At 56.8% G+C, this 57,671-nt stretch carries 42 protein-coding genes and 1 tRNA gene (1 of these 43 running past the window's edge); 8 read left to right on the plus strand and 35 right to left on the minus strand.

What is annotated here, in order from left to right; all coding sequences use genetic code 11:
- The 9 genes from KG007_RS01190 to KG007_RS01230 form a co-directional block, all read right to left on the minus strand.
- Window positions 1-226: the 5' portion of a hypothetical protein gene (locus tag KG007_RS01190; protein WP_213346996.1), read on the minus strand. The gene continues 32 nt to the left of window position 1, outside the view; the window shows 226 of its 258 coding nt (coding positions 1-226); its start codon is at window positions 224-226; the stop codon falls past the left edge of the window.
- 132 nt (window positions 227-358) lie between these two features.
- A complete protein-coding gene (locus KG007_RS01195) occupies window positions 359-883 on the minus strand; it encodes a hypothetical protein (protein ID WP_213346998.1) in 525 nt (174 codons plus the stop codon).
- Window positions 884-1,070: 187 nt separating this feature from the next.
- Window positions 1,071-1,478, minus strand: coding sequence for a hypothetical protein (locus KG007_RS01200; protein ID WP_213347000.1), 408 nt, complete (start codon window positions 1,476-1,478; stop codon window positions 1,071-1,073).
- A 30-nt stretch (window positions 1,479-1,508) separates the two neighbouring features.
- Window positions 1,509-1,922 carry a hypothetical protein gene (locus KG007_RS01205; RefSeq protein WP_213347002.1) on the minus strand — a complete coding sequence of 138 codons (414 nt, stop codon included), beginning with the start codon at window positions 1,920-1,922 and terminating at the stop codon, window positions 1,509-1,511.
- Window positions 1,923-2,243: 321 nt separating this feature from the next.
- Window positions 2,244-2,747 (minus strand): hypothetical protein, encoded by a 504-nt coding sequence (locus KG007_RS01210; protein ID WP_213347004.1) that lies wholly within the window; start codon window positions 2,745-2,747, stop codon window positions 2,244-2,246.
- Between the two features lie 11 nt (window positions 2,748-2,758).
- Complete coding sequence (locus KG007_RS01215; RefSeq protein WP_213347006.1) at window positions 2,759-3,502, minus strand: RHS repeat-associated core domain-containing protein; 744 nt, start codon at window positions 3,500-3,502, stop codon at window positions 2,759-2,761.
- Window positions 3,503-3,826: 324 nt separating this feature from the next.
- The gene (locus KG007_RS01220; protein ID WP_213347008.1) at window positions 3,827-4,324 is read right to left on the minus strand and encodes a hypothetical protein; all 498 of its coding nucleotides are present in this window, start codon (window positions 4,322-4,324) and stop codon (window positions 3,827-3,829) included.
- A gap of 5 nt (window positions 4,325-4,329) precedes the next feature.
- Entirely contained in the window at window positions 4,330-5,082 is a 753-nt protein-coding gene (locus tag KG007_RS01225) for a JAB-like toxin 1 domain-containing protein (RefSeq protein ID WP_213347010.1), read from the minus strand.
- 19 nt (window positions 5,083-5,101) lie between these two features.
- Window positions 5,102-6,028: a transglutaminase family protein gene (locus KG007_RS01230; protein ID WP_213347012.1), complete on the minus strand. Its 927-nt coding sequence runs from the start codon at window positions 6,026-6,028 to the stop codon at window positions 5,102-5,104.
- Between the two features lie 521 nt (window positions 6,029-6,549).
- On the opposite strand from KG007_RS01230, the gene KG007_RS01235 reads away from it, so the two are divergent.
- Both KG007_RS01235 and KG007_RS01240 read left to right on the plus strand, forming a co-directional pair.
- Complete coding sequence (locus KG007_RS01235; protein WP_213347014.1) at window positions 6,550-7,491, plus strand: NAD(P)H-dependent flavin oxidoreductase; 942 nt, start codon at window positions 6,550-6,552, stop codon at window positions 7,489-7,491.
- A gap of 190 nt (window positions 7,492-7,681) precedes the next feature.
- Window positions 7,682-7,957 carry a putative quinol monooxygenase gene (locus tag KG007_RS01240; protein WP_195458186.1) on the plus strand — a complete coding sequence of 92 codons (276 nt, stop codon included), beginning with the start codon at window positions 7,682-7,684 and terminating at the stop codon, window positions 7,955-7,957.
- Window positions 7,958-8,025: 68 nt separating this feature from the next.
- Here KG007_RS01240 and KG007_RS01245 read toward each other — a convergent pair whose 3' ends face one another.
- The 3 genes from KG007_RS01245 to KG007_RS01255 form a co-directional block, all read right to left on the minus strand.
- Window positions 8,026-8,763: a Fe-Mn family superoxide dismutase gene (locus KG007_RS01245; protein WP_213347016.1), complete on the minus strand. Its 738-nt coding sequence runs from the start codon at window positions 8,761-8,763 to the stop codon at window positions 8,026-8,028.
- A 161-nt stretch (window positions 8,764-8,924) separates the two neighbouring features.
- The gene (locus KG007_RS01250; protein ID WP_213347018.1) at window positions 8,925-10,670 is read right to left on the minus strand and encodes a porin family protein; all 1,746 of its coding nucleotides are present in this window, start codon (window positions 10,668-10,670) and stop codon (window positions 8,925-8,927) included.
- A gap of 2 nt (window positions 10,671-10,672) precedes the next feature.
- Window positions 10,673-13,651: a tetratricopeptide repeat protein gene (locus KG007_RS01255; protein ID WP_213347020.1), complete on the minus strand. Its 2,979-nt coding sequence runs from the start codon at window positions 13,649-13,651 to the stop codon at window positions 10,673-10,675.
- Between the two features lie 336 nt (window positions 13,652-13,987).
- Here KG007_RS01255 and KG007_RS01260 point away from each other — a divergent pair, with 336 nt between their 5' ends.
- Window positions 13,988-15,370, plus strand: coding sequence for an ATP-binding protein (locus KG007_RS01260; protein WP_317194904.1), 1,383 nt, complete (start codon window positions 13,988-13,990; stop codon window positions 15,368-15,370).
- Window positions 15,371-15,436: 66 nt separating this feature from the next.
- Window positions 15,437-15,844, plus strand: coding sequence for an OsmC family protein (locus KG007_RS01265; protein WP_195458190.1), 408 nt, complete (start codon window positions 15,437-15,439; stop codon window positions 15,842-15,844).
- Between the two features lie 50 nt (window positions 15,845-15,894).
- On the opposite strand, the gene KG007_RS01270 is transcribed toward KG007_RS01265, so the two are convergent.
- From KG007_RS01270 to KG007_RS01360, 19 genes are all read right to left on the minus strand, one after another.
- Entirely contained in the window at window positions 15,895-17,133 is a 1,239-nt protein-coding gene (locus KG007_RS01270; protein ID WP_195458191.1) for a TolC family protein, read from the minus strand.
- Window positions 17,130-20,162 carry an efflux RND transporter permease subunit gene (locus KG007_RS01275; protein ID WP_213347022.1) on the minus strand — a complete coding sequence of 1,011 codons (3,033 nt, stop codon included), beginning with the start codon at window positions 20,160-20,162 and terminating at the stop codon, window positions 17,130-17,132. The genes KG007_RS01270 and KG007_RS01275 overlap by 4 nt, the downstream gene beginning before the upstream one ends.
- Before the next feature lie 7 nt (window positions 20,163-20,169).
- Window positions 20,170-21,198, minus strand: coding sequence for an efflux RND transporter periplasmic adaptor subunit (locus tag KG007_RS01280; protein ID WP_213347024.1), 1,029 nt, complete (start codon window positions 21,196-21,198; stop codon window positions 20,170-20,172).
- 142 nt (window positions 21,199-21,340) lie between these two features.
- Window positions 21,341-22,447: a BT_3928 family protein gene (locus KG007_RS01285; protein WP_195458194.1), complete on the minus strand. Its 1,107-nt coding sequence runs from the start codon at window positions 22,445-22,447 to the stop codon at window positions 21,341-21,343.
- The gene (locus tag KG007_RS01290; protein ID WP_195458195.1) at window positions 22,444-23,130 is read right to left on the minus strand and encodes a nucleoside/nucleotide kinase family protein; all 687 of its coding nucleotides are present in this window, start codon (window positions 23,128-23,130) and stop codon (window positions 22,444-22,446) included. The genes KG007_RS01285 and KG007_RS01290 overlap by 4 nt, the downstream gene beginning before the upstream one ends.
- Window positions 23,131-23,257: 127 nt before the next feature.
- The gene (locus KG007_RS01295; protein WP_213347026.1) at window positions 23,258-24,475 is read right to left on the minus strand and encodes an aminotransferase class V-fold PLP-dependent enzyme; all 1,218 of its coding nucleotides are present in this window, start codon (window positions 24,473-24,475) and stop codon (window positions 23,258-23,260) included.
- Window positions 24,476-24,477: 2 nt separating this feature from the next.
- Window positions 24,478-25,299: a SufD family Fe-S cluster assembly protein gene (locus tag KG007_RS01300; RefSeq protein ID WP_213347028.1), complete on the minus strand. Its 822-nt coding sequence runs from the start codon at window positions 25,297-25,299 to the stop codon at window positions 24,478-24,480.
- Window positions 25,299-26,051 carry a Fe-S cluster assembly ATPase SufC gene (gene sufC, locus KG007_RS01305; protein WP_213347029.1) on the minus strand — a complete coding sequence of 251 codons (753 nt, stop codon included), beginning with the start codon at window positions 26,049-26,051 and terminating at the stop codon, window positions 25,299-25,301. The genes KG007_RS01300 and sufC overlap by 1 nt, the downstream gene beginning before the upstream one ends.
- Window positions 26,052-26,066: 15 nt before the next feature.
- Window positions 26,067-27,512, minus strand: coding sequence for a Fe-S cluster assembly protein SufB (gene sufB / locus KG007_RS01310; RefSeq protein ID WP_195458199.1), 1,446 nt, complete (start codon window positions 27,510-27,512; stop codon window positions 26,067-26,069).
- A 221-nt stretch (window positions 27,513-27,733) separates the two neighbouring features.
- A complete protein-coding gene (locus KG007_RS01315) occupies window positions 27,734-30,688 on the minus strand; it encodes a fibronectin type III domain-containing protein (protein ID WP_213347031.1) in 2,955 nt (984 codons plus the stop codon).
- Window positions 30,689-30,719: 31 nt separating this feature from the next.
- Window positions 30,720-32,609 (minus strand): RagB/SusD family nutrient uptake outer membrane protein, encoded by a 1,890-nt coding sequence (locus KG007_RS01320; RefSeq protein WP_213347033.1) that lies wholly within the window; start codon window positions 32,607-32,609, stop codon window positions 30,720-30,722.
- 28 nt (window positions 32,610-32,637) lie between these two features.
- Window positions 32,638-35,874 (minus strand): SusC/RagA family TonB-linked outer membrane protein, encoded by a 3,237-nt coding sequence (locus KG007_RS01325; RefSeq protein WP_213347035.1) that lies wholly within the window; start codon window positions 35,872-35,874, stop codon window positions 32,638-32,640.
- Between the two features lie 261 nt (window positions 35,875-36,135).
- Entirely contained in the window at window positions 36,136-37,356 is a 1,221-nt protein-coding gene (locus KG007_RS01330; RefSeq protein ID WP_213347037.1) for a glycoside hydrolase family 88/105 protein, read from the minus strand.
- Window positions 37,353-41,738 (minus strand): two-component regulator propeller domain-containing protein, encoded by a 4,386-nt coding sequence (locus KG007_RS01335; protein ID WP_213347039.1) that lies wholly within the window; start codon window positions 41,736-41,738, stop codon window positions 37,353-37,355. Before KG007_RS01335 ends, KG007_RS01330 begins: the two co-directional genes overlap by 4 nt.
- Before the next feature lie 54 nt (window positions 41,739-41,792).
- Complete coding sequence (locus tag KG007_RS01340) at window positions 41,793-43,415, minus strand: pectinesterase family protein (RefSeq protein ID WP_213347041.1); 1,623 nt, start codon at window positions 43,413-43,415, stop codon at window positions 41,793-41,795.
- Window positions 43,416-43,478: 63 nt separating this feature from the next.
- A complete protein-coding gene (locus KG007_RS01345) occupies window positions 43,479-45,605 on the minus strand; it encodes a fibronectin type III domain-containing protein (RefSeq protein WP_249413208.1) in 2,127 nt (708 codons plus the stop codon).
- Between the two features lie 13 nt (window positions 45,606-45,618).
- The gene (locus KG007_RS01350; RefSeq protein WP_213347043.1) at window positions 45,619-47,298 is read right to left on the minus strand and encodes a glycoside hydrolase family 28 protein; all 1,680 of its coding nucleotides are present in this window, start codon (window positions 47,296-47,298) and stop codon (window positions 45,619-45,621) included.
- A gap of 118 nt (window positions 47,299-47,416) precedes the next feature.
- Window positions 47,417-48,592, minus strand: a complete 1,176-nt coding sequence (locus KG007_RS01355; RefSeq protein WP_213347045.1) for a DUF4861 family protein — start codon at window positions 48,590-48,592, stop codon at window positions 47,417-47,419.
- 2 nt (window positions 48,593-48,594) lie between these two features.
- Window positions 48,595-50,016 carry an alpha/beta hydrolase family protein gene (locus tag KG007_RS01360; protein ID WP_213347047.1) on the minus strand — a complete coding sequence of 474 codons (1,422 nt, stop codon included), beginning with the start codon at window positions 50,014-50,016 and terminating at the stop codon, window positions 48,595-48,597.
- 116 nt (window positions 50,017-50,132) lie between these two features.
- Between KG007_RS01360 and KG007_RS01365 the strand changes: the two genes are divergently transcribed.
- From KG007_RS01365 to KG007_RS01375, 3 genes are all read left to right on the plus strand, one after another.
- Window positions 50,133-50,221: transfer RNA gene (locus KG007_RS01365), tRNA-Ser, on the plus strand.
- 98 nt (window positions 50,222-50,319) lie between these two features.
- Window positions 50,320-51,579, plus strand: coding sequence for an Nramp family divalent metal transporter (locus KG007_RS01370; protein ID WP_213347049.1), 1,260 nt, complete (start codon window positions 50,320-50,322; stop codon window positions 51,577-51,579).
- A 94-nt stretch (window positions 51,580-51,673) separates the two neighbouring features.
- Window positions 51,674-52,345 (plus strand): MarC family protein, encoded by a 672-nt coding sequence (locus KG007_RS01375; RefSeq protein WP_213347051.1) that lies wholly within the window; start codon window positions 51,674-51,676, stop codon window positions 52,343-52,345.
- Between the two features lie 80 nt (window positions 52,346-52,425).
- Here KG007_RS01375 and KG007_RS01380 read toward each other — a convergent pair whose 3' ends face one another.
- Window positions 52,426-53,187 (minus strand): TIGR03915 family putative DNA repair protein, encoded by a 762-nt coding sequence (locus tag KG007_RS01380; protein WP_213347053.1) that lies wholly within the window; start codon window positions 53,185-53,187, stop codon window positions 52,426-52,428.
- Window positions 53,188-53,192: 5 nt separating this feature from the next.
- Window positions 53,193-54,452 carry a putative DNA modification/repair radical SAM protein gene (locus tag KG007_RS01385; RefSeq protein ID WP_213347054.1) on the minus strand — a complete coding sequence of 420 codons (1,260 nt, stop codon included), beginning with the start codon at window positions 54,450-54,452 and terminating at the stop codon, window positions 53,193-53,195.
- A gap of 167 nt (window positions 54,453-54,619) precedes the next feature.
- On the opposite strand from KG007_RS01385, the gene KG007_RS01390 reads away from it, so the two are divergent.
- Window positions 54,620-56,626: a WG repeat-containing protein gene (locus KG007_RS01390; protein WP_213347056.1), complete on the plus strand. Its 2,007-nt coding sequence runs from the start codon at window positions 54,620-54,622 to the stop codon at window positions 56,624-56,626.
- Between the two features lie 82 nt (window positions 56,627-56,708).
- Here the strand turns inward: KG007_RS01390 and KG007_RS01395 are convergent, their stop codons facing one another.
- The gene (locus KG007_RS01395; RefSeq protein WP_213347058.1) at window positions 56,709-57,068 is read right to left on the minus strand and encodes an RNA recognition motif domain-containing protein; all 360 of its coding nucleotides are present in this window, start codon (window positions 57,066-57,068) and stop codon (window positions 56,709-56,711) included.
- Between the two features lie 27 nt (window positions 57,069-57,095).
- The gene (locus KG007_RS01400; protein ID WP_195458216.1) at window positions 57,096-57,542 is read right to left on the minus strand and encodes a cold-shock protein; all 447 of its coding nucleotides are present in this window, start codon (window positions 57,540-57,542) and stop codon (window positions 57,096-57,098) included.
- Window positions 57,543-57,671: the final 129 nt, after the last annotated feature.

Below are 57,671 nucleotides of genomic sequence, written 5' to 3' on the forward strand. Positions count from 1 at the left end.
CATCACGCGGAAAAACAATCGTCCAATCGCCATCCACTGCCGTAGTAGTCGTAAGGTCAATATATCCGACATAGTCATCCGGCTTCAATAAGTACTGTTTGCCGCCAGCATTGTTGAATACATTGCTATCGATAAAATAGAACCGCAATTTATCCCACACCGCCGGTTTTCCACCGATCGGACCTGTAATTTTCTCAACAGCGCCAATTTCCTTATAAAAGTCCATTGTGGAAGCCAATAATACTATTTGCAGAAAACACAAATATCAACAATTACACAAATCTCGCCGAACGATATCCTCGCCGATCGGGAATCGATTATCTCCATAAACGAGGATATCATCGTTCATTTGGGTAAATCACAGAAATAATATAGGCCAATAACTCCTTTTAAATTTACTGCAAGCATCTAACAATAATTCTCTGTCAACAGCTTCTGCCCAACCAAAATGCTGATTCTGAAGGCCTGCAATATTTTTATCCAACACTATTCCCGACATAAATACGATCTTATTATTTTGTATCACATATATGGCACTTTGAACAGTTGCCATATCGCCCCCTGCCACTACACAATCAAAATTTGGCAAAATATCTTTCAGAATATTTTCATTATTGCATTTCAGGTATAGCCCCTTGAATAATTGGGGATCGAGATCTTGCCGGTCATTTTTATTAACGATAATATATACCGCCAGGTCCTCATTATCAAAACACAAATCATTTAATGGATTGATCGTATCCCCAACAATCCCTTTCATATGATGCATATCAATATTGGATGTTAAAATTACAATAGGACTTCCAATCACGAATAGCTCGAAAAGCCAGCAGGTGAGTATAATAAAGATAAAACCTGAAAAAAATTTAATGCCCGATTTCATATTTCTATTTATCTTCTCCTTTTACCATAAAAAATATTACTTATAATTCCTCGCAGGGAGGATACTTAAACACCTCTATATTAGAATACTCAGGGTTATTTGCCAATAATTTATAAATTATAGACAGTATGAATAGCCGAGGATAGACACACCTCGAAGATCTATCGTAATTAAAAATCCATAACCCTCACGCTATCCCGCACAGGCCAGGCCAGGTCAGCTCCGGATCGCCAATGACCTCTTTGTATCGGGCGATCAGTGAGTCTGCTTTCTCAAGGGTGAAAGAACATTTATTATCTTCATACCACTGTTTCCATATCTCCAAATCCTTATCTAAATCTTCACGATACGTACAGATAGCAGGAGGTTCTCCAAAAAGCTCGACATGACCTTCATAACCAGTAACAGCAATAAGACATTCAAAGGCGTGCATTCGGGTTCCTACATCGGAATAATAGCCTTTGTAATGAATCAAATCCACAATATCCAGACAATTCTTGAAATTGGTCTTAAAAATAGGGTCTTCTTTACATTCTGAACATGACAGACCGTTTAGACACAACACAATCAGAAACAATTTTTTAACGATTCCCATAAAGCGTAACGTTCAAGCCATCTATTATGACTACCTGATCACAGACCAAATATATGCACCATCTCGAATTTCATATAAAATATAATACTTATGCAGGTTTCCTTGTTTATGCAGAAATCTGCATTCTACAGCATCCTGATCTTTTTTATCATGAATTATAACATTAATACATATTATTGCATCGTGATATTCAAATGCATTTAATAAAAAAGCCCTTTTTATCGTCTTTTCATACAATTGAATCAGATAATCACTTGTTGGATATTCCTCTCCAATATCAGGCTTTAGAGAACTAATTACACCGTTTTTACCCATAACCATTGCAAATGGATAAAACTCACCCATCTCCTGCAGAAACTGTTCAATAAAAGGCAAAGCGGCATCTAACAAAGCTCTTTCATCTAAAGTCAAATCTGAAAAATTATTTTGAGTCGTTTTTTTCAAAAATATATGGGGTTATCAACGTATATAGTTGGATATCAAAACTAGATTTTTTAACGGTTCTGATAATTTGGCATCTTTATTTATTCGTAAAATAAGTCGGGGCCCATTTTTATTCGACATTTTTTGAATCTGGGCTTGATTCTTTTTAATTTTATCAAAATTACTGTTAGGTTTGGGACTTAATCCGGTTGGCAGATTAATTTTAGTTCCAGTTTCGAATATAGTTTCTATCATATCAGCACAATTATTCGTGAATACACGATAACTTTCTTTTCCTAAATCCAAATCTGCTTGAAGTTAGTTACCTAGCCTCTGATATGGTCATAAGTGTGACATTATTTTCTGAAGGAGAAAATAATAGATGTCGCTATCTATTGGTGTGGGCTTTACAAATACCGTAACCAGAGATTCGCCATATTTTTGATTGCTAGAATCACAAAAATAGAAATATACAGGATTACCGTCTGTCATCATATCATATTTTGAATGATCAATGAAACCTTCTTGATAGGAATTTTTGCTGAATAATTTACCAAAAATCTCTTTTTCCTTCTTTTTGATTTTATTCATATGGGATTTCAGAATGCCATTGGTAATATCTATGTAATATTCTTCATATTTCTTATTTCTTTTAACTAAGACAAGACAATGGCGGTCGGAAATGGCGAATAAAACATAATTCTCTCCTTGAATAATATCTGCAAGATATTTATCAATAACAGATGAGACTGCGTTAATATAGCAACTCTCCTGTTTAGACAGTTCTTGAGCATGCACACCAGCACAAAACAACAGAGTCAACAAAGATGATAAAATAAATTTCATATCGATAACATTTATGGCAAAACCCGTGGCAATACTCCAGGATCTGTAATTATCACATTCCCGTGTTGCATTATAGGAATAGACACTCCAATAAGCCTGCGAACCAGATTATCCACCTGAATCGCTCTCAGATTATTTCCTTCTCCAAATATTCCGTGAGCCGCAGCAACACCGTGACCAAGGACCTCATGGGCTGATATTAAAGCCCTTCCATGTTCGTGGATTGCCCCATTTCCGTCCATTATAATCGAATGAGAGCCATTCTTCACAGGAATATTTAATCCTCCTCCCGACATAGCATTAATTGTCGCTCCTGGTATTTGAGATTGAGGAAACATATTACCCAAACCGGCTTGTTCGCTATTTAAATGAGCTTTAAAAGCCTGACTACCTTGAACTGAGACATTACCGTCAACTGCTGCATATTCAACCGTGTGCTTATGCTCAGAGTTAATTGCTCCCACTAATTCATTAACAAATACTTGCTCGTCCTTCGATAACTCAACACCATTCAAAGCACTATTTAAAGCATCCGATCCTATAACATTAAATGTTGTCCCTTTTTTATCCAACATCACTAAAGCTCTGAAATTTTGAAATTTATCATCTTTCAAAATAAAACTCATGTCAGTCATGAACTTTTGAGCATCTTCTTTTGTTAAACCCACCATTTGCCGTCCATCCGGATCGACATATTTTATCGGATTTCCCGCACAATACGCATACGGTGAAATCGGATGGTAGCCGTAGCTCAAATTTACTGAAAATAAAGCGATAATGCAAATCGAGGCGATTAAAAGAGCCGCAAAAAACAAAACATTCGGAACCCATCAAACGCAAGAAATCACCAGATCACAAATCAGCCCGACGACATCATTACCGACGGTGGCCCGATAACACCCAAGACAAACGATGGAACACCGACCGAGCGACATTTGGAGAAGGATGTTGTAACCATCAATTCCTCGATCGATAGCGTGGAGAACTGGGGGGGGGTAATAATTCTTAAAAGAGGTATTATTTGCAGATAGTTAAAAGCCGAACAAATTGTCCGGCCTTTACGTATTTCCTACATATAGCTATTTATGAACTATTAATTTCAGCTCGTCATCATCATATCGGAAGATCCAAGTGCTGAAGCTATCGTTTTCTATACCGTCTAATAGTAAGGTTCCGCCCTTCAAGATTTGCGTTTGGTTTACAGCAAAATCGAAGGGAACTTTTTTCTCTGTAATATTCACCTTGTTGTTTTTCTTCCCATAGAAAATGAAAATATGTCCTTTATAGGTCATTACCCCGAATTCAATTCCGTTTTTCAGAACCCGGCGGCCAATAGCCTCAATTTGGATGCAGTCGTTACCATGTTGGTCTGAAAAGAAAGTAATACCATAATTGAAATCTTTTCTGTAATAACTCTCTTGGGCATCAGTTGTCAATACATTGTCGAGCATATTTTGAAATATACTATCAACCTGTATCTCGGGCAAATATTCCCGTTTTGTTTTGTTTGGATCAGGTTGTGACGATACATGCAGGCCAAACGAGATAAAGAATACGATAAATAGTAAGTATTTCATTGCAATTATGGTTTTTTACCCCAAATCGTTACTGAAGGCAGCCCGATTATTCTATATTCCGAATCTTTATTAAATGGCGAGTATTGGGATGGATTAGTAGTATATATTTTAGTTGTAGCATTAGGAAACGTTCCGTTTATCATTCCGGCAGTTGTTACATCACCCAGTGACGGTGTTGTTATTCCATTCGTATGACTGTGATTATTTGCCCGAACGGTATATCCTGTTTGAAATACATATTGCCCGACGGAAGTTTCTCCCTTTTGGTGCATATTACCCACAATATTTTTCTGGGATTTATCTGTTCCAACTTTTACGTGCGACCATTCAACATTTGTCGTTGTTCCGGGATTAGCCATAAATTCAAAAAGTTCTGTCGCTTTATCATCTCCATTGACCTGGAAAAGAGTTAGCCGCTCTTGTGTAATACTCCCGTCCTCCCGTACAACATTCACTTGGGGTTGGTTAACTCCAGTAATAGTACCGTATTCAAATGTTTTCGACTGCCCTTCTATGCGTTGCCGTTTCCCGTCAACCTGCTGTACAATATGAAAAGCATCCTGCGTTGTATCTTCGATGCGATTGACAATTTGTCCATTCTGATTAATTTCCCAAACATCTTTCCCATCCGGATCGACATATTTTATCGGATTTCCCGCACAATACGCATACGGCGAAATCGGATGGTAGCCGTAGCTCAAATTTACTGAAAATAAAGCGATAATGCAAATCGCGGCGGTCAAAAATTTGTTTTTCATAACAGTATAATTTTTAAGGTTATAGCATCGGCAATTCATTCGTGGTTGCCCCCTGCATTTTCTTTCCCTGTTCGTTGCCCTTTTCCAGTTTTTCATGCAGACCTTCACTCATCTGCTCCCAGCCCAGGGATTTCAGGCTTTCGTAAAGCGAGTGTGACCGCGCTTCGATCTGCCGGGTATATTCATCCTCCTTATACCCGTTTTGTTCCAAATGCGACATAAGGACCGCATCGAGCGATTTGCCCAGGATAATGCAGGCATTGGGATTTTGAGGATAGTATTCCAGCGATTTCTCACAACAGCGCCGTGTAAACCCGTCGTAACATTCGAATTTGCGCCAATACCCGAGGGCAAGGTCCGCAAGCTGTACGGCAACGGTTTCCCGATCCGTCAGCGGGGCAAGGTACACCTTGCTCTCAATGGCCTTGTCGCTGATCTCGAAATGCTCCTTATAGAAGAATTCCGGGTTTATCTGGTGGGTTGTCAGTTCCACGTTAACCCACGGCTCGGGATACATGTTATCCTCATTGCGGTAACGGATAAACACATGGGCCGGGGCGCGGGCAATATATGCTTCAGCCCCGAGGGATTCGGCCAGAACCTTGTAGTACATCGGCAGGGAACGGCATTGCCCGGTATGCGTCCGCATGACTTTGCATACGAACTGGTCGGTAAAATCGGATTTGTCCCCCGTATGGTCGAAATCGTAGGTGAACGGTTTATGTCCGTTCCCGGAATAAGGGCGGAAAAAATATTCCGTGAGCGCCAGGTTCTTCCCGGTCTTATACCGGCCGAGTCCGTTTGCTGCAATCAGCCGTTGCAGGAACGCAACTGCGGTATCTATGCCGTCGCAATACGCCTTGTAATCCAGGCCGCCGTCGAGGTAAGCCCATTCCGCAAGGAAGACGGCACGTTTTACACTCAAGGGGGCTTTGCCGTCGAGCATATCCGCAATTTCGAGATACGCCTGCCGGTAATGCCGGCTACGGGATTCGTCCGGCGTATGATTCAGCACCGGGCCGCCCTGCCGGCCGTTCGCCGGTTGAAGCGGGAATACACAACAAAACAGAAGCAGGCAGAGTACTCCTTTTACGATTAATTTTACATCCATAGATTTATCCATAAACAGGTAATTAAAATTAACGGATAAACCTCAAAACACCAAGCAATAACGGCCTTACATATACACACACAAACCAATAATAACCAATGAATTACAAAACAAAAACGCTTACATGGAGATAACAGGCCGAAAAGGCACTGAGATCATCGGATAACGAGGTCGGTTTTCAATCCGTCCTGGCGGACTGATTTAACCGGGAGAGGGCACGCCGGGCCTCCCCGGTTCGTTCACGACCAGGACGCTTCGGAAACATCTCCCCGGCCTCAGGCAGGAAACAATCCGACGCCGCCAGTTCCGGCTTTGGAAAAATAATTGTACCTTAACCTCGCAGAAAACCAAAAACAATGGAAAACAGAATCACAACGCTCTTCGGCATCCGCTACCCCGTCATCGCAGGCGGAATGGTGTGGTGCAGCGGCTGGCGGCTGGCCGCCGCCGTCAGCGAAGCCGGCGGGCTGGGACTGATCGGCTCCGGCTCGATGACGCCCGAACTACTGCGCGAACACATCCGCAAATGCCGCGCAGCCACGTCCCGGCCTTTCGGCGTCAACGTGCCGCTCGTCTATCGCTATACACCTGAATTAATGAATATTATCATAGAAGAGCGCGTGCCGGCTGTTTTCACATCGGCAGGTAACCCCGCGACTTGGACCGGACGTTTGCACGACGCCGGCTGCCGCGTGGCACACGTGGTGTCGAGCTCGAAATTTGCCCTCAAAAGCCGCGATGCAGGCGTAGACGCCGTCGTGGCCGAAGGGTTCGAAGCCGGAGGTCACAACGGCCGCGAGGAGACGACCACCATGGCCCTCATCCCGCAGGTCAGGCAGGCCGTCGATCTCCCGCTCATCGCCGCAGGAGGCATCGCCACGGGAGCCGGCATGCTGGCTGCCTTTGCCCTGGGAGCCGAAGGGTGTCAACTGGGAACCCGTTTCGCCCTGTCGCAGGAGAGTTCCGCCTGTGAAGCCTTCAAACAGTTGTGCATCGGATTGCAGGAAGGCGATACGATCCTGGCGCTCAAAAAGGTCGTTCCGACACGCCTCATCCGCAACGGTTTCTGCCGCACGGTGGAGGAAGCCGAAAGCCGGGGCGCCGATGCGGAAGAGTTGCTCGCGCTGGTGGGTCGCGGACGGCCGAAACGGGGCATTTTCGAGGGTGACCTCGACGAAGGAGAACTGGAGATCGGGCAGATCACAGCGCTTATCGACGACCTGCCGTCCGCAGGCGACATCCTCCGCCGGCTCATCGCCGAATACGAAACCGCCCGGAAAAAGCTCTGCCCGCTCTGACTTCTGCCGGAGACGACCCCGTACATCCTCCATTCCGATTTTCGCCTCCGCCGCCCGAAAACAGGTCCGGTTCGTTCTTCCGCATACCGTCACAAACGATATTTCCCGGTATTAAGATTCGGTTTCACGTTACAATGTGACAAAAAAATACTTATATTTGTAAACAGTTAAAATCAAAAACAAGAAACCGATGATACGACTCAATGTATTTATCCGCACGACGGAAAGCAACCGCGAAGAACTGGTACGCACGGCCAAGGAATTGGTAGCCGCCTCACTCAAAGACGAAGGATGCGTCGCCTACGACCTGTTCGACAGCGCCACGCGTAACGACGTACTGATGATCTGCGAAACCTGGAGCGACTCGAAGGCACTGGCTGCCCACGAGCAGGCGTCGCACTTCACGACCCTCGTGCCGCGCCTGGAACAACTGGGCGAACTGAAAATCGAGAAGTTTATCTTCTGATCGGCCCGTGCCGCCCTGCGGCAACCGGACACAAAAAACCTCCGCGTTCGACGCGGAGGTTTTTTCATTTACTCTTCGATTGCCTTGAAGTCGGTTTTGTACAGGCCGCAGATCGGGCAAGTCCAGTCGTCGGGAATCTCTTCGAAAGGCGTTCCCGGCGCGATTCCCGTCTCGGGATCGCCCTTTGCAGGGTCATAGACATAATCGCAGGCGGTACACTTGTAGCGCTTCGGAATGCAGCGGTCGGCGACCTTGCCCCAGTCGATCAACTCCCAGAATGCAGCCAGGAAATCAGGACGGCGGTTACGGTAGTCGATGTAGTAGGCATGCTCCCAAACATCGACGGTCATCACCGGGCGCAGGCCGTCGGTCATCGGATTGCCCGCATTCGATTTGGCGACGATCGACAGTTTTCCGCCCTTATCCATCGCCAGCCAGGCCCATCCGGAGCCGAAAAGCCCTACGGCAGCCTTGGTGAACTGCTCCTTGAAAGCCTCCACCGAACCGAACGCCTCGATAAGTTTCGCGGCCAGTTTCGCAGGAATCGGCTGCTGGGCGGGAGTCAGCATCTGGAAGAAGAAGGTATGGTTCCAGGCCTGGGCGGCATTGTTGAAAATACCCCCGTCGGCCTTCCGGACGATTTCGTCGAGCGGCATTTCCTCATAAGGCGTGCCCACAATCAGGTTGTTCAGGTTATTCACATAGGTCTGCAAATGCTTTCCGTAGTGGTAATCGAAGGTTTCCTTGCTCATCTTCGGAGCAAGCGCTTCCGGTGCGTAAGGAAGCTCAGGCATTGTATGTTTCATAGTCGTGTAAATTAAAGTTTGCCCTAATTTAGCGAAAATTCCGATCGGTTACTACATCGAACCGAAAATGATTATCAATTAAACGAATTATAGCCTTTTGCAGCAACAAAAAACGGGGACTTCCAAGTCCCCGTTATGCAAACCGTCCCCGGTAAAAAGGCTTAGAAATTCGCCTTGATGCCCACCGTGAAGTTGGCTCCCAGTTCGGGATACCACGGATATTCGTACAGGCGGCGGTTGATGAGGTTGCACCCCTCGGCAAAGAGCGTCACTCGGCCCGAAACCTTCCAGTCGAAATTGACCCGCAGGTCGACTGCAAAGGGGGCTTCGAAAGAGGGTCCGTGAGCCGGTTCTACGGTATCGGTCGTAGCCAAAAGATCGATTACCGTCCAGCGGCGGACGCTTTGTATCAGCGCCTTCACGCCGAACGAAACCTTGCGTCCTTCGTAAGCAACGCCCAGATTGCCCTCAAACGAAGGAGCGCCGTTTTTCAGATCCGTTTCGTCGTTGTAGAGATAACCGTGCACACCCAGGTCGAATTTCAGCACGCTGACAGGCCTAAACTCGATTTCGCCGTTGAACGAAGTGACGGTCTGCCGCGCCATTACAGGGACGAAGGCTCCTCCGAAAATTTCAAGGAACGCCGGATCATCCGACAAACTCCGGTAAGTAGTCCAGTAAAGATGGTTGTCCCGGATCGAAACCCCGGCGTAAACGCGGTAGTTGAAGCGGCTGCGCCACAGGCTGCCGCCCAGTCCGAGGCGGAAATTGTAGTCGACCGAACTCTTGTCGAGCCACATCGAAGAAGCGACATAGGGATTCTCCAGCGTCAGGGCCCGGAAATCGTTCGGTTTCACAGCTCCGTCGGCCTCGAAGAAGGGTTTCAGTCCCGGCGTTCCGAGGTTGAAATCGAGCCGGGCATAAGGGATGATATAGTTTTCGGATTTCACACGCGAATCGGGAACCTGGTCCCCGGACTCAAGGCGGTCGTGGTAATAGTCGGCTCCCACGTCGAGGCGCACCACGCCTCCGGCAAAACCGTAGCGCAGGGCAGCGTGGATCAACTGTTGGTTCCGCTCCGAAATGGATTTCTGCCCGGCCAGCCGTTCATAACCCGCTTCGAGCGAAAAATGGCTGCGGCCGAACCCGCGGGCGATTTTAGCCCGGGCTTCGAGCGTCGTTTGACGCGCCTTGTCGTTGTACTCCGGCCATTCGGAGTGGTCGAAGAAGAATCCTCCGCGCAAGGCGATTTCGAAGTTCGTGCGGCTCAGGTCCTGGAAATTATCCCCGAAGCGAACCGCAACGTTCGCATCGCCGTAGTCGTTCATTCCGCCCGGCTTGATCAACGATTCGAAAGTCTCGCCGGCATAGGCCCCGTAGCGGTGATACATCCGGTTGTCGTAATAAATATCGCCTTCGAGGATATGACGGCCGAAATACTTGCCCGCAGCGGCTCCGATACGGTTGAACATCCGCGTGGAATTATTCTTCACGCCGAAGTTGTTTTTGATCTTGGCATACTGCCCCTCGTGGTTGATATATCCCACGATGTAACCCGTCGAGGGATTCTGCGACGAAGCATAGAAATCCAGCACCGAGTTGAGCGGATAGCCCGCTCCGGCCTTCACGTAGAACGGCAGCGGACGGTTGAATTCCCAGTAAGTCACCGTCGCGGGACGGATCGGACGCGTCGAAAGCGTCGTCCGCAGCGACAGCGGCGTAATGGTGTAATCTATTTCAGGGCGCATGCGCGCCGTATCGGTCATGTCGGGCTCGACGGCCAGTTTCGAGGCGCTCTCCACCTTCGGAACATAGGCTTTGGTCACCTCGACCTGTTTTTCGACCTGCGCCGCAGCCAGTTGCGGCAGCACCGCCGCGAAGGCGGCCGCTATCAGAATCTTCTTCATCGTCAGTTGAGTTTTGCGATTCGCGCCTTCGCTTCGTCCACGATGCCGTCGTCGGCAGGCGAATATCCGTCGGCGACACTCTGCCACGTTGCCCGGGCTTGGAAATTATCCCCTTTCTTCACATACACGTCGCCCAGCAGGATAAAGGCTTTGGCCAGCCAGTAGGCCTGCGGTTCCCGCTCCGAGAAGGCGAAGACCTCCTTTTCGGTCTTGTTCATATCGCCGCCCTCGAACGTGGATTCGATCACGTAATAGGCAGCCTCGGAACCCTCTTTGGTCCGCACGTCCTTGGCCAGTTCCTTGTAGAGTTTCACCGCTTCGTCGCGACGGCCTTCTGCGCGCAACTGCCCGGCCCAGGCGTATTTCGCTTCACGGAGCGCCACGGCTCCCGCATCGGCATGGCCGCAGACATCGGCGGCCATTTCGGCGATTTTCGTCCCGTCGCCACCGGCCACCGTGGCACGCACATACCCCTTCATGGCATCTTCGCGGCCCGTGATGGTCGGCGCCGCGTCGTAAAGCCTGCGGTAAGCCGAAGCGGCCTCCTCCCAGCGTTTGTCGGCATAGGTCATTTCGGCGAGTTTCTCCAGCACGGCGACCGTGTACTGGGTCGTACCCTGGCCGGCCAGCGCCGTGAGCGCTTCGATAGCCTCCTCGCGCTCGCCCGAACGGAGGTAACAGTCGCTCAGGTAGTAGAGGGCATCGGTCATGTAATAGCCCTTCGGGTAGCTCTTCACATAGCTGCGCAGCGACTTCGCGGCGGCATCCCGATGTCCGTCGAGGTAAAGCTTCTGTGCCGCGGCGAACGACAGCGAGTCGCGTGAAAGGGCCGTCAGGTCGCTCTCCACGCCGGCTTTGGCGGCATAGTCGAAATAAGCGTCGGCATCGCCCTGCGAAACGTAAATCTCGCGGATCGACTGCATCGCCCCCTTGGCTTCGGAGGATTGGGGCGATACCCCGACCACCATATCGTAGTATTTGAGCGATTTTTGCTTGTCGCCGAGGTTCAGGTAAGCCAGTCCGAGGTCAGACAACGCCTGTGTGTAACGCGGCGAGGAGGGATAGGCCGCCACGAACTTTTCGAGCTGCGCGGCGCCTTCGGCATACTTCTCCTGTGCGATGAAACTGCGGCCCAGTTCATAGGAAGCTTCATCGGCATAATCGCCGCCCGAAGCGATGATCTGCCGCAGGGCCTGCTGTTTCTGGTCCGTACGGCCCAGGATACCGAGCGTCACGGCCCGCTTGTAACGGGCATACTGCTGTTCGGGGGTCCCCAGGGCGATCGCCTTGTCGTACTCCCCCACGGCCGCCTCGAAACGACGGTCGGAATAGGCCACGTCGCCCAACCGGTTGTAGGCGTCGGCCCGGTAGCGGTCGCGCGCAGGATACGCGGAGAGGAACTTGTCGAACGAACTTTGCGCCTGCCGGAGGTCGTTGCGGTCGAAAGCGCAGTAACCGAGGTTGTACCACGCCATCGCGTACTCCCGCTCGGTGCGGGGCGCACGCTTCAGGTAGGCGTTATATTTGGCGGCGGCCACCGGATAGTCGCCCTGTGCAAAGGCGATCTCACCCTGCCAGAAAGAATTCAGGGCCGTGTATTTGGGACTGACGTTCACCGCAGCGGATTCCGCGAGGTAACGCTGCGCAGACGGCATGTCGCCCGCCTTGTAAGCCTCCAGTCCACGGAAATAGGTAATCTTCTGCAATGCCGCGCGGATGTCGGCATCCCCCGTAGGCATCTGTTTGATGGCCCGGTAGGCAGCATCGTAGTCGCGGGAGTTGTAGTAGGCGGCAATCAGCAGCGTGCGGGCCTCCCCGACGCGCGGCGACGAGGGATAACGGTCGATGTAACGCATCAGCACGTTGATAGCCCCGTTGAAAGCGCCGCCGCCCAACTCGTATTGCAGTTTGGCGTAGTTGAACAACGCATCCTCGGCAATCGCCGCATCGAGCGACTCGTCCGAAGCCATTGCAAAAGCCTGCATCGCCGACTCCTTGTCCCCGGCGCGCAGGTAACAGTCGGCCAGGTGGTAGGAGGCGTTCTGCGTCAGCGCGTCTTCGGCGCCGCACGCCTTACGCAGCCACTCCGCAGCCTCGGGATAACGGGCCGTACGGTAGAGCGAGAAACCCATCAGGTAGCTCGCGTCGCGGTCCATTTCACCGCCGGCAGCCTTGAAGGCCGCCAGGTGGTCGAGGGTCTTGTTGTAATCTTCGAGGTGGAACCACGACTCGGCTATCACGCGTTCCAGTTCGGCGCGCCGTTCGGGAACGGCCCGGCGGGCCAGCGCTTCGCCGTTTTCGACCACATAGCGGTAGTTACCCTCGCGGAACTCGATCTGCAGGAGGTAATAAGGAACCACGTCGCGATAGGCGTCGCTGCGCGCGAGCGCCGTGAAGCCCTGCTTCGCACGGCCGTAACGCCCCTCGGCGTAATCGATATACGCTTTGTAGTAGCACGCATGGTCCGCATATTCGCTGCGGCTGCCAATGCGGTCGAAATAACCGTAAGCTTTCGGATAATCTTCCTCCGCAAACTCGACGTAACCCATGCGGATATCGTATTGTTCCCGGCGCGATGCGCTCAGCGCCTTGTATTCGGTCTTTTCGAAAGCCTCGCGGGCCTTCTTCATGTTCCCCGCAGCGCAGTAGAACGAGCCGAGAGCGAAACGCACGTCGTTGGCATAGACCGATTCGGGATAACGATCCGAGAATGTCCGCAGCGCCCCTTCGGCATCGGGGCTTCCCAATTCCACGGCGCAGGCGGCCAGGTAAAATTCGACCTCCTGGGCCAGCAGGCGGTCCGACGGGGTCAGCGCAGCCCTGACACGCAGGAATTCCTGCCGGGCGTCGCTCCAGCGGCCGTAATCGAACAGGTCACGGGCGCGGCCTGCGAGTGTCTCTATTTCAGGCCCGGCGGCCTGCGCCCCGAAAGCGCACGCCGCAAAGGCGAAGGTCAGCAATACAATCCGGAATTTTCGCATACGCACATATTCTCTAATAGACGGGCAAATATACGAATTTTTGCCCATAAAAAATATACCCTTTCGCCGATAATAGCAAATATGGCCCATTTTATATTTCATTTGAAAAATACAAAGACATAAACGCTGTATTCCGATATAAATCGCTAACTTAGCACGTCCAAACATGCGTCCAATGAATTTTCATTTCTTCCGACACCGAACCACAGCGTCTTCCGGGACGGACTGCGCCATGCCTTCCGGGAAAGATACCCTGAGTCTGCTGTCGATTGCGTCGGTCTCGGCGACTCCCGACGGCAAAATACTTGAAATTAACGACCGGGCCCGCAGGGACCTGTGTATCGGAGGGGGGGGGAAATCCCTCTAAGCATTTCCGGTCTGTTCTCGGTCTGCTACGGCAAACAGGACCTCATACCTGAGATTTTCGACCGGCTCCGGCGACATGACGATCCCGGCGACCTGCCCGAATGGACCACCCTCCGCCGCTGCGATTCCGACCTGAAATTCTACATCCAGGGCCGTTTCATCGGCCGATACGACGATCGCGGGCGGCTGCACCGCGTACAGTTCCTGTTCCGCAACATCGGAGAAGAGATAACCCGTCGGTTCGTGCTCGACATGGCACTGGCGCAGACCCGGATTTTTCCGTGGTTCTTCGACCCCGACGACAACAAAATGACCATCGACGCACGCTGGTTCAGGCATCTGGGAATCGCCGACACGGCCGACACGATAAGCGCCGAAACGTTTTTCGGATTCGTGCACCCCGATGACCGGGCAATGCTGCTGGATGCCTTCACCCGGCAGCTTTCGGGCGCCCTCGACGACAAGTGGTACAGCTACCGCCTGCGGCGCGGCGACGGAGAGTGGGAGTGGTTCGAAACCCAATCGGTCTACCTGGGCCGGAGCGACGACGGTTCGCCCTGCCGCGTGGTCGGAATCTGCCAAAGCATCCAGAGCCACAAAACCATCGAAAACACCCTGATCGAAGCACGCGACAGGGCGCGCGAAAGCGACCGGCTAAAAAGCATGTTCCTGGCCAACATGAGTCACGAAATCCGTACGCCGCTCAACGCCATCATCGGATTTGCCAACCTGCTGACCAACGAGGAATACCCGTCGGACGAAAATGAGAAAAAGGAGTACAGCCGCCTGATCACCACCAACGGCGAACAACTGCTGCGCCTGATTTCAGACATCCTCGACCTCTCGAAGATCGAATCCAACACCATGGAGTTCAACTTCGCCAACTTCTCGGTAACGGCGCTCCTGACCGACATCTACCAGGCCCAGAAGCTGAACATGAGGCCCGGCGTCGAACTGCGGCTCGAACTTCCCGATGAGGATATCCGCATCGACACCGACGCCGAGAGGCTCAAACAGGTGATCAACAACCTGATCAACAACGCCGTAAAATTCACCGACAAAGGCAGCATCACATTCGGCTGCCGTACCTGCGGGAACGGCACGACGGCCGAATTGTTCGTAAACGACACGGGCCGCGGGATCGAAGAAGAACACCTCGAACGGATTTTCGACCGGTTTTACAAGGCGGACAGTTTTGTAAAAGGCGTAGGACTGGGCCTTTCGATCTGCCGCACCATCGCCGAAAGCCTGGGCGGAAGCATCTCCGTAACCTCCCGGCCGGGCCAGGGAACGCGCTTCACGCTCCGCCACCCGTTACGCCAGCCACAGCCCGAAGCTGAAGCCGTATCCTGAACCGCTGTACGGAAAAAGGTACGGAATTTGCCTCTCATCTGTCGTTCAACAAAAATTCCGAGACTTATGATCGAAAAAGTAACTTTGCAAATGACCGTGGATGGAAAATTCCAGGTCGAAGGCGGCTCCGGGTGCGAGGCGATGAACCCCAAGAAGCTGCTGCTCTACGCCGCCGCCCAGTGTTCGGGCCAGACGGCGCTGATGATCATGCAGAAAGAGCGCATCACGCCCAAGCGCTTCGAAATCAGCTACTCGGGCGATTTATCTACCGAGAAGATTCAATCGGAAAGCGTATACCGCTCGTTCCATGTGGTTTACAACATCGAGTGCGATACCGAAGACAACCAGGCGAAGGTCAGCCGCGCAGCCGAACTGACGCATGAGAAATACTGCGGCATGGTGCAGATGCTGCGCAAAATTGCGCCCGTATCGCAGGAAATCGCCGTAGTCAGCACCGAACCTGCAAAAGCGTAAAAAGCACTGAAAAGCAATAAAAAGAGCCGGGATTGTTCCCGGCTCTTTTTTTACTGCGCCGTAATGCGCTGGTAATCCGACACGGCGACGGCGTAATTGTAGTGCGCCCGGATGGCGTTGGAGTACAACTGAATCCAACTCAACTGGGCCTGCAATACATCCAGGATGGTCGCCATGCCTTCACCGTAGGAGTAAGTGCTGATTTCGAGGTTCTCGCCCGCGATGCGGAGGCTCTGCTCCGAAGCATCGACCTGCGCACGGCTCTGTACGATGGCTGTCCAGCCGTTCATCTCCTGCCGTACGATGTCGTCGTGCATGAGCGCGGCGTTCCACTCCTGTTGCTGCTGCACGGCACGCGCAGCCCCCACGGCCCGGCGGCGTTCGCCCCAATGGAAAATCGGCACGGAGAGCTTCACGAAAGCCGATCCGTCGACATAAGTCGCACCCGTACTGTTGGGATAATAGGGCTGCCACATGCCGCCTACCCCGACGCTCAACTGGGGATTGAACGGCGCGCGGACAGCCTTGATCCCCGCCTCGGCCTGCGCCGAGCGCAGTTGCGCGGCGGCATAGTCGGGACGCCGTTCCAGCGCCTCGGCCGCCACCACCCGCCCGGGCATCGGCAGCGAATCGCGGATACCCTGGACGAGGCGTACGCCGAGCGCGGCATCGGTTCCGCGGAGAATGTTGAAATTGTGGAGCGCCACCTGGTAGTTCTGTTCGGCGCTCACGAGCGAATATTCGGCTTCGCTCAACCGGGCGTCGATCATCAGCACGTCGCCTTTGGCGATGTAACCTTCGGAGAAGCGGCGGTCTACGACCTCCTTGAGCGAACGGATGATCGCAACGTACTGACGCATCGAAGCGGCGTAGAGTTCCACGGCCGAGAGGTTCCAGTAGGCATAGTCGGCGGCGTAACGCACATCGAGGCGCGAAAATTCCTCGTCGCACAGCGCGATGTCGTAACCCAGTTCGGCCTGCTCGGCGGCAGCCCGCACCGCGCCGCCGCCGTAAACGGTCTGCACCAACTGCGGCAGCAGGCTGAACGTCCAGTGCTCGATGCCGTCGAAATGGCGCAGCGTAGCCGTAAAACTGCCGTCCATCGACAACCGCGGCAGATAACCCGTACGGGCCTGCCCCACTGTCTCTGCCGCTGCATCCCGCTTCGAGGCGGCGATCTTCAGTTGCCAACTGTAATCGGCGACGGCCGTGCGGTAGTCGGTAAGCGAAGTCTGTCCCAGCGCCGGCACACAGAGGCACAAAGCGAATATCGAAACGATTTTTCTCATGGTTTGCGAATATTATAAAACAGGGCATAGACCACCGGCAGGACGCAGACCGTCAGCAGCGTGGCCACCAGCAGTCCGCCCATGATCGTGGCGGCCATCGCCCCGAACATCGAGTCGAACAACAGCGGCAGCATGCCCAGGATAGTCGTTCCCGAGGCCATCGCCACGGGGACGATACGGCTGCGCGTGGCCGATGTCAGGGCTTCGTAGGGGTCCTTGCCCGCGGCACGCAGCACGCCGATCTGCTCGACGAGCACCACGGCGTTCTTGATGTTCATACCCACCAGTCCGAGCAGTCCCAGCAGGGAGAAGAAATTGAATATCTTGCCCGTCACGGCCAGTCCCAGCACCACGCCGATAAAGATCAGCGGAATCATCAGCAGGATCACGACCGGTTCACGGTAGTTGCGGAACAGCAGCAGCAGGACGATCAGGATGAGCACCAGCGTCAGCGGCATGTACTTGGCCAGCGCTTCGTTGGACTCCTGCTGGCTCTCCTGTTCGCCGAAAACCTTCATCGAGTAGCCTTCGGGCAGCACGACGGCGCGTTCCACCGAATCCCTCAGCGCAGCGAAAAGCTGCATCGTATTGACTCCGCGGCCCGGGTCGCACTGCGCCTTCATCACCCGCTGGCGATTGAACCGCTTGATCACCCCGGCCCGGAAATCGAACCGGAAGCCGTCGGTCGCCTGCTCGATCGAAAAGACCTTGCCCGAAGGGTTGAAAATCGGCAGGGCCTGCAAATTGGTCAGGTTGTAGGTTCCGATATTCTCGTCCTTCAGCAGAATCGGCATAAACTGGTCGCCCTCGCGGTATTCGCCCAGATTATAGCCCTGCGTGGCAATGGTAATGCCGCGGGCCATCTGGCTGCGGGTGATGCCGATGCGCTGGCCCTTCATCTGCGAATAGACCGGCTGCCACATCGGCACGCGGTTGCCCCAGCCGTTGCGTACGTTCACCGCCCCGGGCGTGCGCCACATCACCTGCTCGGCCCGCGCCGCCAGGCGGCGCAGCGTATCGGCGTTGTCGCCGATAAATCCGAACTCGATGGCCGCATCGGGCACGGGTGAAAGTTTGAAAAGCGACGAACGCAGCCACACGTCGGGGAAGTTCGCCGTAACATAGGCGTTGAAACGCTCCTCGACAGCCCCGGTGTGCCGCTTGTCGTGCAGTTCGACAAGGATATTCCCGAAATTGGGCCGCATCGAAATACTGCTGCTGGCCAGATAGTAACGCGGCGGCGTGGAACCGAGCGTCATCGAAACGGTCTTCACTTCGGGCTGCGCCCGAAGCCACTCTTCCATCACGACGAGGTTGCGCTCCGTGTCGCGGATATTGTACCCTTCGGGCAGCAACACGTCGGCCCGGAAATACGGTTTGTCGAGCGACGGGAAGAAATTCTGGGGCATCAGGCCCATAATGCCCAGCGACAAGGCGAACAGCCCTACGACCGTCGCCACAACAGCCCACCGCCACCGCAGCATCAAGGCCAGAAAATGATCGAAGGCCCGGTAGAAACGCGTGTCGTAAGGATCGCGGTCGATGGGTTTCACACGCAGCATGAAATCGCCGAACAGCGGCGTCTGCGTCAGGGCCAGCACCCAGCTCAGCAGCAGTGAGAGGGCCAGCACGACGAACAGCGGCTTGACCATCTCGGCCACCGACGAAGGGGCGAGGTACAGCGGCAGGAACGAGAATATGGCGATCAGCGTGGCCCCGAGCAGGCTCCACCGCGGGGCGTTGGCTCCGTCGACGACGGCGCTGCGGCGTGCCACGCCCCGCAGCATGGCCTGTTGTGCATTATCGGTGACGACGATGGCATTATCGACGAGCATGCCCATGGCGATGATAAATCCCGCGAGCGACGTGCGGTTCAGCCCTTCGCCCAGGAACTGCATCAGCAGCAGCGTGCCGCCGATCGAGAACAGGAGCGAACTGCCGATCAGCACCCCGGCGCGGAAGCCCATGACGAGCATGATGATCAGGATGACGATACCCACCGACTCGGCCAGGTTGAGGATAAACGTGGAGTTGGCCTCCTTGGCAATGCGGTTTTCGGGATATAGCACCGTCAGGTCCATGCCCACGGGCATCTGGCGCGTGAGCGACGCGAGCAGGGCGTCGATCTTCGCACCGGTCTTCACCACGTCGACACCGCCTTCGGTCGAGATGCCGATACCCACGGCGCGGCGGCCGTCGACGCGCATCATCGTCTGCGGCGGCTCGGCGTATCCCCGCTCCACGCGGGCGATGTCGCCCAACCGGTACTGTTTGCCCGACGAAGAGATCAGCAACTGGTTCGAAAGGTCGTCGAGGTTCTTATAGGTCCCGTCTTCGAGTATCTGTATCTGGAGTTTCCCGGCCTGTTTTTCACCGCTGTTGACGATGGTGTTCTGCTGGCTGATGGTCGCGACGATCGTCTCGGGCCGGATGGCGAAGTTGGCCAGCGTGGCCAGGCTGACGTAGACGTTCACCACGGGTGTCTGCTCGCCGTAGAGCGTCACCTTCTGCACGCCGTCGACCGTCACGAGTGCCGTTTTGAGCCGCTGGGCCCAGTCGCGCAGTTCCGACCAGGTGAACCCTTCGTCGATCGAAAGCCCGTAGTAGATACCGTAAACGTCGCCGAAATCGTCGGCGACGGTGACCGGGGAAGCCCCCGCCGGCAGGCGCGGCTGGACATTGAGCACCTTGCGGCGCAGCTCGTCCCACATCTGGGGAATTTCGGCAGCGGGAGTAGCCGGGTCCAGTTCGACCTGTATTTTCGAAAGTCCGTAGTAGGACTCCGAGGTGATTTTGTGTACGCGGCGCATCGACTGCACCTCGCGTTCAATCGGTTCGGTAATCAGTTCTTCGACCTCCTGCGGCGTAGCTCCCGGATAGGAACAGACGAGCGACGCGCTCTTGATGACGAAGACCGAATCCTCTTTCTTGCCCAGCGTGACGAAGCCCAGGGCCCCTCCCGCCAGCAACACGAAGAGAAAGAAATAGATTACCTTGGCGCTGCGCAATGAATATTCGGGTAGGTTCATGGCAACCTTATTTTATAATACGCACCTGTTCTCCCTCGCGCAACTGGTAGACGCCGGCCGTCACAACCCGTTCGCCGGGCGCAAGGCCGCTGTCGATAACCACCCTATTACTCCCGAATAACTCCCCGAGTTTTACTTCGCGGCGCATGACGCGATCGTCTTTTCCGACCACCCAGACGTAAGTCCCGCCCTCCGCCGGGGCATATACGGCCGAGACGGGCAGCGACACGGCGTCGGGAACCGGATCGGCGCTCTGCATGGTAATAGAACACGACATGCCGGGCGAAATGCGGTAACGGGCCGGATCAGGGTTTTCGAGGGTCAGCGACACGGGGAATCCCGAGGCGTCGGACGACGTTTCGACATACTCCTTCAGGCGGGCCGGAATCGCCGCGCCGCGGTAGTTGTCGAATTCGACGGTGAAACGAGTCGTACTGTCCCGCAACAGGTCCAACCCGGTCTCAGGCAGGGTAAACTGAACAGTCGTAGTGACGGGGTTGACCAGCCGGAGAATCGCCTGTCCGGCCTGCACCCGTTCGAAATTATCGACGAGTTTGCGTTCGATAACCCCGGAAAACGGCGCCAGCAGGCGCGTATCCTTCAACAGGTCGAGGGAGTTTTCATAGGTCGATTTGGCCTGCGCATAACGCGTTGCGGCCGCTTCGGCCTCCTGCCGCGATACGGCCTGGTGTTCCAGCAGGCGCTGCATGCGCTGCTGCTGCGAACGGGCCTCTTCGAAAGCCGAACGGGCCGCAGAGACCTGCAATTCGATGTCTCGGGGATCGAGTTCCGCAAGCAGAGTACCCTTCTTCACGCTCGCTCCCTGCGAAACGGGAACGTCGAGGACCTGCCCCGAAACTTTAAAAGCGAGGTTCACAGCATCGTCGGGTGTAGCCATACCGGCGAAATCCTTGTCGATAAGGCCCGCGCCTGCCGCCGTCGTAACCTTCACGGGGCGTACCACCGCGGGAGCAGGCGTTCTGCGGGAACATGCCCCGGCAAGCAGGGCAACGAATAGAATGAGGATTGTTCGCATACGAAAAAAGTTGAAATTCTTTCTTCTTTTTCTGCGCTCGCCAAACACCGCAACCGGATTGCGGCCCGGATCTGGCGAAACGAAAAAAGTTGACACTGAGAACTCAGCGTCAACTTTCATACCATCGAACCGCAGGAAGTCCCTACGGACGAATATCGCGACAATTCTTTTTAGACGAGATGACTCCTTCGTCCAGAACGACCAGTCCGTTATTCGCGCGAAGCATGGTTTTCATCGTCGAAGCGTCGATGTTGTAACACCGCACCTCCCCCGTACCGAAATCGTGCCACGTAACGCCATAGAGCGGATCGGGCGTCAGGCAGACCACATGTGCACCCTCTTCACGGGCACGCTCCACGAGCCGCGCCATGCGCCGGGCGCAGGGGCGCGACAGGCGGTCGAAAGCCGTGACACAGAGCATGTAAACCCGTCCCGGCATCGTGATCACCTCCTCCGTCGCATCGCCTTCGGCATCGCGCAGGGCGAATTCGCTTACGAGGGGCCTGACGGCCGGCGCTTCGCTCGTGGTGCGGGTATCGACCCACTCCCACTTTTCGGCATCCTGCCATTCGGTGTCTTCGAGCGAGAACTCCCGCTCCCTGCCCGTCTCCCGGTTGCGGTAGATCAGCACGGTTTCCGACTCGCCGGGTTCGACGACGGGAGCCTGCATCGCCTCGTGGATGTTGACCCCGACCTTATAGGGCAGGAAGTCGATCAGCGGCAGGTGGATGTAGCAGTAATAGCCGAGGTACATCGCCAGAAAAAAGAACGTGCAGGTCAGCACGATCTCCAGCGGCTTGAAAGCGAAAATCTTGTCGGGACGGTAGCGCCACCACACCACGAAAGCCATCGGCAGCAGTACGACGTTTTTGGCAAAAGTCTCCCACGGGGAGAGTTTCAGAGCCTCGCCGAAACAACCGCAGTCCTCGACCGGGATAAGCGTTGCGCTCAGCAGCGTCAGCAGTGTAAAGAAAAGCATCGACAACACGGCGAAGATCGAAATCAGGCGGATGCGGACCTTGAAGAGCAGCATGCAGCCCATCATCAGTTCCGCGCCGCACAGCCATATCGAGAAGGTCATCGCCGCAGGCTGCAGGTAATCGATCCCGTAGATCGAAAGGTATTCGTTGACTTTCAGCGCCGTGCCCCACGGGTCGATCACCTTCGTGAAGCCCGAAAGGATAAACGTGCACGCCAGGATCAGCCGGCAGATGTTGGCTATGATTTTAAATACCCGGGTCGTTCTCATCGCTTATCGAGTATCGGGGCCAGCGCCGCACGTATTTTATCGAAATTATGCTCGGGGGTATCCATTGCTCCCGACGGGTCGCTGCAATCGACCACACGCAGTGCAGCGTCCTTCGCAGCAGCCTGCAAATAGACTTCGCGCACACGCTGCTGCAGGTCGAGGGCCCCCTCGTGAATATCGTTCCCGCCCTGCAGGTAGTCGCGGTCGTCGCCCTCGCGCACCTCCGTGAGTTTACGCTCGGTAAAGGCGAACGGCACGTCGAGGAACAGCGACAGGTCGGGACGCGGCAGGTTGTTGTAACCGAATTCCAGGTCGAGGATCCACTGCGCGAGGCGGTCGCGCTGCTCCCCGGCCGGAAGTTTGGCGCACTGGAAACCTACGTTCGAATAGACGTAACGGTCAAGGATCACGGCTTTGCCTTCGGCGATCCAGGCGCGGATCTGCGGACCGGCAGCAGCACGGTCGCCCGCAAAGAGCAATGCCACCAGATAGGGATCGACCTCGTTTACGCCGCCGAACTCGCCGCGCAGGAAGCGGGCGACCAACTCGCCGTAGACCGGTGCGTCGAAACGCGGGAAATGAATATACTCGCTCTCCACGCCCCGCTCGGCGAACAACTGGCGCAACATACGGATTTGGGTCGATTTGCCCGCTCCGTCCAATCCTTCGAGTACGATGAACATAGGTAGTAGTGTATTAATTAAAAATTAAGAATGAAAAAATAAAAATTACATCTCATATCCAACATCGAGTAATGCAAATTTTCAATTATACATCCCTAATTTTTCATTTTTAATTTTTCATTTTTAATTACCTCAGCATCCGCACCGCACGTTCGACCCCGTCGGCCAGCGCATCGGCCTCGGAGAGCGTATTATACAGGGCAAACGAAGCCCGGCACATGCCGGTCGTAGCGTAGTGGTCCATCACGGGTTCGGCGCAGTGCTGGCCCGTACGGACCGCAATGCCCAGTTTGTCGAGGATCATTCCCATATCGTAGGGATGCACACCTTCGACGTTGAACGACACAATGGCGCATTTGCCGGGCGCGGTCCCGTAAATCCGGAGTCCGTCGACGGCTGTCAGCCGCTCCGTGGCGCGGCGCAGCAACGCTTCTTCGTGCGCCTCGATCTCTGCCGGGTCGAATCGCTGCATGAATTTTACCGCCTCGCCCAACCCGATCGCCCCGACGAAATTAGCCGTTCCAGCCTCGAATTTCAGCGGCACGGGGGCATAGGTGGTCTTGGCAAAGGTCACCGTATCGACCATATCGCCGCCGCCCATAAACGGCGGCATGGCTTCGAGCAAATCCCGCTTGCCGTAAAGAACGCCGATACCCGTCGGGCCGTAAAGTTTATGCCCCGAAAAGGCGTAAAAGTCACAGTCCATCTCCCGGACATCCACCCCGCCGTGCACCACGCCCTGACAGCCGTCGACCACGACGATCGCCCCGGCGGCATGCGCCGCTTCGACAACGGGCCGCAGGTCGGGCCGCGTGCCGAGCGTATTCGACGCCTGCGTCACGGCCACGATACGCGTACGCGCATCGATCAGCCCGGGCAGCAGGTCCATGCGCAGCGCTCCGGCATCGTCGAACGGAAGCACCCGGATTTCGGCGCCCTGGCGTTCGGCCAGCATCTGCCACGGAACGATGTTGGAGTGGTGCTCCATCTCGCTCACGACGATATTGTCCCCGGCCTTGACGAAGGCGCCGCCCCAGGAGTAAGCCACCGTATTGAGCGACGCCGTAGCGCCTGCCGTAAAGACGATCTCCTCCTTTTCGGCCGCACCGATAAACGAGGCGATCCGCGCCCGGGCGGCTTCGTACTGCTCCGTGGCCTCTTCCGAGAGGAGATGTACCCCACGGTGGATGTTGGCATTCAGGTCGCGGTGGAGGCAATCGACCGTATCGATCACCGACAACGGTTTCTGCGCCGTAGCCCCGCTGTCGAGGTAAACCAGCGGTTTGCCGTAAACCTCCCGGGAAAGGATCGGAAACTCCCCGCGTATTTTTTCGACATCGAACATCGCTATAATTTTTCCATTTTGGCCGACGCCAGTTCCAGGATCGCCCCACAAAGCGGCTCGATGCCGCAGCGGACGACCACGTCGCCGACGAACCCTTCGATTTGCAACCGCCGGGCCTGGGCCTCGCTCAGGCCGCGCTGGCGCATGTACAAGATAGCCTCCGCATCCATCTGCCCCACCGTCGCTCCGTGCGAACATTTCACGTCGTCGGCATAGATTTCCAACTGCGGCTGGGTCGTGATGCGGGCCGTTTCGCTCAGCAGGATGTTGCGGCTCTGCTGCCGGGCATCGGTGCGCTGGGCATCGGGAGCCACATAGACCATTCCGCAGAACTCGCCCACGGCACAGCCTCCGGCGACACCCTTGACATAGGAATTACTGCGGCAGTCGGCAACATTGTGCGCCGTGTGCAGTTTCAGCACACAGTGCTCCTCGCTTGCGGCAAGGAAGACGCCTCCCAGTTCGTTTTCGGCATCCGCACCGTCGAGATCGATCCTATACGACGCGTTGGCGCTAGACAACTGCACCGTCGTCAGGCGGCAGCGACTGTGCGCAGCCTGCGTCACGTACACCTCGGCAAATGCCTCTGCCGTGAATAATTCGGTCAGTTCCAGATGCGCTCCTTCGGCCAGTTCCACCCGGAGTTCCGACATTTCGGGTGCAGTGTGCAGCACGACGACCTGCGCCGAAGCGCCTGCCGCGGCTTCTACCCGCAGTTTCCGGGGATCGACCGCCACAAACGGTTCGGCCTCCACCCCGGCGATCCGGAGCACCTCGCCGTCTGCCGTACGAAACCGGCGGATTATGTCGAGAATCGTCTCCATTACTCCTTGTGTTCGTTGATCAGCCAGTCGTATCCGTCCTTTTCGAGCCGGAGCGCCAGCGATTTGTCGCCCGAATGAATGATGCGGCCCTTGTAGAGCACGTGCACCACGTCGGGCACGATATAATCCAGCAGACGCTGGTAGTGCGTGATGACCACCGTAGCGTTCTGGGGCGTGCGCAGTTTGGTCACTCCCGTAGCGACGATCCTGAGGGCGTCGATGTCGAGGCCCGAATCGGTCTCATCCAGGACCGCCAGTTTCGGGTCGAGCATCGCCATCTGGAAAATCTCGTTCTTCTTCTTCTCGCCGCCCGAGAACCCTTCGTTCACGGCCCGCGAAGTGAGTTTCGACGAGAGCTCCACCACGGCGCTCTTCTCGCGCATCAGCTTCAGGAACTCGGCAGCGGTCAGCGGTTCTTCGCCGCGGAACTTACGCTGCTCGTTGACGGCCAGCTTCATGAAATTGGCCATCGTGACACCCGGAATCTCGACCGGGTACTGGAAACCCAGGAACAGGCCCAGGCGCGCACGGTCCTCGATCGGCATCGACAGCAGGTCGTGACCCATGAATTCAGCCGAACCTTCCGTGACGGTAAATTTTTCATTGCCCGCCAGCACCGAAGCCAGCGTCGACTTGCCCGAGCCGTTGGGGCCCATGATGGCATGCACCTCGCCGGCCTTGACTTCGAGGTCGATGCCCCGGAGAATCTCCTTGCCGTCGACCGAAGCGTGTAAATTACGTACCTTTAACATATCTTTTTTCTTTTATTATCCTACACTTCCTTCCAACTGCAAGGCCAGCAGCTTCTGGGCCTCGACGGCAAACTCCATCGGCAGTTTCGACAACACCTCACGGGCATAACCGTTGACGATCAGCCCCACGGCATCTTCGGTCGAAAGGCCGCGCTGGTTGCAGTAGAAAAGCTGGTCGTCGGAGATTTTCGAAGTCGTAGCCTCGTGCTCCACCACGCCCGTACGGTTGCGGACATCGATCACGGGGAACGTATGCGCCCCGCACTTGTCGCCGATCAGCAGCGAATCGCACTGCGAATAGTTGCGGGCGTTCTCGGCCCCCTTCGCCACACGGACCATGCCGCGGTAGGAGTTCTGGCTCCGGCCTGCGGAGATACCCTTCGAAACGATGCGGCTGCGGGTGTTGCGGCCGATGTGGATCATCTTCGTACCCGTGTCGGCCTGCTGGAAATTGTTGGTCATAGCCACCGAATAGAATTCACCCACGGCATTGTCGCCTGCAAGTATGCAACTAGGGTATTTCCACGTGATCGCCGACCCGGTCTCGACCTGCGTCCACGACAGGCGGGCGTTCTCGCGGCAAAAACCGCGTTTGGTGACGAAGTTATAAATGCCTCCCCGACCCTGCTTGTCGCCGGGATACCAGTTTTGGACGGTGGAATACTTCACCTCCGCATCCTTCTCGACGACGATCTCGACCACGGCGGCATGCAACTGGTTTTCGTCGCGCTGCGGCGCGGTGCACCCTTCGAGATAACTCACGTAGGAACCCTCGTCGGCCACGATCAGCGTGCGTTCGAACTGCCCCGTACCGGCGGCGTTGATGCGGAAGTAGGTCGACAGCTCCATCGGGCAATGCACCCCTTTGGGGATGTAGCAGAACGAACCGTCGGAAAAAACCGCGGCGTTCAGCGCTGCATAGAAGTTGTCGGTATAGGGAACCACGCTGCCGAGGTACTTTTTCACCAGTTCGGGGAAGTCGCGCAGCGCCTCGGAGATCGAACAGAAGAGGATACCCTTTTCGGCCAGCACCTCCTTGAAGGTGGTCTTCACCGACACGGAGTCCATCACCGCATCGACGGCGACGCCCGCCAGCGCCATCTGCTCTTCGAGCGGAATGCCCAGCTTGTCGAAGGTGCGTTTCAGTTCGGGGTCCACCTCGTCCATCGAGTTCAGTTGTTTTTTGGACTTTGGGGCCGCATAGTAGATGATCTCCTGAAAGTCGATCGGGGGGATCGTCAGGTGGGCCCACGTCGGGGGCTCCAGCGTCAGCCAGTGGCGGTAAGCCGCCACGCGCCGCTCGGTCATCCACTCCGGCTCGCCCTTTTTGGCGGAGATCAGCCGCACGACATCTTCCGAGAGGCCCTTGCCGATGGTTTCGGTTTCGATGTCCGTCGTAAAGCCGTACTTGTACTCCTGCTCTCCGATATTTTCCAGTATGTCTTTTTCGTTTTCTGCCATTATATGCAAAATTTCAAACCTAAGATCGTGCAGCCCGAAGGCAGGGCGGTATCTTTAGCCATGCCATAGGAGCGCCTATCCAAGCCGAAGTCTATATTCGGCAAAGGTACAAAAATCCATTTACTTTTCACAATGCGACCCTGCAAATCTGGTTCCGGAACGGTCAAACGACAAAAAAGGGGCGCGGAATAATCCGCGCCCCTTTCCTGCAAAGCCTCCGGCTATTTGGTGTATTCGATCACGACCGAGCCGACTTCGATATTCGTGGCGGTGTCCGTAAAGTCGATCCGGAAATCGTCCGAGTCGATTCCTGCCGAAGCGAAATCGAAGGTGATTGTGGAGGAATTCGTTCCGGTCGGTTCCGTGGCGGCCAGAACCGTCGCAGAGGTTCCGTAGGTACACGTCAGCAATTCGGGCTTGCGGGCCGAATTCGGGTTGATCGTGATCTTACGGATTTTACCCAGTCCCGAAGCCGCGACATGCGTTTCCGCCTTGCCCTTGTTGAAATACCACACGATATTCTTCGTAGCACTGTTGCTGTAATAGATATTACCGGTGAAGGTAATCGTGCTGGCGCCCGTATCGTCGGTTGCCGTCCACGTGTTGTCTCCCCAACTGGCCGGCAGTCCCGAAATGTTGGACGAAAGGACACCTGCCGCAGCCGAGAGGGTCATCGTGTAGTCGGTTCCCGATCCGCCGGGAGTCGATCCGCCGCCATAGGTATATTCGATGCTGTAAAAACGCAGTCCGTTACCCGTAGGATAGATCGTGACGGTCGTTTCGTCCGTGATGTCGATATCGAACTCGCAGGTGGTCGGCGAGGTGCTGACCGAACCCGCGGGGAAATCCTGGGTTGCGCCGTTGACCAGTACCGTGACATTGCGCGTCATATCTTCGGTACTGCCCGTGTTCGAAGCCACGACGGTCAGTTTACCCGACGAAGGAGCCGAGAACGAGAAACAGCGGCTCGTAGCAGTGCCTTTGCCGCCGGCCTGAATATATCGGCCCACCGAAGAACTGCCGCCCTTGATCGAGCTGCCGCCTGCGGTGATCGTCAGTCCGTCCCAGGTTCCTACGTAGTCTTTGTTGTCCGTCGTGCCAATCGCGTCATAATAGCTGTCGAATGCCGCATCGGTGAAATTCCACGTATAGGTTCCCCCGCCCGGAGTCGAAGCGTCGGCGACGGTCAGTTTGGCCGTACCGGCATCGGAAGCCTGCGCCGAAGCGTCGGCGGGATTGGCGACCACCGAGATCGTATACTCGCCCACGGCAAGCGCAGCGACCGTTGCGGCGGAGATCGTGTAGGAGGCTGCATTCACCGTCTCGGAAGTGCCGCCATTGAAGGTGACGGCATACGAAGCCGCACCGTCGACTGCCGCCCACGAAGCCGTTACGGCAGACGAAGCGCCCACGGTAACCTTCGCGGGATCGAGCGTCACGACGGGAGTCGCCAGCTTGGTGTCGTTGACCGTCAGCGTGGCGCTGCCTGCCGGCGAGGGCTTGTAGAGGTAGTCGGAAACGGCGGCCGCAGTCACGGAAATCGTGTAGGTTCCGGGCTTGAGTTTGGCAACGGTGGCGGCCGGAACAGTCATCTCGGTCGTCGAAACGGTCTCCGAGAGGCGTACGACCTCCTCGGTCTCGCCGACAAGCGTCGTCAGCGCGAGACGATAGGTGTAGGCCGAAGCGTTGGGAACAGCGGCCCACGAGAAGGTCACGGGAGCGTTGTCGCCCTTGGTTACCTCGGCGGGATCGGCCGTCACCACGGGAGCATCGAGCGGCGTGGCGTTCTGCCCCGGAGCCTCGGTTCCCTCATACCAGCCGATGCTGTAAATATGGTTGATCGTCGCATCGGTCCAGATCGAAACCTTGGCCGCTGCCGGGATGCCCGGACAGGGAATGTAGACCTTGCCGCGGTTGTCGGCCGTGGGAGCCTCGAAGGGCCCGAAGCTCTTGCCCAGTGCATCGACATAGGCGTAGAAGTTACGTCCCGTGCCGTTGGCGTAGCAGTCGATGGCGATCACGCCTTCGCCCACGACGGAGAACTGCAAAGCGCGTTCGGTGGGAGCCTCGCCCGTCTTGACGGTCGACTTGCCGCGCAGGTCGAGGTAGTTGTAGCCGTAGTCGGCATCGGCGCTCACCTGGACGTTTTTACCCGAAGAAGTGGCCAGAATCGTGAGCCCGTCGATGGTCTGAACCGATTCCCAGTTCGCGACCGGCCACTTCGAGGCGTCGGTGAAGTCCCAGAAAGTGGACTGTCCCAGGGTCGTAACGACCAGGTTGCCCGACTCGACGCCGGCGATATAGACCGAAACCGCGTACTCGGTCTGCGCCTTGAGGCCTTCGAACGTATAGGTATGCGCGGCAATCTGGGCATCGGTCAGCGTGACGTTGCGTTCGTCGTCGCCGCCCTTCAGCACGAGGCTCGTAACCTGCTGCTCGGCGCCCCAGGCGAGGGTAACCGTCGTTGCGGTCTTGTCGACCACATCCACGTCGATCTTATCCGAAGCGACGAACGACACCGTACCGCGTACAGCCTCGTCGCGGAGCAGCTCGACCGTGTAGGAAGTACCCGTGACGAGATCGGTCAACTGGTACTCACCGGCGGCGATTTGGGCAGATGTCAGTTTGAGCAGGCCCACGTCGGGCGTGACGTTCAGGTGCGTGACGTTCGAACCGGCAACCCAGCGCAACAGGGCCGTCGTGGCCGTCACATCGTCGTCACCCATCTTGCCGTCGTTCAGGAAGAGATTCTCGACGCCCGTTGCGAACGTGCAGGTCGCGGCTTTCGAATCGGCGACACCCGCACGCTGCGACACGGCGACCAGTTCGGCGATCCACTCGCGGTTGCCGGGCAGTTCCCTGAACGAATATTCCATCGTCTTGACGGTGTTGCCGTCGCTGTCGAGCGGGGCGATCAGGTCGACCTGGTCGTAAACGCCGCCCTCGCCGTCGGTATAGGAGAGCGTCAGCGTATAATCGGCGATTCCGGTCATGACCGTCCATGAGAAGGTTACGTTGACATTGTTGGACAACGTATGGGTGAAATTCAGCGGGGAGAACTCGCGGCCGTAGGTGATGTCGTCGAGAATCCCGTCGGGGTCCGAACAACCGTGAAGCGCCGCCGATCCGGCGAAGAGCATCACGAGCAGAAGGAATTTATTGATGATCGTTTTCATGCGTTTTCTTGTTTGTTTCCAATTCGGGGCGCTATTGCATCGGATAACCATAGTCGTTGACCAGTTGTCCGTTGGTCGTGATCGACTGTTTGAACATCGGCCAGAACATGTGCACATCGGGATCGTACTGGTAGATCATGTCGATACGTGCCGTGGCGGTCGTGCCGCTCTTGATATACTCCTCCTCGGTCGTGCCGTCGGTCTTCTTCGAGGTGAAGAGCGTCCAGCCCGTGCCCTCGGGATCGCCGGCCTCGCCGACATCCAGTCCGTGAAGCTGGATCGTCTCGCCGTCGGCTGCATACTTGTAATAGACCTTTGAGCCGATAAGGTCGAATTCATAGGTTTTGCCCGTCAACTCCGACGTGTATGACATATGGTCGAGCATGGCCTTCATCTTAGCCTTCGTGTCGTCGAGCGACGCTTTGAGCAGCCCCCAGCGGATCAGGTCCTGCTTGCGAACCTGCTCGCAGTTGAATTCGAGCATGCGCTCCCTGTAGATGGCCTTGAACATCGCGTCCTTCGAACCGATCGAAGCGAGGTAGGTGTCGACCGCATCGTTGGATTTGAAAGCGCGGTAGCGGACCTTGCGCAACTGCACTTTGGCATAGTCGAGGTCGTTGAGTTCGTTGGCGGCTTCGGCGGCCATCAGCAGCACGTCGGCATAGCGCATGACGATCGGCTTGATGCCGCAGTCGTTGCCCGAGATGACCTCGTTCATCCATTCGTAGCGGTATTTGCCGCTGTACCATTTCTGAATGTTCTCCAACTCCTGCTTGCCGGAATTCCAGCGGTAGGGAACGCACGAGATGTCGCGGCGGCGGTCGTTCTTGTCGAACTCGTAGAAGAACGTCGGAACCGGGCCGATCGTACCGCCGGCATTGGCCTTGCCGCAGTATTTATCCGCCGTGTAGTGTTTCACGGCATAGTTGTTCATCCACTGGCCGCGGTTGTCGGCGAAGGGAATCACGAAAAGCGTCTCGCCTCCGGCAGCGACTTCGCGCTTCATCATGTCGCGCCATATCTCCTCGAAAGTACCTTCCAGCCCTACACAGGCATTCTCCTTGGCAATGACCTCCTTGCAGGCGCCGAGCGCCGTTTTGTAAAGGGCGTTGTCGCCCCACACCTGGCCGCTTTCGGTGAGTTTGCTGCGACGGTTCTGCCCGACATTGCCCGTGCCGATCTGCCCTTCGTCGGGGCGCTGCGAATACCCGGCGGCCGAGAGGCACACACGGGCCAGCAGACCGTAGGCGAAAGCCTTGTTAACGCGGGTCGTCAGGCCCGTCTTACCGGACTCGTTGGGCCAGTAAACATAGTTCACAGCCTCTTCCAGGTCGCCGATAATCTGCTGGTAGATCACGTCGCGGTCGCTCTTGGGCTTTACAACATCGCCCGTTTCGCCGATCGGCTGGAAACGCGCGGGAACGTCGCCCCAGGCCTTGATCAGGTCGTAGTAGAAGAGCGCGCGCAGCACCAATGCTTCACCCAGCAGGTAGCGCATCCCGGCATTGCTCTCGACGTTGCCGTACTTGCGCAGGCCCGCGATGGCGAGGTTCGCATTCTCGATAGCGGTGTAAGCCAGCGCAAACTGGCCGTTGCTCTCGTTGAGTTGGCTGTTCGCATCGTCGTACGAAGGGTTATAGGTATAAATCAGCGTCTTCGTATCGGTGGGTTTGTCAGGCGACGCACCGACGTACCACTCCGTATCGGTATTGACTCCGTAATAAACCAGCCAGCGGTTGCGATAGGACTTATCGACGCCGAACTGGCGGTAGATATTCATGATAGCCGCCTCGGCATAGGTCTCGTTCGAGAACATGGTCGCCGAATCGGACGAGGAAGACGAACGGGTATCCAGCAGGTCTTCGCCGCACGAGGCGGCCAGCAGGCCGGCGCAGGCAAGGATATAGATTAACTTTTTCATCGTTGAATTGTTTTCTGTCGGTTAAAGGTTAGAAGCTGATGTTCGCACCGAAAACCCACGAACGGCTCTTCGGATAGGCCGAGTAGTCGACGTTGGGGGTCATGGGCGTCGCGCGGCGCGTGTCGACCTCGGGATCGAAGCCGCTGTACGGCGTCCAGCAGAAGAGGTTGGTTCCGGTCGCATAGAGACGCACCTTGCTGATGCGTACCTTGCGCGTCCAGCTTGCGGGGAGCGTATAGCCCACCGTCAGCGACGAAAGGCGCAGGTAAGAAGCATCCTCCAGCAGCCAGCTGTGAACGACCGTCTGCGGCATGTAGGGCGACCACATGCTCGTCGCGGCATTGGCGGCAGCCAGCTCTTCGGGATCGGTGATCAGGGCGCCGGTCTCCCAGTTGACATTGGTCCAGCGCCTGCCCAGGGCCATCGCATCCGACAGGTTGCGGATCACGCCCTTGCCCGTGTATTTCTGCGACGAGGTGAACTCAACGTTGTTGGCATTGAAAACCTTGTTGCCGTAGGAATAGGTGAAGTTGGCAGCCACGTCGAAACCGTAAGCATAGGCCGAGAGCGAGAAACCGCCCGTGAACTTGGGCTGCACGTTACCGATCTTGCCCTGGATGGGATTGCCGTCGGCGTCGCAGAGCAGTTTGAGCGATCCGGGACGCATGTCGCCCACCACGCCGGCGCAGTTCGATCCGTCGAGGGTCTTCCATTTGCCCGTCTCGTTGTAGTAGTCGAGGTCGAAATCTTCGACCTCGTAGCGGCCCAGCGTCGTGTAGCCGCGGATGTCGCCGATGGCGCCGCCCAGGACGGCATAGTAGTCGGTCACGTTGTTGTTCCAGCCCGACGACTGCGAATAGGTCTCCAGTCCGGCCAGGTCCATGATGCGGCTGCGGTTGAACGCGATGTTGGCATTGAAATTCACCCCGTACTTCGCCTTTTCGACGATCACGGCGGCCACCGACACCTCCAGGCCGCGGTTGCGGATCGTTCCGGCGTTACGATACTGGAAGCTGTACCCCGAACCGGAAACCGGATAGCGCATCAGGATGTCCTCGGTGGTATTTTGGTAAACTTCGACCGATCCCGAGAGGCGGTTGCGCCAGAACCCGAAGTCGAGACCCAGGTTGTGCGAATAAGTCGTTTCCCACGTCAGGTTGGCATTGGCCATGTAGCTTTCGCTGGCGCCGTTGCCGTTGGGCGTCCAGTAAACCGGATCGCCGTAGATGAAGCTGCTGCCCGTGCCGACCTCGTAGAGCTGCGTCAGGCCGCCCATGCCGGTCGGGATGTTGTTGTTACCCGCCGTACCGAAGCTGTAACGCAGTTTGAGGTTGTCGAGCCACTTCTGGTCCTTCAGCCCCCACTCGTCGGAAATGCGCCACGAAGCGGCCACCGAGGGGAAATAACCCCACTTCTGGCCCTTCGAGAACTTCGACGAACCGTCGCCTCGCATCGTAGCCGAAAGCATGTACTTGCCCTTGAAGTCGTAGTTGAGGCGGCCGAAATAGGAAAGCAGAATGTCGTCGGCCGCATAGTTCATGTTCGACGAACTGGCGTTCGAAGCCGAGCCCATGAAGGTCCACGCCTGCTCGGCGGTGTAGAAATCGGGCAGTCCGTCGACCCATGTATTGAACGTCCGCTGCTCGGTGATGATGTATTCCTGGCCGAGCAGCACGTTGAGGTGGTGGTTGTCGTTGCTGATGAGTTTCTTGAAATCGTAGTTCAGCGTATTGGTGTTGCGTACGCGGCGGCGCGACACGTCGTTGTAGTTGGTCGAAGGGGTTCCCGGAACGGTCGAACCCGAACCGCCGACCTTCGAATAGTAGGTCGTCACGCCGTAGAACGAGTTGGTCTCCTGGCGGTAATCCTCCAGGCCGGCCTCTACTTTCAGGTTGAGGTTGTCGACGACCTCCCACGTAAAGCCCGCATTGGCGGTCCAGTTGGTGCGCTCGCGCTTGCGGTCCGAATCCGAAACGGCGACCGTCGGCATCACGGCATCGGAGGAGTTCTCCTCCAGGTCGTCGCCGCCCTCGATCTGGGCCTTCAGCGGAATGGGCGTATAGAGCATGGCGTTCTTCAGGCGGCCCGTAGTCTGCGACCCCGAGTCGTTGAGCGAGTTGGCGCCCGCGCCGCGAACCTTGATGCGCGAATAACGGATGTTGAAGTCGAGCGTAATGCGCTTGTTGGCCTTGAACTGCGTTTTCAGGCCGAGGTTGTCGCGGCTGTAATTCGAGCCGATCATGATCGCCTTGTCGTACAGACGCGCGTAAGTGGCGTTCCACTTGAATTTATCGCCTCCGCCCGAAACCGTCAGGTTGTGGTTAAACTGCTCACCCGTGCGGCCGAAGAGCTGGTCCATCCAGTTGTTGCCGGTGATTCCGTCGTAGAGGTCGATGTCGGAGAACGATCCGAAATAGGGTTCGTAGTTGTCCGAAACCTTGTTCTGCATGGCGGCAAGTTCATACTGCCACTTGGCGAACTGCGAGGGGTCGAGCGCCTGCACCTGGTTCTTGCGGGCGATATCCTTGAAACCCCAGTATACATTATAGTTTACGTTCACTTTACCCTTCTCGCCGCTTTTGGTGGTGATCAGCACAACGCCGTTGGCGCCGCGCGAACCGTAGATCGCCGTCGAGAAAGCGTCCTTCAGGATGTCGATCGACTGGATTTCCGACGAGGAGATGTCGCTGATGCTCTCCACGGGGAAGCCGTCGACGATGTAGAGCGGTGCGCCGTCCGACGAGAACGAACCGGCGCCGCGCACGCGGATACGGATTTCGGCGTCGGGGTCTCCCTCCGTCGCCGTCACCTGCACACCGGCCATGCGGCCCGTCATCGCCTCGGCGACCGAAGCCACGGGCATCTGCTGGAGCGTCTCGGCGTTGACCGAGGCGACCGAGCCCACGACATCGCGGCGTTTCACGGTGGCGTAACCTACGACCACCACGTCGTCCATCGCCGTCGACTCGTCTTCGAGCTTAACGTCGATCTGCGTCTTATTGCCGATGGGTATACGCTGGGTCTTCATCCCGATATAGGAGATCACCAGCGTCTTCTTCGAAGCATCGGGGACATTGAGCGACCATTGCCCGTCGACGCCCGAACTTGCTCCCAAGGTCGTACCGTCTACGATCACCGAAGCTCCGATAACCGGTTTGCCCGCCGAATCCTTGACGACTCCTCCGATTTTCTGAGCCGCGGCCGTGGAGGCCAGACCCACACCCAGCAAGAACAACAGGGCGAACTTTAGAGTAAAGCTTTTCATATAAAAGGTTTTGGTTAATAATTAGGTTTTCGCTTTTCCGTAAAAGGGGGGTATTTCCCTATACAAAAATAAATTGCCCCGGAGGATTCGATTGGTAATTTTTATCACTTCTCATGGATAATTTGTCAATCCGGCCCGAATGGCCCTCCAGGGCCCTGGGAAAGGAAAAGCGGGGCAAAAAATCCTCCCTTTCAGGAGGATTTTTCAGAAGACAATTTTCCGCAGAGCGCCCTGAATCCGGCTTCGCCAAGCCGCAGCGAATCAGTCTGCGGCTGTTCCCGACACCGGTTTTTTAAGCCGGTCGTATTCCATCGACGCCCAGATGAAGGGCCCCACGCCCTTGCAGTCGTTGTCGATCACCGGCTCGGAGATGTAATATTCGAACGTGCCGCTGCGCATCTGCTTGCCGCCCAGACCCGCCACGGCACAGCAGTCGGTCAGGGAGATCGTGCCGTCGGGATTCTCCTTCACGAAACGTTCGACGAATTTTTCGTAAAGCCGCCGTGCCTCCGGCTCCATCTCCGCAGGCAGGTAACCCAGCCGCACCCCTTTGAGCATGGCGTAAACGAACATCACCGACCCGGTCGATTCGAGGTAATTGCCCTCGCGGCCCGGCTGGTCGAGCACCTGATACCACATGCCGGTCGCAGGGTCGGCATATTTCGGCAGCACGGTGTAAATATGGTTCAGGATTTCGACCATCGGCTGCGTCGAATTGTCGACGCCGAGGTATTGCAGCGTCTCGACGATGGCCATGGCATACCACCCCATCGCACGTCCCCAGGCATGCGCCGACTGCCCCGTGGCCTTGTCGCACCAAAACATCTCGCGCGAATCGTCGTAGGCATGGCGGTAAAGCCCCGTGACAGGATCGTAGGTATGCGCGGCCACCACGACGAACTGGTTCACGATATCGTCGATAGCTTTTTCGTATTCGGCCCCGGAGAAGTTCCGGGCAGCATACTCGGCATAAAACGGCTCGGCCATGTAAAGCCCGTCGAGCCACATCTGACGGGGATAAACCGCTTTGTGCCAGAACCCGCCGTCGGGGTTGCGGGGCTGTCCCTGCAACTGGGCGTAAAGCGTGTCGAGCACCATTTTATAGCGCGCCTCGCCCGTCCGGTCGTAAAGTTCGAAAAGCGCGCGGCCGGGGCAGACGTGGTCGAGGTTGTATTTCGACCGCTTGTAGGTCAGCACACTTCCGTCGGGTTGCACGATGGTGTCGAAATAACGCGCAGCATAGGCCTGAAACTCGGGATGGTCGTACATCTCTCCGGCATCCGCGATCGCGAGCAGTTCGAGACCGGTCGTATAGTTCCACTTCACCTTTCCGGCGGGGATGCCGTCGAGGTTCGTCGGTGAAGGGTTGCGGGCGATTTCGCTCGCGGCCATGCGGACGGCGAGGGGTTTGCGGGAGTGCGGATTGCAGGCCACCGTGGCGGCGAGCGCACACAGCACAGCAGAAATCAGGAGTCTTTTCATGCGGTCTTGGTATCTTGGTCTTGTTTCAGGTTATGGGTCTTGAGGTATTCGGCGGGCGACATGTGGTACTGGTCGCGGAAACACCGGCTGAAATAGCCCGGATCGGAGAACCCCACCTTGTAAGCCACCTCCGACACGGAGAACTGGCCCGTGCGCAGCAGCAGTTTCGATTTGGTGATGCGGTACTCCTTGATCAGTTCGACGGGCGACTTGCCCGTGAGGCTCTTGAGTTTGTTGTACATCGTCGTACGCCCCAGCCCGAGGTGCGAAGCCAGTTGGTCGATCGTGAGTTCCGAATTTTCGATATTCTCGCCCAGCCACGCCATCACGTTCTTCATAAACTCCTCGTCGCGGTCCGTGACGACGACATCCTCGACCGCCAGTTCGACGACTTTGTTCCGGGCCGACTGCGAAGAGAACTTCTCGAAGAGTTTGCGCCGCTGGGTCAGCAGGTTGTCGATGCGCGCCAGCAGCAGTTCGATGCTGAACGGCTTGGTGATATACCCGTCGGCGCCGAACTCCATGGCCTTCACCCTGTCGTCGGGCGAGTGCCGTGCCGTCAGCATCACGATCGGAATATGGCTCATCGTGAAGTCGTGGCGCACCTTGTCGATCAGCTCGATGCCGTCCATGCGGGGCATCATCAGGTCGGTGATGACGATGTCGGGCATCTCGCTGCGGATCTTTTCGAGCGCCTCGACGCCATCGTCGGCCTCAACGACGTAATAAGTATCTATCAGGCTGTTGTACATGAAGATGCGCAGCTCGCGGTTATCCTCGACCAAGAGGATTTTCTGCGCATCCTTCGGCGGCAGGACATCGACGCGGCGCTGGCTGTCGACAGGCGTGAAGTCGCTGACCATATAGTCGTTGCGACGTTCGCCCTCCCGGGTTCCCGCCCCGGTGAAATCGATCTGCTCCATGCCGAAATGGGCGTTGCCGAGTTTAAGCCTCACGGTGAAGGCCGAGCCTTCGCCCGGGCGGCTGTCGACCACAATTTCGCCGTGGTGCAGGGCCACGATGTCGCGGCACAGCGAAAGTCCGATACCCGAGCCCTTCATATTGCTGTCCACGGCGCGCGAAGCCTGCGCGAAGCGTTCGAAAATAACCCCCTGTTTGTCCTTGGGGATGCCGATACCCGTGTCGCGGACCGTGAGCGTCACGCACTCCTCCTCTTCGCGCAGCGAAAGTATTACTTCAATTCGCCCGCCGTTGGGTGTGAATTTCAAGGCGTTGGATAACAAGTTATAAACCACGCTCTCCATGCGTTCGATATCGACCCACACCAGCACCGAGCGGCGCGAGACGGTGAACAGCAGTTCGATCCTGCGCTCGGAGGCCATTTCGCGGAAATCGTCGAGGGCGTCCTCGACCAGCGGTACGAGGTCCACGCGCGAGATTTTCAGCTCCATTTTGTTCTTCACGATCTTGCGGAAGTCCAGCAACTGGTTGATCAGCGTCAGCATGCGTTTGGCGTTGCGGTGGGCCAGCGTGAGGCTGTTTTCGCCGCGCGGCGTCAGGCAGTCGTGCTTCTTCACATCCTCGATGCCGCCGAGAATCAGCGTGAGCGGCGTACGCAGTTCGTGCGAAATATTGGTAAAGAAACGCAGTTTGAGGTCGGTCATGTTCTGCTCGACACTCGCTTCGCGGCGGATGCGCATGACCGAACCGGCAATGCGGAAAGCGACGACCGTCACAACCAGCGCCAGCAGGACGTAGAGGGTCTTAGCCCACCAGGTAAGCCAGGGGGGGGGTAACACCTCGACCCCGATCGTAATTCCCTCGTCGGCGGCATCGGCATTGCCGACGAACGCCTTGACATGGAACTTGTAATCGCCGATCGGCACGTTGGAGTAAGCCGCCCGGTTGGTCGTTCCCGAAATATTCCAGTCCTTGTCGTAGCCTTCGAGTTTGTACATATACCCCACTACGTGCTGGATCGCGAAATTCAGGGAGGCGAACTCCATGCGGAAATTCGAGAAATTATAAGGCAACACGATGCGGTCGGCCTCGGTCACCGACTCCGCGAGCGGCGAACGACGGCCTGCAACGACGGGAACGTTGCGCACGTCGAGGCCCGTAAAACGCAGGTCGTAGTCGATCTTCGCAGCGCGAACCTCGTCGGGATTGAAGCGGTAAAGCTGGCGGCCGCTGCCGAAAAACACATCGCCGCGGGGCGAGGTGAGCGCCGTAGCCTCGCTGAAAACCGCATTGCGCATGTTGTCGTAGAGGTAATAATTCGAGAATATCTCGCGGCGGGGATCGAACCGCGACACGGCATTGTGGGTCGAAACCCACAAATCGCCCTGCTTGTCCTCGGTCAGGGCCATGCAGATATTGCTGGCCAGCCCCGAGGATTTGTCATAGCACCGGAACCACGGCGCACCGTCGGCGTCGTAGCCTTCGATCCGGTTCAGGCCGCCGCCGAAAGTAGCCAGCCAGATGCGCCCTTCGGAGTCCTTGAGCATGTGGATGATATCGTTGTTGCCCAGCGACTTCGCATCGCCCGGAATCTTCTGCATCAGCCGGAAGTGCATCAGTTTGGCGCTGGCCCCCGGATCGAAAACCAGCAGTCCGTCGACCGTGGCGGCGAACATCCGGTCCGGACGGTCGTAAAGCAGCCACCGCACGCGCCCCGCCTCGTCGAGCGGATAGTGCGCCATCATGTTTCCGGCATGGATGAAGCGGCTTCCGGCAGGGTCTTCCAGCAGGTTGATGCCCCCGCCGTAGGTCGCCACCCAGATACGGCCCGCGCCATCCTCCTCGACACAGTAAATCTGGTCGTCGCTGAGCGAATAGGCGTCCGTGTCGGAGTGTGCGAAATGCGAGACTCGATAACCGCTGCCCTCGGGCGTCAGACGGTAAAGTCCTTCGCCCTTGGTCCCGACCCAGATATTGCCCGAAGAGTCCTCCTTCAGGGCGTAAATCATTCCGGTCCCACGCCGGCCCTGCGCCGGAAGCGTATAGACGGGTTTGTTCGCCCCGTCGAAAGCGATCAGGTCGCCGTCGCGCGTACCGACCCACATCCGCCCCCGGTTGTCGGTCATCAAGGCGCGGATTTCGCCCGAAAGCGGGTCCGGGGATTTCGAGTCGAGCGTGAACACCTCGGCGGGCTGGCGCAGCAACACCGCCTTGCGCAGGCCGCGCTCGTTGTAGGTCGAGAGCCACAGCACGTCGTCATGCACGTCGAAGCGCACGACGGCATTGGTCATCTGGCAGTTCGGCTGCTTGGGATCGTTGTAAAAGGGTTCCACCGTATCGCGCTCGCGGTCGTAATAACCGAAGCCCCAGTTATTCATCTTAACCCACAGCAGGCCGCCGCCTTCGGCGATCTTGGTGATCGTGTCGACGTTGTAGGAGACCGTGTAAGGCTCCTGCTCAAAATGCTTGTAGTCGTCCGTCGAGGGATTGTAACGCGTGATGCCCGTCTCGGCCGAGGTCACCCACACGATGCCGTGGGAGTCGGCCGCAAGATTGCGGATGCGGTGCGGGCGCGCCCCTTTGGGATCGAGCCGCGCGAGACGGTCGCCACTGACACGGAAGAGTTCGCCCGAACGGCTGCCGGCGTAGACCGTACGCCGCACCGTGTCGGCGACAAGGGCCGTCAGCGGAGCCGCACCGCCCGGCAGGCGGTCGACCCTGCCGTCCTGTTTCCCGACGCGGATCACCTCGCCGGGGGTGGCGCAGTAGACAGATTCGGCATCGGCCGTAAAGGCAAAGGCCGGGGCCGCGGTTTCGCAGAGCGTACGGGCCGCGGCAATCCCCGCGGCAATGTAGTTCAACTGCCCGTCATCAGCGCCGATCCAGACACCGTCGCGGTCGTCGACATACATCGCCGCAACGTCGCCGCCCAGCACCGGAGCGTCGAAAAAGGCATCGACGCGCACGGAGGAAGCATCGGCCGCATCGGTGAAGCGGGCTACGCCCAGCCCCGCGATGGCGACCCACGTACCGCCATTGCTGTCGTGCAGGCAGTGCGTCATGCGGTAATGCTTCGAATCGACGCCGTCGATGAGCGACACCACGTCTTCGAACTGCTCCGTATAGCGGTTCAGGCGGTAGACGTGGAGGTTGTAGGTCGTAAACCAGAGGTGGCCGTTCGAATCTTCGCTCACCGCGACGAAGCGGTGGTGCGAGAGGGGCGAAAAATCGCCCGGCGTGGTGCTGAAATTCTTGAAGGTATATCCGTCGAAACGACTGACGCCGTACCACGTGCAGACCCACACGAAACCGCGCGAATCGGTGTAGATGTCGGCGATACGGTCGTGCGTCATCCCGTCCAGCGTGGAGTAGGTCTGGAAAATACACTGCGGGGGCGACGTTCGGGAAAATCCCGGAACGGCGAGGGCGAGCAGCAATAGAGTCAGTAGCAGTCGTTTCATGGTTATTAACAATTCCGATCGCAGTAAATATACAAAAAAATCGGATTCCAAAGTCTATTTTTCAAAGGCCTCAAGCGCCTGCCGGGCTTCTTTTCCGGTCAGTTGCCGCGACCACCCGACACGGCTCCGGGGTGCGGCTCCGGGACCTTCGGAGTGATATTCAGCATAAAATGCAGTCCGCCGGGCCTGCGGTCTGGACCAGTCGTGCCACCCTTCGGGAACAATGTGCGCTCCCAAATAGCACTCAACAAAAACGGTCTGCGCATAATCGCGCCACGGACGGCCCAGCCAGCAGCGCGTAACTCCCTCGGCGGCGGTCAGGCGGCACTCCACGAAAATCAGCCCGCACGGCTGCCCGCGGCAGGTCGAGGCAGCCGTCACGTAGGAATCGGCCTTCGAGCGGATTTCGCAGCGGCGGAACAGGGCCGCGGCCGAACCGAAAATGAAGTCGGTCGTCCCCTCGACATAGCAGTCGTCGAAGCGGATATGCGCATTCTCCGTGACGGTCTGCCCGTCGCGGTTGCCCGCGCCGTAGAGGTAGAGCGTATCCTGGTTACCCAAAAAGCGGCAGCCGATGAAATGCAGGCCGGTCCCGAGGCACTGCACGGCAACGGCCTGCCCCACCGGTCCGGCGGCATTTTCGAACGTCAGGTTGCGCACCGTCCAGCCGTCGCCGCCAAAATAGACGGTCGAAGAGCCGGAAGTACCCAGCGGATGCCCGGTTGCGCCGACTCTCGCGGCGTAGTCGTCCCACGTGACCGTCACGTCGCCGCGCCCTTCCAGAACGACGTTGCGTTTGGACGCAGAGATGGAGATTTTCTCCCGGTAGACACCTCCGCAGACCGTAATACGGGTCGTATCGCGGCAGAAATCGGGAACGGCCGCCACAGCCTCGGCCAGCGTGAAAAAGTCGCCCGAACCGTCCTGCGCAACCACGAAGTCGGCGTCGACGAGGCGTCGGCCCAGTTCCGGAACCGCCTCCGGAAGCTGCCCGGCAATCATCCGCGCCACGGCGCGCGCTCCGCGCACATTGAGGTGGGTGTTATCCGTACGGCCGTCGGGCCAGCGTGGATTAGTCCCGGGGTCGACCCACATGTAATACGCCTTCGAGCGCTCGTCACCCAGCGACGAAACCCACGCGCGGGTCAACCGCCCGGCGTCAATCAGCGGCGCACGCTCCTCAGCGGCCACACGACGCACGGCGGCGGCGTAAAGTCCGTGGGTGTCGACGAGCACGCCGTCGGTAAAACGGCGCCGGACAATGGGCGTCAGCAACACCGGGATACCCCCCTTTTCACGCGTCTCGCACACATAGCGGCGCAGGTTTTCGGCATACTGCTCCGAAGAGGCGTAGCGGGTCGAATCGTTCTGCTTCTGGTCGTTGTGCCCGAACTGGATAAAGACGTAATCGCCCGGCTGCAATTTGTCATAAACGGCCGCCCAGCGCCCTTCGTCGCGGAACGATTTGGTCGAACGTCCGTTCGCAGCGTGGTTCTCCACCCCAACCGACGCGTCGAACAGCGGTTGGAACATGTGTCCCCAGCCCCGCTCGGGATTCTGCTTCGCAAGGTCCTTGGTGGCGCACGTCGAGTCGCCGACGAGGTAGACACGCAGAGTCTGCCCGCAAACAAATGCAGACGACAGTATACATAGTATCAACAGGAGAACTCTTTTCATCTCAAGCATCGGTTTAAACGACAGGGCGGGAGGCTGCGCAACCTCCCGCCGAATCGGGTCAACTTATTGCAAGGCAGTATAGGAACCGCCCTTCACCTGCGAGGCTGCGATCTCCTTGACCAAATAATGGAAGTAAACTTCGATATTGGAATAGACCTTCTGCGGGTCGAGCGTCGTAGCTGCGGCATCGGAAGCGTCTTTCGGATCGAGACCGAGCAGGGTCTCATAGTAGTCGGGAATGCCGTCGCCGTCGGTGTCGACCGAAGCGCGCGCGATCTGGTCGGAGGTCGCCTTGAGTTCGGGCCAGCCGCCCACGGCGCTCTGCGAGTCGATCAAACCGCCCGTCGAGCCGTTGCCGCCGTCCGGGAATGTCGCTTTGCCGCTGCGGGCGTCGGTCTCGGCCCGTTTGTCGACGGCATCGCGGCTGAGCGAGGCTCCGGCATAAGTCACCACCGACTCGAAAGCCTCGGCGGCCGTATGCGTCGTGGTATAGCAGACCGTCACGTCGCCCGCCTTGATCGGGAGCGGCGCGGAAAGACGCCCGGCCGTGGTCGAGGGATCGTTGCCCTGCGGATGGAAATAAACGCCCGCCCAGTTGTCAGCGTTGATTGCCGACGCATAGCTTCCGGCATGGTAGTTCCCGGACATATAGAGCCGGGGATAAGCCGAACCCACATTCGAATCGGAGTTATGCCAGTAAGCGTCGACGAAATACTTCTTCTCCTTCGAAGCCGGACCCGGTTTGTAATAGTTGTTCACGATATTGAACGAGCCGTCCTCGCCGCCGTAGGTCGAATTGCTGCCCCAGTTGTAGATCACGTTGTTCCGGTAATCGACATTGCCGCGATGCGTCGCGAGGTAGTTCCCGTAAATCCCCGGATGGTCGATGCGGGCGTTGCGGCTGTCGTGGTTGGCCAGCATGTTGTGATGGAACGAAGCGTTCTTGCCGCCCCAGATGCCGCCGTAGCCGTGCTCGCCCTTGCCGTGCGCCGACTTACGCAGGCTCTCGGTCAAGAGACACCACTGCATCGTGAAATTCTGATTGGCATAGAACGACGCACACTCGTCGATCGACCACGACATCGAGCAATGGTCGAGGATGATATTCGAATGGTAACGGCCCCAGATGGTGTCCGATCCGTCGGAAAGATTGCCGCCCTTGTTCAGGTCGCCCAGGCGGAAACGCACATAACGGACGATCACATTGTCGGCATCGATCACGACCGTTCCGCCGCTCACGCAGATGCCGTCGCCGGGAGCGGTCTGACCGGCAACGGTCAGGTTTCCGTTTTTGATGCGCAGGTCGCTGAGCAACTCGATCGTACCTGCCACGTCGAAGACGATGATGCGTTTGCCCGACGCTTCGGCGGCGGCACGGAACGAGCCCGCGCCCGAATTATTGAGGTTGGTCACGTGGTAAATCTTTCCGCCGCGGCCTCCGGTCGTATACATGCCGCCGCCCTCGGCGCCGGGGAAAGCACGCAGCACGCCGTCGTTCTCGTTAGCCAGGGGAAGCCCCAGGTCCACACCCGGATCGACGGGCGCACGGTCGGTCGTAAAGGCGACCGCTTCGGAATAGGACGAATCGTCGCCGTCCTCGCCAGCCACGGCCTTCACGCGGAAACGATAGGTGGTATTGGCCGAAAGTTCCGTAAGGGCGACGGTCGTCCGGGGCGTCTCGCCGCTCCGCAGTGCGGTTTCGGCATCCCCTTCGTAGAGTTCATACGCATAGTTCTCGGCTCCGACAACCGTCGTCCAGGAGAGCGTCGCAGCATTGTCCGATTTCTCGACGAGCCGCGCGGCAGGAGTTCCGAGCATGTCGCCCGAAAAAACCACGAAATCGGAAAATTCCGAGTCCTGCCACTCCACCGAACCGATAGGCGCGGTGGCATGAACGCGGAAACGATAGGCAACGCCCGACTCCATTTCGAAGCGCTGCGACCCGAGGCGCGTCGTAGCCGACTGCAAGGGCGCGGCAGCGTCGCCGGCATAAAGTTCGAAAGTGAAGCGCACGGCCTCGACGGCCTCGGAGATGCTCCAGCGTACGGTGGCCGTCTGGTTCGAAACCGCTACAACGACATCGGGCACGGGAAGGGTTTTCACGTCGGGAGCCGCCTCCGTAGAGTCATCGCCGCAAGCGACGACAAGGGCCAGGATCCCGAACAGCAAAAAGAAATTATTACGAATCATTATCATGGCTTGTTTATTTGATTGCGACATACCGGGAGGCGCCCTTCGATAACGAGGTGTTGGCCCCGGTGATCTGCGGCGAGGAGACCTCGATCGAGCGGTTGCGGCTTCCCGTTACGACAAATGCGCGCTCCAGACCCTCGGGACAAACGAAATCCTCGGCCGAAAGGTTCCGGACGTTGTTGAGCATCAGCGCAGGCCCCTGCTCAGGAATGATCTTCACGTTGCGCAGCACGACATCCGAAGACTCGTTGATCTGCGCACCCGTCGTGGCGTAAATCCGGGTATTTTCCACCGTGACACGCTCGACGTTCATCTCCGGAAGCCCGTTGAAATACATGGCGCGCCGTGCGCCGCGACACCACACGTTCTTAATATGAATATCCCGGAAAGCCGGCGTGGTTTCGTCGACGGGTTTCGGGGCGATGTCCGTAACTTCGGCATCCCCACCCTCGGCAAGCGCCTCGGAGGCCGATTTACCTCCGTAGAAAAGATCGAACAGCAGCGGTTCCTGCAGGATGTTGTTCATGGCGATGTCCTCGATCCAGATGTTTTCGACCACCCCGCCGCGTCCGCGCGCGGATTTGAAACGCAGTCCTACGTCGGTTCCCGAAAAGACGCAGTTCGAAACCTTGACGTTCCTGACCCCGCCCGACATCTCGCTGCCGACGACGAATCCGCCGTGGCCATGAAAAACGATGCAGTTGTCGACGAGGATATTCTCACACGGAATCCCGCGATCACGCCCCGCCTGGTCCTTACCGCTCTTGATACAGATGCCGTCGTCACCCACGTCGAAACGCGAATCGGTCAGCACGACATTACGGCACGACTCGATGTCGATGCCGTCGCTGTTCTGCGCATAATCGGGACAACGGACGGTTATATCGTTCACGATCAGATTGGTGCACATTGCCGGATGAATATTCCAACAGGGGGAATTCTGAAAAGTGACGCCCTCCAGCAATACATTTTCACAATGGTGGATGGCAACCATCACCGGCCGCAGGAAATCGTGCATGCGTTCGAAATCGGCACGCGTCTTCGCCCAGGTCGAAACGTTCTGGTCGGCTCCCGACGTGGCCCCGAACTTATAGCTTTCGGAAGGATACCATGTTTTTCCATCGTCGGAGAGGATACCGCCGCTCTTGACCAGGTCCTTCCACTGGCGGGGATTGACCTTGTCCTGCTTCACGGCGCGCCAGGCATCGCCGTTGCCGTCGATCACGCCACGGCCCGTAACGGCCACGTTCTTTACGCCCCGGGCCGAAAGCGGAGACTGGCAGCGCAGCGTATTGAGACCTTCGAAAGTGGTCTCCACGAGCGGGTAAAGCGATTTGTCGCTGCTGAAAACGATGACGGCATTCTGTTCGAGATGCAGCTCGATATTGTCTTTCAGCACGATGGGGCCGGTATACCAGACGCCTTCGGGAACGACCACGCGACCGCCGCCTTTCGCCGTCAGGGCGGCAATGGCATCGGCGAAAGCCGCCGTATTGAGCGTATAGCCGTCGCCCGTACCGCCGAAATCGGCGACGCTGACCGAGTGTGCAGGAATCGCAGGCCGCGCGACCTGCGGCATCTCGAAGGGGAGGTTGCAGGCCGGAGCAGAGGAGCCCGGGGCGTGTGCACGGCATCCTGCGGTCGTTGCCAGGACCGCCGCCACACAAATCGTCACTTGTCTGAGGTTCATAAGAGAGGTAATTTATTCGTATACGTAAAATTTTCAAAATTTCAGGTATACAAAAGTAAACTGCCTCAGCCTATCGGACAGGGATTTTTTGACGCAAACGATGTACTTTTTTTCAAATCTACTCCATCCGCGAAACAATGACCGGAGTCTGGGCCGAACGCACCGACTCCATCAGCCCCACGACGCGTTCGGTATCGCTGCGGTCTTTCAGCCATTCGCTCTTGCGCCAGATCATTTCAAACACGTAGTCGATCCGTCCGCGGGCATCGGGCGTAAGCTGGAAAAGATAACTGGTCTTGTCGTCGGTCTGCGAGGCGATCTGTTTCCGCGGCACGGCGACGGCCAGCCCGACGTTCTCGCGCTCCCATTTCACGGTGTCGTTCTCGGGAAAATCGCGCCCGAAGGCGGCAATCACATTGTCGTCCTTATACACTTTGTTCTCGGCCATCTTCATCACGCCGGTCGTGAAAACCAACCCCTTGAAATCACCCTCGATGCGGTTTTCGACCTGCACGTCGCCATGTCCGGCATAGAGGATGTAGCGCGAAGTCATCGTGATCTCCCGGCCGCCGTAGCGCCACCCTTCGACCCGCATTTCGACCACCGTGCGGATCGGTCCGTTGACCAGGATACGGGCCTCGCGGCGTTTGAAATCGGTGATATGGATCATTTTTTTCTTTTCGGCATCCCAGCCTTTGAGCGTACCCACGCCCACCGAACCGAAGACGCGCAGGTTATCGTGGCCGTAGCCCCGGGCCAACTGCTCGTCCGAAGGATACCACATCGTCTCGGCCAGTTCGAGCCGCGGACGCTTCTTGCCATAGGTATCGATGGTCTGCTTGTTGTCGAAATAGATGCGGTAAGCGGCGTATTCCGACTCGAAGGCCGGGCCGTGGTGGTGCAGTTTGTGGTACATGTCGTTTTTGTCCGAAGCGACACTGTCGACGGCACGCAGGGTTTTGTCGGGATTTTTAAGCCACATCTGGGCATGCACGCGGTCTTTGAAAACCCGTTTGTCCGGGTTCGAAGAGTAAGTTACCTGGAAATTCTGGCTGCCCGAGATCGTCGAGACAAAGACCAGTTCGCCCAGTTCCCTGTCCAGCTGCGAGGGAATCTGGTGAACGCCGCCGAGCGACACGACGGCGCTCTGGGCCCATTGGGGTACATCCCGGATTACGACCGGACATTCGGGACGGCTGCCTGTAACCGTAACGTGGTAAAGGCATTTCTGGGTTTTGGCGCTCAGGCTGCAAACCGCGCCGAGGGCCAGCATCAGCAAAAGAATCCGTTTCATGGCTATTTCAGTTTTTCGATGATTTGTTCCAGTTGTGTGCGGCTCCGGAGGGCCGTTGCAGGCAATTCGCCCGAAAAAGCCCGCAATGCCGCTTCGGGCAGGAGTTCGACACGGGCCTCATCGGCCTGTGAGGCGTCGAGGCCCAAAGTCTCGGCAAAAAAAGCATAGACCGCACGGCGTTTGTCCACGCCGTAATCATGCCGTCCATCCGGAAAGTGGACGTTACGGACCTGCCCGCCGGCATCATAAAAATCCCAGATTCGCCGCAGGAAAGGATATTCCAACACCGGATAGGTCGCCGTCCAGTCGCCGCCGTCGCTGACGGCCAACACAGGACGGGGAGCCATCGCCGCAGCCAGAATTTCCGGCATGCAACTGCCTCCGGCGGCCAGCGTCACCGGACGGCCGCTCTCGCAGGGGCATCCTCCGTCAAAATGCGATACCAGATGGACCACGGGCGCCAGAGCGGCGAACCGTCCGTCGGTCACAGCCAGCAGCAAAGCATGCGTAGCCCCGCCCGAACCGCCCGTCGCGGCCATGCGTGCGGTGTCGATGTCGCGGCGCGAAGCCACGATCCAGTCGGTTACGGCTTTCGCCCACAGCGCCTGCACCTGCATCGAATAAGCGGCCTCATGCGCCTCGCGCCCGACCTGTCGTTCCGATTCGCCCCAGCCGAAGATGTCCATATCGACCGCCACAGCCCCCATGCGGGCAAATGTAGCCATGCGCATCTGCTGGTCGGCGCGGTAGCGCCCGCCCGCCCAATGACCCGAAGGCGAAACGATCAGGGGACGGCGTACCGGAGCATGCGGCCTCCGGCCCCGGGAAATCATCCGCCCGCCCGGAAGCGGCGGCCCGAAGGGCGCATAGACCGTTCCGCAGACATAAAGCCCCGGAAGGGTTTCAAGAGCATAATTCCGGGTCGTATAGCCGTCATGATAAACCTCCGGGCCCAGCACGACATCCGGAACTGCCACCAGTCCCCGGAGGAACGGGCCGAGGTCCAAGGCCTCGCGCACACCTTCGAGCAGGGCCTTCCGACGCTGTTCCCACGCCGTACGGTCGGCATACTGTTCCAAAAGCCAGGCCAGCAGTTTTTCGCCGTCGGCAGGCGTACGGCGGTAATATTCGTAAGGCTGCACGGTGATCTTCCCTGCACCGCTCCATACCAGATCTAACGGATGCAGCAGGCCGTCCAAGGTCTCCGGAAGCGAATAGGGTCGCACCCGGAAATCGGCGTAAACGATCTGCATCGTATCGGGATCGAAGCGCTTACAGGCAATACGCACGCCGAAACGCTCCCCCACATCCCGCAGGACCTCGCCGAGCGGCCGCACAAAGCGGTTCCCCGGCGCGGGCTGCGCTACGGCGGATACGGCGGCAAAGCAGCACGCCATATATAATATGCAATGGATACGTTTCAAATCGAGGCCCACGGATTTATGCAAAAATACAAATTTTGACCGCATTTCTTTGTATTTCCCTAAAAAGATTCTATATTTGCACACCCTTTCGGAGTTAACAGCCGTAAGGAGTGCCCGGAGAGGTGGGTGAGTGGCTGAAACCACCGGTTTGCTAAACCGACGTACGGGGCAACCTGTACCACGAGTTCGAATCTCGTCCTCTCCGCAAAAGTCGACAGACAAAATACAGAACCCTGCAAATCAACCGTTTGCAGGGTTTATTTCATCCAACCCAGGAACTGCCTGAAACGAAAATACACACTTATGTCATTCTGGTCACGTCATTTCGGCCCGGACCACAAGCCCCGGATGGGCGGTCTGGAAATATTCAAATACATCGGCCCCGGACTGCTCGTAACGGTGGGATTCATCGACCCCGGCAACTGGGCTTCGAACCTCGCAGCGGGCGCCGAATACGGCTATTCGCTGCTGTGGATGGTGACGCTTTCGACCGTCATGCTGATCGTCCTGCAACACAACGTCGCCCATCTGGGCATCGCCACGGGACTCTGTCTCTCGGAAGCGGCGGCGGTCCACCTCAAACCCGCATGGTCGCGGCCGTTGCTGGGGTCGGCCGTCCTGGCGTCGATCTCCACCTCGCTGGCCGAAATCCTCGGCGGAGCCATCGCCCTGCAAATGCTGTTCGGGGTTCCGGTGCGCATCGGCGCACTGCTGGTCCTCGTGTTCGTCCTCATCATGCTCTTTACGAACAGTTACCGCCTGATCGAGAAATGGATCATCGCGTTCGTTTCGATCATCGGATTGTCGTTTATTTACGAACTGTCGCTCGTGACGATCGACTGGCCGGAGGCGGCCCGCGCCTGGGTGACGCCCTCGTTTCCGAACGGCTCGATGGTCATCATCATGAGCGTTCTGGGCGCGGTGGTCATGCCGCACAACCTGTTCCTCCATTCGGAAGTGATCCAGAGCCGCCAATGGAATCTGAGCGACGACGCGGTTATCCGCAAACAGTTGCGCTACGAATATGCCGACACGATCTTTTCGATGCTGGTCGGCTGGGCGATCAACAGCGCGATGATCCTGCTGGCCGCAGCAACCTTTTTCGCGTCGAAAACGCCTGTGGAAGAGTTGCAGCAGGCCGATTCGCTCCTGACGCCGCTCCTGGGTCCGAGTGCCACGAACATCTTCGCCATCGCCCTGCTGTTCGCGGGCATCTCGTCGACAATCACATCGGGCATGGCCGCAGGTTCGATCTTCGCGGGCATTTTCCGCGAACCCTACGACATCAAGGACAACCACTCGCGCACGGGCGTGATGATTTCGCTCGTCGCGGCGTTCCTCGTCATCCTCCTGATCAGCGACCCGTTCAAAGGACTGATCTACTCGCAGATGCTCCTCAGCATCCAGTTGCCTTTCACCGTATTCCTGCAAGTGCACCTGACCTCCTCGGAGCGCGTGATGGGCAAGTACAAAAACTCCCGTTTCACGAAGTACCTGCTTTATGGCATCGGCGCGGTGGTGACCGTCCTCAACGTGATGCTGCTCGTCAGCCTCTTCCGCTGATCCGGACCGCTGTTGTTGTTGACCCGAGACGCCCAAAGGGTTTGGAATAGTTATTGTTGACCTCTGTCGGCAATACAAAGTTCCGAACCCCGAGATGTTAAAAGAAGGATTTCTTTTCACGTTCATATCCGCTTTCATGGCGCTGTTCCCGGTCGCGAATCCGGTGGGAGCCGGTTTCCTGGTCAACGGACTGCTGTCGGGACTGAGCGACGCGGACCGGAAGTCGATCATCCGCAAAATCATCATCGACTACCTGCTCGTCGGGATAGGCAGCCTGGCCGTCGGGCATTTCGTGCTGATGCTCTTCGGGCTTTCGCTCCCAATCATCCAACTGGGCGGAGGAGTGCTCATCTGTCGCACAGCCCTGCAATGGCTCGGCGATTCGGACTCCGCGGTGAAACCCACCGAGGGCAAGGACATCAACCCGATGCACAAAACCGCCATCGAAGCACAAATCTTCTACCCGATCACCTTCCCGATCAGCATCGGGCCGGGCAGCGTCTCGGTCATCCTGACGCTGATGGCCTCGGTCAGCCTGAAAGATGGCTGGGCGCGGGGGCTGCTCTCCTATGCGATCATCGCACTGGTTATCGTGCTGATGTGCCTGATACTCTATCTGTTCCTATCGCAGGGAGAACGCATTATCCGTAAAATCGGCAACAGTGGCAGCATCGTCATCAACAAGATGGTCGCCTTCTTTACCTTCTGCGTAGGCGTTCAGATCGTCATGACGGGAATCGCCAAACTGTTCGACCTGCATATCTGATTTACAACCGTACTGTTTATGGATTCGCAAATTCTGAAAACGGCGTCATCTGCAAAAATATCCTCTGACACGCCTGCGGGTCACTCCATCTCGGTCAGGTGCTTCCAGTAACGGCGGGGCATCATGCGGCGCTGCTGGCGCTCGTTGATCCGCTGGGGAATGGCCAGCGCCCGGAAATAGTTTTTCCACAGGAGCTGGAACTGCCGTTCGTCTTCGGCGAGCCATTCGTCGGCGAGTTTGTCGGCGATCATTCCCCGGTCGTCCTCCAATGTGACGCGCCGCGCCGTACGGCCGTCGTAATAGTAGCCGTAGTCGCGCCGCCGGTCGTAGATAAGCCACCGCTGGTCGGCAAACCGGTCGGTAAAATAGTCCAGTCCCAGCGGCAGGGCGTTATGCTCGGGCGTGACGGCAGCGAAATAAGTGCCGTCGGCAGCTTTCTGGAGGCGGACGAACTGCTTGAGGCGCTCCCGCTCGTGGGAGACCTTGAGCGCCAGCTGATAGAGGGATTTCATAGCGGGGTCGGCCTGGTCGGCCATCACACCCCCGCCCTCGTCGAAAACACGGCGCAGGCAGCGCAGCAGCAACAGATCGCTCTGCGGCTGCTCCCCGTGCCAGGCATAGACGATCATCGAACGGGTGCGGGCGATCAGCCGGCGTTCCAGTCCGCGCCAGACGCGGGCGGCATGCGCCTCGTCGGTCACAACCTCGTGGACACGCTCCGTGAAGAGCGGCTCGGGCTCCCCGGGACCGATCAGCGCTTCGGGAAACGCCCGCAGCGAATAGGCGTCGAAGAGGGCCGACAGAAGCCCGTCGAAAGATTTATCGTATCGGAAAACCAGCATCGCCGTCAGAAAAGGGTTAGTTGCCCCTCGTTATTATCCGTCTTCCGCCGCTGCGGAGCGGTCAGCAGGCGGCGCACCTGCTCCGGACGGAGTTCATTCACGCCCTGCCCCATGGTCAGTTCACGGCAGCAGATGAAATACTGCGCCTTCTTCATCACCACGCCGATCTGCCGCAGCGACTGCTGCGTCAGCGCACGGTAACGGCGCGAGGTGACGATCAGACGAGCCGACTTGACCCCGATGCCCGGCACGCGCAGCAGGGCTTCGTACTCCGCACGGTTCACGTCGACCGGAAAAAACGCGGGATTCCGCAGGGCCCAGGCCAGTTTGGGGTCGATATCCAGGTCAAGGCGGGGTGTTTGCTCGTTGGCAATTTCGTCGGCCCGAAACCCGTAGAAACGCATCAGCCAGTCGGCCTGATAGAGTCGGTTCTCCCGCACGAGGGGCGCTTTATCGAGCGCCGGCAGCCGTTTGTCGTAGGGATTTACGGGGATGAAGCCCGAATAGTAAACCCGTTTCATCGTCGGCCGGTCATAAAGCGCCGACGAAAGTTGCAGGATGTCGCGGTCGGTTTCATCCGTAGCTCCCACGATCATCTGCGTGCTTTGCCCTGCCGGGGCGAAACGGGGTGCATGGCGGAACCGCGTGCGCTCCTCGGCGCTCTGGAGCACCCCCTGCTGGATGTAGCTCATCGGGCGGTAGATGCTTTCGTAATTCTTGTCGGGGGCGAGCAGTTGCAGGTTGCGTTCGGTCGGGATCTCGATGTTGACGCTCAGACGGTCGGCATAACGTCCGGCTTCGGCCACCAACTCGCGGCTGGCGCCGGGAATGCTCTTCAGGTGAATGTATCCGTTAAAGCGGTGGAGCGTACGCAGATCGCGTGCGACGCGAACCATGCGCTCCATCGTATAGTCGGGATCACGGACGACGCCCGACGAGAGAAACAGCCCTTCGATGTAGTTGCGGCGGTAGAACTCGATAGTCAGCTCGGTCAGTTCGCCGGGAGTGAAAGCCGCGCGCGGAATGTCGTTGCTGCGTCGGTTGATGCAATAGGCGCAGTCGTAAATGCAAACATTGGTGAGCATGATTTTCAGCAGCGAGACACAGCGTCCGTCGGCCGTGAAGGTGTGGCAGATGCCCCACCCCGCCGTGCTGCCCACGTCGCCCGCACGATGCTTGCGCGTCACACCGCTCGAAGCGCACGAAACATCGTATTTGGCCGACTCGGCCAGCACCTTGAGTTTTTCGAGCACCGTCTCCTTCATGGCGGCAAGTTATCGTTTTTTTCGGAAAAAACAGGTGTTCCGCAGGTAATTTTTCGCGCCGTTTCCCGATGTCGCTGGGCATGTGGGAAATAGACCGAAAAATTGTTTTCATTCCACTTTTTCACTATATTTATGCGATATATCACCTACCCTAATCTCCGGTCGCCATGAAACGAATCGTCACATTAGCCGTTCTCCTGTCCTCGACCTGCATTTCCGGATTCTGTCAGCAGAAAGAACCGGAATACGAAGCGTACAAAACCGAATACGCAACAGACAGCACCGGGAAATCAGTTCCCGTGGAGAATCCGGAATACTACCGCATACGGGCAAAGGACGGCTCGTCCTGGGGTTTTAAAAAAAAGACCGGGGAATTTGCGATCCCCCTCGGCAAATACAAATTCATGAATACCATCGACAATCGGGGAATGATTCTGGCCCATAAAAAAGGAGGCAAAAAGGGCTACATTGATATTACCGAAAAAGTGCTTATTCCGTTCGTCTATGATGAGATCGGGGTCTTTTCCAAATGCCAGGCGAAGGACCTGGCTCCGGTCATTATCGACAAGAAACAAGGATTCATCAACCGGAAAGGCGAAGTCATTATTCCCCTAGAATACGACGCCCAATCGCGCGTTGCATATTTTTACGAGCCCGGAGTGGCTATATTGACGAAGAACGGCAGGGCCGGAGCCATCGGTCCCGAAAACAATATTATCGTTCCATTCGAATACGACGAGGTCAAACGGTCTGACAACAGGGATTGTCTGATCGCTCGAAAAGGCGATAGCTGGATTATTTTTTCGACCGAAGGAAAACAGTTGTCCGATTACAGCAACCATACGATCGTCGAAGCTCCGTTCGGCTCCCTTCCGGCCGACAGCAAGGGACTTCCGATGCTGATTGCCGAAAACGGCTACGAGAAAATCCGGAACAGGCTACAAAGCAATATAGAATACATGAACGGCTCCCAACGGGTCAAAGACTCGTTAAAAATGCTTGCCAAGTTGAAATATGCTTATATCGACAGTACGGCCCGCGCAATCGTCCCCTTCGGCGTTTACGATTACGCCGAACCTTTCGGGTTGGGACGCAAGGCAATCGTCGTGAAGGATGGAAAATACGGGTTAATCGACGAATATGGCAAAACCGTCCTCCCCAATAGCTACGATTATCTGGAACGGCCAATGAAATATTCGCATTTCGCCGACATCTACGTAGCGACCCGGGGAAATGAGATCACGCTATTCGATAAGGATGCGAATGTGTTTCCCATAAAAGGAATTACATCCTACTCCAACATAGACGGTCTATTAATCGCAGCAGATACACAAAACAAAACAGGAATTATAAATTACCAGGGCAAACAGACGATTCCGTTCCTGTACGACACACTATACAGTTGCAAATATGGTGGATTCATTGCCAAAAAGGATGCCCTTTACGGATACATATCACCTAAAAACGAAATCATCCATTCTTTTGATTATCGGTATATTTACCGGCTGAAAGCGGGTATGGCCTACATCAACAGCGAAGGAAAGGTCGGGCTCTACGATCATAAAAACCGACTGATCATCCCGTTCGAATACGATATGATCTACGACACGTATTATGGCCAAAAGGGGAAAGACCGGTATATCGTCCAGAAAGAGGGGAAAGTAGGCACTGTTGACAGCGACAACGAAGTGGTTATTCCGATCCTATACGACGGACTGTCCGGATGGGTCGAGTATGGTCCCAAAGGACATTTCGTCAAAAAAGACGGCAAATACGGACTGATCTCACCCGAAGGTAAAACGATCGTACCAATCGAATACGACTATGTGGGGCTGCCCGTCAAGGGCGTCATCGTTGTCCGCAAAGCAGGAAAATACGGGGCCATATCTTGGAATAACAGGGTAATCCTGCCGTGCATCTACGACAAATTGATCGACGATATCAGTTTTTGGAGTTTTGATTTTGGAGAGAAGCACGAAGACAAACTGGTGGCCCTGAAAGATGGAATATGGAGTTATTTCGACCCGACAGGTAAACTTATCCGCACGAACGTGCCGAAAGAAGAAATCCAAAAATATTACCAATATATCTTCGACTGGGGCGAACCGTCCAACGAGAGTCCAGACTTCAACATGATACAGGCAGGCGGTCTTGTGTGGGAAGATATGCAATAAAAACGGGGCAGTAAAAACCGCCCCGCTCCGTATGGTATGGGGAGAAGACTCCCCCTGAGTCCGTTCTGAAATAATCCGGAGATTAGTACCGGTTGCGACCGTAGCCGCCGCCGTAGCCACCGCCACGGTTGCCGCCGCCGTAACCGCCTCCACGGTTGCCACCGCCGCGATTGCCGCCGAAGCTGCCCGAAGGACGCTCCTCACGGGGACGAGCCACGTTAACCGTGATCGTCTGACCCTCGAAGTTGGTTCCGTTGAGCTGGTCGATGGCCTTCTGACCCTCTTCCTCATTGGGCATCTCGACGAAGCCGAAACCGCGCGAACGGCCCGTCTCCCGGTCGGTAATAACGTTAGCCGACGCTACTTCGCCGAACTGCATGAATAAATTTCCTAAGCTCTCACTGCTCGTGCCCCAGCTCAGATGCGAAACATAAATGTTCATTCTCTTGATAAGTTAATTAAAAAAGTGTTATTTGTTAATGATAGCTATTCGTACTGCATTCATTCCCCGCGTACCGCGTTCGAGTTCGAACGTTACCTTGTCTCCCTCGGCAATACCTGCCGGGGCATTGGTAATATGGAAAAAGTATTTCTCGGAACCGGCGGCATCCTTGATAAAGCCGTAGCCTTTGGATGCGGTGAAATATTCCACCCGGCCGCTCATCGGCTCCTCTTCCTCGATTTCCGACTGTCTCGGTACGGAAACTTCGATCAGCGAAGCGTCGATCTCCTCCTTGGGTTTCACGTCCTGCGGGGTTGTGTGAAGAACGCCGTTTTCATCGACATACGCCAGCATGTCCTCGAAACTGCGGCTCCCGCCGCTCAGACGCTCCTCTTTTTTCTTCTGCTTGTCCTGACGTTTGGTCTGCTTTAATTTCTCTCTTTCTCTTTTTCCCGATGTAATTCGTTTGGCCATTTATCAATTTAATTTTTTGCATTACCGAAGCGCACGCAAACGTACTGCTCCCAACAAAAGAGCAAGCTAATGAGGTCGATTTTGAGAATGGGGGAAACCACGGTGGACTGCGGGATCAAACACCTACAA

This window comes from Alistipes montrealensis (assembly GCF_018362775.1).
Taxonomy (GTDB): Bacteria; Bacteroidota; Bacteroidia; order Bacteroidales; family Rikenellaceae; genus Alistipes; species Alistipes montrealensis.

Coding starts and splice junctions, on each gene's coding strand:
- KG007_RS01195 (WP_213346998.1), bottom strand. CDS start 883: ATGAAATCGGGCATTAAATTTTTTTCAGGTTTTATCTTTATTATACTC.
- KG007_RS01200 (WP_213347000.1), bottom strand. CDS start 1,478: ATGGGAATCGTTAAAAAATTGTTTCTGATTGTGTTGTGTCTAAACGGT.
- KG007_RS01210 (WP_213347004.1), bottom strand. CDS start 2,747: ATGAAATTTATTTTATCATCTTTGTTGACTCTGTTGTTTTGTGCTGGT.
- KG007_RS01220 (WP_213347008.1), bottom strand. CDS start 4,324: ATGAAATACTTACTATTTATCGTATTCTTTATCTCGTTTGGCCTGCAT.
- KG007_RS01225 (WP_213347010.1), bottom strand. CDS start 5,082: ATGAAAAACAAATTTTTGACCGCCGCGATTTGCATTATCGCTTTATTT.
- KG007_RS01230 (WP_213347012.1), bottom strand. CDS start 6,028: ATGCTCGACGGCAAAGCCCCCTTGAGTGTAAAACGTGCCGTCTTCCTT.
- KG007_RS01235 (WP_213347014.1), top strand. CDS start 6,550: ATGGAAAACAGAATCACAACGCTCTTCGGCATCCGCTACCCCGTCATC.
- KG007_RS01240 (WP_195458186.1), top strand. CDS start 7,682: ATGATACGACTCAATGTATTTATCCGCACGACGGAAAGCAACCGCGAA.
- KG007_RS01245 (WP_213347016.1), bottom strand. CDS start 8,763: ATGAAACATACAATGCCTGAGCTTCCTTACGCACCGGAAGCGCTTGCT.
- KG007_RS01250 (WP_213347018.1), bottom strand. CDS start 10,670: ATGAAGAAGATTCTGATAGCGGCCGCCTTCGCGGCGGTGCTGCCGCAA.
- KG007_RS01255 (WP_213347020.1), bottom strand. CDS start 13,651: ATGCGAAAATTCCGGATTGTATTGCTGACCTTCGCCTTTGCGGCGTGC.
- KG007_RS01265 (WP_195458190.1), top strand. CDS start 15,437: ATGATCGAAAAAGTAACTTTGCAAATGACCGTGGATGGAAAATTCCAG.
- KG007_RS01270 (WP_195458191.1), bottom strand. CDS start 17,133: ATGAGAAAAATCGTTTCGATATTCGCTTTGTGCCTCTGTGTGCCGGCG.
- KG007_RS01275 (WP_213347022.1), bottom strand. CDS start 20,162: ATGAACCTACCCGAATATTCATTGCGCAGCGCCAAGGTAATCTATTTC.
- KG007_RS01280 (WP_213347024.1), bottom strand. CDS start 21,198: ATGCGAACAATCCTCATTCTATTCGTTGCCCTGCTTGCCGGGGCATGT.
- KG007_RS01285 (WP_195458194.1), bottom strand. CDS start 22,447: ATGAGAACGACCCGGGTATTTAAAATCATAGCCAACATCTGCCGGCTG.
- KG007_RS01290 (WP_195458195.1), bottom strand. CDS start 23,130: ATGTTCATCGTACTCGAAGGATTGGACGGAGCGGGCAAATCGACCCAA.
- KG007_RS01295 (WP_213347026.1), bottom strand. CDS start 24,475: ATGTTCGATGTCGAAAAAATACGCGGGGAGTTTCCGATCCTTTCCCGG.
- KG007_RS01300 (WP_213347028.1), bottom strand. CDS start 25,299: ATGGAGACGATTCTCGACATAATCCGCCGGTTTCGTACGGCAGACGGC.
- sufC (WP_213347029.1), bottom strand. CDS start 26,051: ATGTTAAAGGTACGTAATTTACACGCTTCGGTCGACGGCAAGGAGATT.
- sufB (WP_195458199.1), bottom strand. CDS start 27,512: ATGGCAGAAAACGAAAAAGACATACTGGAAAATATCGGAGAGCAGGAG.
- KG007_RS01315 (WP_213347031.1), bottom strand. CDS start 30,688: ATGAAAACGATCATCAATAAATTCCTTCTGCTCGTGATGCTCTTCGCC.
- KG007_RS01320 (WP_213347033.1), bottom strand. CDS start 32,609: ATGAAAAAGTTAATCTATATCCTTGCCTGCGCCGGCCTGCTGGCCGCC.
- KG007_RS01325 (WP_213347035.1), bottom strand. CDS start 35,874: ATGAAAAGCTTTACTCTAAAGTTCGCCCTGTTGTTCTTGCTGGGTGTG.
- KG007_RS01330 (WP_213347037.1), bottom strand. CDS start 37,356: ATGAAAAGACTCCTGATTTCTGCTGTGCTGTGTGCGCTCGCCGCCACG.
- KG007_RS01335 (WP_213347039.1), bottom strand. CDS start 41,738: ATGAAACGACTGCTACTGACTCTATTGCTGCTCGCCCTCGCCGTTCCG.
- KG007_RS01340 (WP_213347041.1), bottom strand. CDS start 43,415: ATGAAAAGAGTTCTCCTGTTGATACTATGTATACTGTCGTCTGCATTT.
- KG007_RS01345 (WP_249413208.1), bottom strand. CDS start 45,605: ATGATTCGTAATAATTTCTTTTTGCTGTTCGGGATCCTGGCCCTTGTC.
- KG007_RS01350 (WP_213347043.1), bottom strand. CDS start 47,298: ATGAACCTCAGACAAGTGACGATTTGTGTGGCGGCGGTCCTGGCAACG.
- KG007_RS01355 (WP_213347045.1), bottom strand. CDS start 48,592: ATGAAACGGATTCTTTTGCTGATGCTGGCCCTCGGCGCGGTTTGCAGC.
- KG007_RS01370 (WP_213347049.1), top strand. CDS start 50,320: ATGTCATTCTGGTCACGTCATTTCGGCCCGGACCACAAGCCCCGGATG.
- KG007_RS01375 (WP_213347051.1), top strand. CDS start 51,674: ATGTTAAAAGAAGGATTTCTTTTCACGTTCATATCCGCTTTCATGGCG.
- KG007_RS01380 (WP_213347053.1), bottom strand. CDS start 53,187: ATGCTGGTTTTCCGATACGATAAATCTTTCGACGGGCTTCTGTCGGCC.
- KG007_RS01385 (WP_213347054.1), bottom strand. CDS start 54,452: ATGAAGGAGACGGTGCTCGAAAAACTCAAGGTGCTGGCCGAGTCGGCC.
- KG007_RS01390 (WP_213347056.1), top strand. CDS start 54,620: ATGAAACGAATCGTCACATTAGCCGTTCTCCTGTCCTCGACCTGCATT.
- KG007_RS01395 (WP_213347058.1), bottom strand. CDS start 57,068: ATGAACATTTATGTTTCGCATCTGAGCTGGGGCACGAGCAGTGAGAGC.
- KG007_RS01400 (WP_195458216.1), bottom strand. CDS start 57,542: ATGGCCAAACGAATTACATCGGGAAAAAGAGAAAGAGAGAAATTAAAG.